The 57671-nt window shown below is 71.5% G+C and carries 45 protein-coding genes and 2 tRNA genes (1 of these 47 running past the window's edge); 21 read left to right on the top strand and 26 right to left on the bottom strand.

Annotated elements, in window-relative coordinates; translation table 11 throughout:
• Together PYR91_RS34110 and PYR91_RS34105 are read left to right on the top strand one after the other, a co-directional pair.
• Positions 1-1691: the 3' portion of a BTAD domain-containing putative transcriptional regulator gene (locus PYR91_RS34110; protein WP_279786743.1), read on the top strand. Its footprint begins 1321 nt before the window's first position; the window shows 1691 of its 3012 coding nt (coding positions 1322-3012); the start codon falls outside the window, past its left edge; its stop codon occupies positions 1689-1691.
• A 98-nt stretch (positions 1692-1789) separates the two neighbouring features.
• Complete coding sequence (locus PYR91_RS34105; RefSeq protein ID WP_279786742.1) at positions 1790-2452, top strand: M15 family metallopeptidase; 663 nt, start codon at positions 1790-1792, stop codon at positions 2450-2452.
• 61 nt (positions 2453-2513) lie between these two features.
• Here the strand turns inward: PYR91_RS34105 and PYR91_RS34100 are convergent, their stop codons facing one another.
• Complete coding sequence (locus PYR91_RS34100) at positions 2514-2888, bottom strand: DUF6326 family protein (RefSeq protein WP_279786741.1); 375 nt, start codon at positions 2886-2888, stop codon at positions 2514-2516.
• Positions 2889-2999: 111 nt separating this feature from the next.
• Here PYR91_RS34100 and PYR91_RS34095 point away from each other — a divergent pair, with 111 nt between their 5' ends.
• Together PYR91_RS34095 and PYR91_RS34090 are read left to right on the top strand one after the other, a co-directional pair.
• The gene (locus tag PYR91_RS34095; RefSeq protein ID WP_279786739.1) at positions 3000-3914 is read left to right on the top strand and encodes a histidine kinase; all 915 of its coding nucleotides are present in this window, start codon (positions 3000-3002) and stop codon (positions 3912-3914) included.
• Positions 3914-4558 (top strand): response regulator transcription factor, encoded by a 645-nt coding sequence (locus PYR91_RS34090; RefSeq protein WP_279786738.1) that lies wholly within the window; start codon positions 3914-3916, stop codon positions 4556-4558. The genes PYR91_RS34095 and PYR91_RS34090 overlap by 1 nt, the downstream gene beginning before the upstream one ends.
• Positions 4559-4697: 139 nt before the next feature.
• Here PYR91_RS34090 and PYR91_RS34085 read toward each other — a convergent pair.
• The 7 genes from PYR91_RS34085 to galU all read right to left on the bottom strand — a co-directional run bounded on the left by PYR91_RS34085 (position 4698) and on the right by galU (position 9901).
• Positions 4698-4771 (bottom strand) — tRNA-Ala (locus tag PYR91_RS34085).
• A gap of 58 nt (positions 4772-4829) precedes the next feature.
• Positions 4830-5876, bottom strand: a complete 1047-nt coding sequence (locus PYR91_RS34080; RefSeq protein ID WP_279786736.1) for a hypothetical protein — start codon at positions 5874-5876, stop codon at positions 4830-4832.
• 178 nt (positions 5877-6054) lie between these two features.
• A complete protein-coding gene (locus tag PYR91_RS34075) occupies positions 6055-6687 on the bottom strand; it encodes a GNAT family protein (RefSeq protein ID WP_279786735.1) in 633 nt (210 codons plus the stop codon).
• A gap of 70 nt (positions 6688-6757) precedes the next feature.
• Positions 6758-7237 carry a MogA/MoaB family molybdenum cofactor biosynthesis protein gene (locus tag PYR91_RS34070; protein WP_279786733.1) on the bottom strand — a complete coding sequence of 160 codons (480 nt, stop codon included), beginning with the start codon at positions 7235-7237 and terminating at the stop codon, positions 6758-6760.
• A gap of 25 nt (positions 7238-7262) precedes the next feature.
• Complete coding sequence (gene moaC / locus PYR91_RS34065; RefSeq protein ID WP_279786731.1) at positions 7263-7733, bottom strand: cyclic pyranopterin monophosphate synthase MoaC; 471 nt, start codon at positions 7731-7733, stop codon at positions 7263-7265.
• A complete protein-coding gene (gene glp / locus PYR91_RS34060) occupies positions 7730-8938 on the bottom strand; it encodes a gephyrin-like molybdotransferase Glp (protein ID WP_279786729.1) in 1209 nt (402 codons plus the stop codon). The genes moaC and glp overlap by 4 nt, the downstream gene beginning before the upstream one ends.
• A gap of 57 nt (positions 8939-8995) precedes the next feature.
• Complete coding sequence (gene galU, locus PYR91_RS34055) at positions 8996-9901, bottom strand: UTP--glucose-1-phosphate uridylyltransferase GalU (protein ID WP_279786727.1); 906 nt, start codon at positions 9899-9901, stop codon at positions 8996-8998.
• Positions 9902-9925: 24 nt separating this feature from the next.
• On the opposite strand from galU, the gene PYR91_RS34050 reads away from it, so the two are divergent.
• Positions 9926-10492, top strand: coding sequence for a 5-formyltetrahydrofolate cyclo-ligase (locus PYR91_RS34050; RefSeq protein WP_279786725.1), 567 nt, complete (start codon positions 9926-9928; stop codon positions 10490-10492).
• 36 nt (positions 10493-10528) lie between these two features.
• Here PYR91_RS34050 and PYR91_RS34045 read toward each other — a convergent pair whose 3' ends face one another.
• Entirely contained in the window at positions 10529-11632 is a 1104-nt protein-coding gene (locus tag PYR91_RS34045) for an LCP family protein (protein ID WP_279786723.1), read from the bottom strand.
• Positions 11633-11764: 132 nt separating this feature from the next.
• Between PYR91_RS34045 and PYR91_RS34040 the strand changes: the two genes are divergently transcribed.
• From PYR91_RS34040 to cpaB, 4 genes are all read left to right on the top strand, one after another.
• Positions 11765-13267, top strand: coding sequence for a potassium/proton antiporter (locus PYR91_RS34040; protein WP_279786722.1), 1503 nt, complete (start codon positions 11765-11767; stop codon positions 13265-13267).
• 771 nt (positions 13268-14038) lie between these two features.
• A complete protein-coding gene (locus PYR91_RS34035; protein WP_279786721.1) occupies positions 14039-14380 on the top strand; it encodes an FmdB family zinc ribbon protein in 342 nt (113 codons plus the stop codon).
• 136 nt (positions 14381-14516) lie between these two features.
• Positions 14517-15323 (top strand): S-methyl-5'-thioadenosine phosphorylase, encoded by an 807-nt coding sequence (locus PYR91_RS34030; protein WP_279786719.1) that lies wholly within the window; start codon positions 14517-14519, stop codon positions 15321-15323.
• 69 nt (positions 15324-15392) lie between these two features.
• Complete coding sequence (gene cpaB / locus PYR91_RS34025) at positions 15393-16034, top strand: Flp pilus assembly protein CpaB (RefSeq protein ID WP_279786717.1); 642 nt, start codon at positions 15393-15395, stop codon at positions 16032-16034.
• A gap of 279 nt (positions 16035-16313) precedes the next feature.
• Here the strand turns inward: cpaB and PYR91_RS34020 are convergent, their stop codons facing one another.
• On the bottom strand, positions 16314-17387 hold the full coding sequence (locus tag PYR91_RS34020; RefSeq protein ID WP_279786715.1) for a D-alanyl-D-alanine carboxypeptidase family protein: 1074 nt from the start codon (positions 17385-17387) through the stop codon (positions 16314-16316).
• A 2004-nt stretch (positions 17388-19391) separates the two neighbouring features.
• On the opposite strand from PYR91_RS34020, the gene PYR91_RS34015 reads away from it, so the two are divergent.
• Positions 19392-19464, top strand: a tRNA-Arg gene (locus PYR91_RS34015).
• Between the two features lie 305 nt (positions 19465-19769).
• On the opposite strand, the gene PYR91_RS34010 is transcribed toward PYR91_RS34015, so the two are convergent.
• From PYR91_RS34010 to PYR91_RS34000, 3 genes are all read right to left on the bottom strand, one after another.
• Positions 19770-21647, bottom strand: a complete 1878-nt coding sequence (locus PYR91_RS34010) for a hypothetical protein (protein WP_279786713.1) — start codon at positions 21645-21647, stop codon at positions 19770-19772.
• Positions 21648-22577: 930 nt separating this feature from the next.
• Positions 22578-22865, bottom strand: coding sequence for a DUF1905 domain-containing protein (locus PYR91_RS34005; protein WP_279786711.1), 288 nt, complete (start codon positions 22863-22865; stop codon positions 22578-22580).
• 86 nt (positions 22866-22951) lie between these two features.
• Entirely contained in the window at positions 22952-23908 is a 957-nt protein-coding gene (locus PYR91_RS34000; protein ID WP_279786709.1) for a cyclase family protein, read from the bottom strand.
• 299 nt (positions 23909-24207) lie between these two features.
• Here PYR91_RS34000 and PYR91_RS33995 point away from each other — a divergent pair, with 299 nt between their 5' ends.
• The 3 genes from PYR91_RS33995 (at position 24208) to PYR91_RS33985 (ending at position 27357) form a co-directional block, all read left to right on the top strand.
• Complete coding sequence (locus PYR91_RS33995) at positions 24208-25023, top strand: hypothetical protein (RefSeq protein WP_279786707.1); 816 nt, start codon at positions 24208-24210, stop codon at positions 25021-25023.
• Complete coding sequence (locus PYR91_RS33990) at positions 25020-25397, top strand: GntR family transcriptional regulator (RefSeq protein WP_279786705.1); 378 nt, start codon at positions 25020-25022, stop codon at positions 25395-25397. The genes PYR91_RS33995 and PYR91_RS33990 overlap by 4 nt, the downstream gene beginning before the upstream one ends.
• Positions 25398-25941: 544 nt before the next feature.
• Positions 25942-27357, top strand: a complete 1416-nt coding sequence (locus PYR91_RS33985; RefSeq protein WP_279786703.1) for an alpha/beta hydrolase — start codon at positions 25942-25944, stop codon at positions 27355-27357.
• Positions 27358-27842: 485 nt separating this feature from the next.
• Here the strand turns inward: PYR91_RS33985 and PYR91_RS33980 are convergent, their stop codons facing one another.
• Positions 27843-28739, bottom strand: coding sequence for a LysR family transcriptional regulator (locus PYR91_RS33980; protein ID WP_279786701.1), 897 nt, complete (start codon positions 28737-28739; stop codon positions 27843-27845).
• 108 nt (positions 28740-28847) lie between these two features.
• Here PYR91_RS33980 and PYR91_RS33975 point away from each other — a divergent pair, with 108 nt between their 5' ends.
• Positions 28848-29495 carry a dihydrofolate reductase family protein gene (locus tag PYR91_RS33975; RefSeq protein ID WP_279786699.1) on the top strand — a complete coding sequence of 216 codons (648 nt, stop codon included), beginning with the start codon at positions 28848-28850 and terminating at the stop codon, positions 29493-29495.
• 49 nt (positions 29496-29544) lie between these two features.
• On the opposite strand, the gene PYR91_RS33970 is transcribed toward PYR91_RS33975, so the two are convergent.
• Positions 29545-30420 carry a helix-turn-helix domain-containing protein gene (locus PYR91_RS33970; protein ID WP_279786697.1) on the bottom strand — a complete coding sequence of 292 codons (876 nt, stop codon included), beginning with the start codon at positions 30418-30420 and terminating at the stop codon, positions 29545-29547.
• 76 nt (positions 30421-30496) lie between these two features.
• Here PYR91_RS33970 and PYR91_RS33965 point away from each other — a divergent pair, with 76 nt between their 5' ends.
• Complete coding sequence (locus tag PYR91_RS33965; RefSeq protein WP_279786694.1) at positions 30497-31351, top strand: alpha/beta fold hydrolase; 855 nt, start codon at positions 30497-30499, stop codon at positions 31349-31351.
• A 34-nt stretch (positions 31352-31385) separates the two neighbouring features.
• On the opposite strand, the gene PYR91_RS33960 is transcribed toward PYR91_RS33965, so the two are convergent.
• The 5 genes from PYR91_RS33960 to PYR91_RS33940 all read right to left on the bottom strand — a co-directional run bounded on the left by PYR91_RS33960 (position 31386) and on the right by PYR91_RS33940 (position 36198).
• Positions 31386-32444 carry a VWA domain-containing protein gene (locus PYR91_RS33960; RefSeq protein WP_279786692.1) on the bottom strand — a complete coding sequence of 353 codons (1059 nt, stop codon included), beginning with the start codon at positions 32442-32444 and terminating at the stop codon, positions 31386-31388.
• Positions 32445-32506: 62 nt separating this feature from the next.
• Complete coding sequence (locus PYR91_RS33955) at positions 32507-33457, bottom strand: VWA domain-containing protein (protein ID WP_279786690.1); 951 nt, start codon at positions 33455-33457, stop codon at positions 32507-32509.
• Positions 33458-33509: 52 nt separating this feature from the next.
• Entirely contained in the window at positions 33510-34397 is an 888-nt protein-coding gene (locus PYR91_RS33950; protein ID WP_279786688.1) for a DUF58 domain-containing protein, read from the bottom strand.
• Entirely contained in the window at positions 34397-35386 is a 990-nt protein-coding gene (locus tag PYR91_RS33945) for a MoxR family ATPase (protein ID WP_279786686.1), read from the bottom strand. Before PYR91_RS33945 ends, PYR91_RS33950 begins: the two co-directional genes overlap by 1 nt.
• Before the next feature lie 26 nt (positions 35387-35412).
• Positions 35413-36198, bottom strand: a complete 786-nt coding sequence (locus tag PYR91_RS33940) for a trypsin-like peptidase domain-containing protein (RefSeq protein WP_279786684.1) — start codon at positions 36196-36198, stop codon at positions 35413-35415.
• Between the two features lie 120 nt (positions 36199-36318).
• Between PYR91_RS33940 and PYR91_RS33935 the strand changes: the two genes are divergently transcribed.
• Positions 36319-36975, top strand: coding sequence for an HAD-IA family hydrolase (locus PYR91_RS33935; RefSeq protein WP_279786682.1), 657 nt, complete (start codon positions 36319-36321; stop codon positions 36973-36975).
• A 15-nt stretch (positions 36976-36990) separates the two neighbouring features.
• Here PYR91_RS33935 and PYR91_RS33930 read toward each other — a convergent pair whose 3' ends face one another.
• The gene (locus tag PYR91_RS33930) at positions 36991-38031 is read right to left on the bottom strand and encodes a substrate-binding domain-containing protein (protein WP_279786680.1); all 1041 of its coding nucleotides are present in this window, start codon (positions 38029-38031) and stop codon (positions 36991-36993) included.
• Complete coding sequence (locus tag PYR91_RS33925; RefSeq protein ID WP_279786678.1) at positions 38015-40465, bottom strand: glycoside hydrolase family 3 N-terminal domain-containing protein; 2451 nt, start codon at positions 40463-40465, stop codon at positions 38015-38017. Before PYR91_RS33925 ends, PYR91_RS33930 begins: the two co-directional genes overlap by 17 nt.
• A 352-nt stretch (positions 40466-40817) precedes the next feature.
• On the opposite strand from PYR91_RS33925, the gene PYR91_RS33920 reads away from it, so the two are divergent.
• Genes PYR91_RS33920 through PYR91_RS33910 form a run of 3 tightly spaced genes read left to right on the top strand, consistent with a single transcriptional unit; the run spans position 40818 to position 44019 of the window.
• Complete coding sequence (locus PYR91_RS33920) at positions 40818-42173, top strand: extracellular solute-binding protein (protein WP_279786676.1); 1356 nt, start codon at positions 40818-40820, stop codon at positions 42171-42173.
• On the top strand, positions 42170-43096 hold the full coding sequence (locus PYR91_RS33915; RefSeq protein WP_279786674.1) for a sugar ABC transporter permease: 927 nt from the start codon (positions 42170-42172) through the stop codon (positions 43094-43096). Before PYR91_RS33920 ends, PYR91_RS33915 begins: the two co-directional genes overlap by 4 nt.
• 2 nt (positions 43097-43098) lie before the next feature.
• Complete coding sequence (locus PYR91_RS33910; RefSeq protein WP_279786672.1) at positions 43099-44019, top strand: carbohydrate ABC transporter permease; 921 nt, start codon at positions 43099-43101, stop codon at positions 44017-44019.
• Positions 44020-44044: 25 nt separating this feature from the next.
• Here the strand turns inward: PYR91_RS33910 and PYR91_RS33905 are convergent, their stop codons facing one another.
• A complete protein-coding gene (locus tag PYR91_RS33905; protein WP_279786671.1) occupies positions 44045-45262 on the bottom strand; it encodes an SGNH/GDSL hydrolase family protein in 1218 nt (405 codons plus the stop codon).
• 73 nt (positions 45263-45335) lie between these two features.
• A complete protein-coding gene (locus PYR91_RS33900; RefSeq protein WP_279786670.1) occupies positions 45336-46319 on the bottom strand; it encodes an NAD(P)-dependent alcohol dehydrogenase in 984 nt (327 codons plus the stop codon).
• A gap of 122 nt (positions 46320-46441) precedes the next feature.
• On the opposite strand from PYR91_RS33900, the gene PYR91_RS33895 reads away from it, so the two are divergent.
• Positions 46442-47143: a TetR/AcrR family transcriptional regulator C-terminal domain-containing protein gene (locus tag PYR91_RS33895; protein WP_279786669.1), complete on the top strand. Its 702-nt coding sequence runs from the start codon at positions 46442-46444 to the stop codon at positions 47141-47143.
• Positions 47144-47171: 28 nt separating this feature from the next.
• Here PYR91_RS33895 and PYR91_RS33890 read toward each other — a convergent pair whose 3' ends face one another.
• A complete protein-coding gene (locus PYR91_RS33890; RefSeq protein WP_279786667.1) occupies positions 47172-47636 on the bottom strand; it encodes a hypothetical protein in 465 nt (154 codons plus the stop codon).
• 108 nt (positions 47637-47744) lie between these two features.
• Positions 47745-57266, bottom strand: a complete 9522-nt coding sequence (locus PYR91_RS33885) for a hypothetical protein (protein ID WP_279786665.1) — start codon at positions 57264-57266, stop codon at positions 47745-47747.
• Positions 57267-57303: 37 nt separating this feature from the next.
• Between PYR91_RS33885 and PYR91_RS33880 the strand changes: the two genes are divergently transcribed.
• Positions 57304-57501, top strand: a complete 198-nt coding sequence (locus PYR91_RS33880; protein WP_279786663.1) for a hypothetical protein — start codon at positions 57304-57306, stop codon at positions 57499-57501.
• Positions 57502-57671 lie beyond the last annotated feature (170 nt).

The raw sequence follows: 57671 nt of genomic DNA, 5'->3' as shown, positions 1-57671 counted from the left end.
CCGACCCGGACGCGGCCCGGCGCATCGCGGGCCAGTGCGGTGGCCTGCCCCTCGCTCTGCGGGTCGCGGGGGCGCGGCTGGCCTCGCGCCGCCAGTGGCCGGTGGCCCGGCTGGCCGACCGGCTGGCCGACGAGCGCCGCAGGCTGAACGAGCTGGCCGTCGGGGACCAGGAGGTGCGGGCGAGCATCGGCCTAAGCTACCGCCTGCTGCCTGAGCGGGCCAGGACCGCGCTGCGCCGGCTCGGCCTGCTCGGGCTGCCGCACTTCGGCGTCTGGGTGGCCGCCGCGGCCACCGACACCGACCTCGAAGCGGCGGAAGAGGTGCTGGAGCACCTCGTGGACGCGTCCCTCGTGGACATGGCGGAGACGGATCCGGCGGGACAGGTCCATTACCGGCTGCACGACCTCATCCGGCTGTTCGCCCGGGAACGCGCCGTGGCGGAGGAGCCGGAGGCGGCGCGCGGGGCCGTCGTGACCAGGGTGCTGGGCGGCTGGCTCTGGCTGGTCCAGCAGTTGAGCGCCGAACGGCCCACGGGGATGATCCCGAGGCGCGCCACGGGCGGGCTGACCCACGCCGTGGCCCCGGAGATCGTGGGCATCGTGCTGGCCGACCCTCCCGCCTGGATCCGGCGGGAGGAGGAGGCGCTCGTCGTCGCGGTCGAGCTGGCGGCGGCCATGGACCTCGACCAGATCGCGGTCGAGCTGGCCGCCGCGCTGTCGTCGGTGGCCTTCGAGGGCAGCCAGTACGTCTTCGACAACCCCTTCACGGCCTGGCAGCGTACGCACCAGGCCGCCCTGGCCGTGGCCAGGCGCATGGACAACACGCTCGGCGAGGCCAAGCTGCTGGCCGGCCTCGGCCAGCTCTGCTACGAACGCGACCTGTACGCCGAGTCGCGCGAGTACCTCAGCCAGGCGCTGTCCCTGTTCCGCGCGGCCGAGGACACCCGGGGTGAGGCCACCGTTCTCGCCGCGCTCGGCGCCGCCTGCCGCGAGCAGGGCTATCTGCCGGAGTCCCTGCACTTCCTGGGCGGCGCGGAGGAGCTGTGGGCCGACCTCGCCGATCCGGAGGCCGTCGCCCACGTCAAACGGCTGGCGGGCACGGTGTATCTGGAGCGCGGGGACTACCCGGCGGCGCGGGCCGCGCTGGCCGCCGCGCTGTCGCTGTACCAGGAGGCCGGCAACCTCCGGGGGGAAGGTCTCGTGCTGCGCAACATGTCGTTGTACCACCGCGCCCGCGGAGAGCTGGACACCGCACTTGAGCTGTGTGAACGCGCGCTTGCGATCTTTCACGACCAGCGCGACCGGTTCATGGTCGCCTACTGCCGGCGCGCCCAGGGCAAGACCCTGCTGCGGCTGGGCCGGCCCGACGAGGCACGCCGGTGGCTGGAGGAGTCCCTCGACGTCTCGCGCACGGTGCACGACCGCTGGGGCGAGGCCTGCACCCTGCGCGTCCTGGGCGAGCTGTTCCTCGCCGAAGGCCGCCTCTACCAGGCCAAGAGCCATCTGGAGGAGTCGCTGCGGCTGTGGGACTCGCTGCGCGTCGCGCTCTTCCGTGCCCGCACGCTGCGCGACCTGGCTCTGGTGCACCGGGCGCTCGGCGAGGACGCGGTCGCCGTCTCCCTGCGGGCGGAGGCGCTGGAGGTCTTCCGGCTGCACGAGGCGCGCGAGTACGGCGAGTCCCTCACGGCCTGAGGGTTTAAGGCGGATTACAGCCTTCTTGTAGCCGGCTGGAGCACGATGACGCCTCGGTGTCTCACGCGGAGGCGCCCATCTTTCCCAGGGTGGCCCGCATGACTGAGATAGTGCTTCTTTCCGACAGGCGGATCGCCGAGGTCCTGGTGCGAGAGTGCGGCGAACCGCTGGTGGACCTGCGCGCCATGGAGCCCGTACGGGTGGACCCACGCTTGGCGGACGAGGCCGGCGCGTTCGCGCACGTGCGGCTGAGCGTGGGCCACCGCCTGGTCGCGGCGCAGACCCATCTGCCTCGCGAGCTGCGCCTGCTGGTCATCGAGGGCTATCGCCCGGTGGCCCTGCAGGAGCGGTACTTCAGCGCGTCACTCGCCCGCCATCGGGCCGGGCACGCCGAGTGGGACGACGAGCGGGTCCGGATGGAGACCAGCCGATACGTCTCACCGCCCGATGTGGCCCCGCACACCACGGGCGGCGCGGTCGACCTGACCCTGTGCACCGCCGAGGGCGTGGAGCTCCCGATGGGCACCTCGGTCAACGCCACCCCGCCGGAGAGCGACGAGGCCTGCTACACCGACTCACCGGACATCTCCCCCGAGGCCCGGCGAAACCGCCGGACGCTGGCCGCGGCGATGACGTCCGCGGGCTTCGTCAACTACCCCACCGAGTGGTGGCACTGGTCCTACGGCGACCGCTACTGGGCACACGTCACCGGCGCCCACCACGCCACCTACGGCCCGGCAGGCGAACTCCCCGGCCGGTGATCACCGGCCGCGGGGCGGCGAGCGGTCGGGCGAAGGCCTTGAGTGCCGGGCGAGGGCCCGTTCAGGCCTCGGGAGGTGCGGGTGCCGCGCCGGCCCAGCGCCAGGCCAGGACGGCGATGAGTGCTGTGGCGGACACCTCGACGACGCTGTAGGCGATGTAGTAGACCGTCGGCGGTCCCACGGTCAGCGACCAGATCTGCACCAAGGTCATCACGGTTCCCGCTCCGACGTTGGTCCAGCGGTTCGGGCCGTACGGGGCCAGGAAGGAGACGAGGGTCGCGGCGATCGGGATCTCCATCAGAACCGCCGCCGACAGCAGGAAGCCGGGGGTGACCTCGATCGGGTTGACCTCGGCGGGATCGACGAGGCCGAGGATGTCGCAGTAGAGGTAGTTGAACATGACGAAGATCCATAAAGCGGACAGTGTGTTCTTCACGGCGCCGAAGCTAGGCGCGGACCGCCGGGCGGCGCTTCCCTCCCGGGAGCCGATCGCGATTCACTCCTGCGGGCGAGGACAAGGGGGCGATCGGGCGGCGACGATGGGCGGGTGACCTCCCTGCTGGACGTCCGCGCCGTCCGGGTGCTGCTGTGGGCGCTCATCCGAGTGGCCACCGCGCCGGTCGCCCTGGTCCTGATCGTGGTCAGGGCGCTGCGCCCGTTCGTCGCGCTGGTCCTGGTGCTCGTCACGCTGTTCCCCGGGACGTTCGGCGACCAGGACGTCGAGGTCTCCTGGCTGGAAGGGCTCGTCTGCGTCGCCGTCCTGGGGTTGATGCTGCTGCCGCTGCGCCGCGTCCTGGCCTCGCTCACCGCCTGGCACCTGCGGCTGGCCGCCCGCCTGCTGGGGCCCGGGCCGGGCGAGCTGGCGCTGGCCCGCGCCCGAGAGCAGCTCCGGATCGACCAGGAGCTGCACGACAGCATCGGCCACATGCTGTCGATGATCGTCGTTCAGGCCGGCGCCGGCGCGCACGTCTTCGAGCACGACCCCGGCTTCGCCCGCCAGGCGCTCGCCACGATCGAGCAGCGCGGCCGGGCCGCCCTCGGCGAGCTGGACCGGATCATCTCCGGCATCCAGGGCCACGCGCCCCTGCCCGGCGGCGACGACCCGTCCGCCCTGACCGCGCTGATCGACGGTGCGCGCGAGGCCGGGATGGCGGTGACCGCGTCGATCGAGGTGACGGGCCTGCCGCCCGCGATCGGGCGCGGGGTGCACCGGATCGTCCAGGAGGCGCTGACCAACGCGGCCAAGCACGCCCCCGGCCGCCCGGTCACCGTGGAGGTCGGCACCGGCTCCGGCGCGGTGACGATCCGCGTGGTGAACGCCTTCGACGGCCCCGCCTTCCCAGGGCACGGGCACGGCCTGGCCTCGATCCGCGACCGGGTGAGCCTGCTGGGCGGCACGGCCACCATCGGCCCCGCGGCCGGCGAGTTCACCGTGCGGGCCGTCCTGCCGCTGGAGTCCTGATGCGGATCGCGATCGTCGACGACGACCCCTTGGTGCGGATCGGCCTGCGCGCCATCCTGTCCAGCGAGCCCGACTGGGAGGTGAGCGCCGAAGCCGGCGACGGCCGGGCCGCGCTCGCCCTCACCGGCGGCCCCCTGCCCCCCGACGTCGTCCTGATGGACATCCGGATGCCCGGCATGGACGGCCTGGAGGCCACCCGCCGCATCACCGTCGCGCAGGACGCTCCCCGCGTGCTGGTGCTGACCACGTTCGAGGTCGACGCGTACGTCTTCGACGCACTTCGAGCGGGTGCGAGCGGTTTCGTACTGAAGAGGGTGCCGCCGAAGGAACTGATCGAAGCCGTCCGCGTCGTCGCCTCGGGCGAGTCACTGGTCTTCCCCGCCTCGACCCGCGGCGTCATCGAACGCTTCGCCGTACGAACCGGGAGACCGCTGCCGGAGCTGTCGCAACGCGAACGGGATGTCCTCCGGTCGCTGGCGCGCGGGCGGTCCAACGCGGAGATCGCCGGCGAGCTGTTCCTGTCGGTGCAGACGGTGAAGTCGCACGTGGCGTCGCTCCTGCTCAAGCTGGGCGTACGGGACCGCACCCAGGCGGTGATCGCCGCCTACGAGACAGGGTTCGTGGTGGCGGGAACGGGTCGATGAGCGTCAGCCGCACTCAGCGCTGGAGTGCCGGCGGTCCGGGCCTTTATGGCCGTCGCCGACGCCGTGAGCGCCGTGGTCATAGTCACCCAGAAGACCAGAAAGGCCGCTTCCGATCAGCGGAAACGGCCTTTGACCTGGGTGGAGCTGAGGGGATTCGAACCCCTGACCCCTTCGATGCGAACGAAGTGCGCTACCGGACTGCGCTACAGCCCCTAGGACTCGACCAGATTAGCAAACTTTGGCCACCACCCGCGCCACTCGGGGGGCGGGGCTAGTCGCCCACGGCGCGGCGGGGGCGGTCGGCGTGCTGGTCGAAGAGCTGGGCGTGTTTGCGGAACTCGATGATCTCGGCCTCCGCCTGCTGGGCGGCCAGCTCTTCGGCGCGCCGGCGTTCGCGTTCGCGGCGGTCGTGCTCGGCGCGGGCTCTGGCGGCCTCGGCGCGCTGCTCGCCGTCCACCAGGACGGCGACGCGGAGCACGGCGAGGTAGCCGGCCAGCAGGACGACGGAGGGGACGACGCTCCACCACGGGGCCACGCCCACGGCGGCGGTCACGAGCGAGGCGAGGTGCAGGAGAACGGTCCAAAGCAGCCAGCGGCGGCGGCGGGCCATCGTGCGGGCCCGGCGGCGACGCTCGGACGGCGGCGGGGGGCCCGCGAACGGGTCGCGCGGGTCGTCGCCCGCCTCGGCGGCGCTCGGCCCGGCCGCGTCCGTTCGAAGGGCGTCCGTTCGAACCGCGTCCGTACGAGCCGCGTCCGTTCCGGCGGCGGCGGGCGCGGTGGCGGGCCGGTTGCCGGACGGCTTCTCGGTGGCGTGCTCGCCGGGCGTCCCGTCAGGCCGGGTGCGGACGCCGGGAGCACGGCCGACGGGAGCGTGGCCGGAGTCGGAGGTGTGGTCGGCGGGAGCGTGGCGGAGGTCGGCAGCGTGGTCGGTGGAAGGGAGCGGGGCTTCGGTGAGGTCGCCGGGCGCCTGGGGCGGGGTGTCGGGGATCGTGGAGCGGCCGTTGGTGAAGAGGCGCCTGAAGGGGCCCGTCCTGGGGCGGTCGCCGGCCTCGGAGGCGTCGTCGCCGGTCGAGGGGGAGGCGAGACGGCCGGGGGCGGCGCTCGTGTCCAGCTCCATGGTCAGGTCGTCGTCGCCCAGCTCGGGGGCTTTGCCGGGCGGCGCGTTCACATGGACGTCGGTGAGGGTGTCGCCGTCCGGCTCCTCGCCCTCGTACAGCTCGTCGGCCTCGACGGCGGGGCGGTCGCGGCGCAGCCACATCGGGACCAGGACGCACAGCCACATGACCACGATGCCGAGATACAGGAAGGCGCTACTCATCAGGCGGCACCCCTCCTCCGGGCAGCGTGAACACAGCACAGGGCGAGTGCCGTCGCAAATGTGTTCACGTCACGCACCGTAGGACCGCGTGTCACGGATTGACGAGCATTCCGTCCGGTGTGTCGCGAGATCGTCAACCCGTTTATGACAAACCCCAGGTCAAAGGTATTTATGGTCGCTACGCCGTGCCGTCGAGCGGAGTCTTCTGCCGGGTCTGCCGCCACAGCGGGAGCAGCCCCCGGGGCGCGTCCTCCAGCGTCAGGGCGTAGCAGATATGGTCGCGCCAGGCGCCGTCGATGTGCAGCTGCCTGCGGCGCACCCCCTCCTCCCGGAACCCCAGCTTCTCGACGACACGACGGCTCGCGTGGTTCTCGGGCCTGATGTTGGCCTCCAGGCGGTGCAGCCCGACCGTGAAGAAGCAGTGGTCGACGGCCATCGCCAGCGCTGTCGGGATGATGCCGCGCCCCGCGAGCGCCCCGCTCACCCAGTAGCCCACCTGGGCCGAGCGCGCGGAGCCCCACACGATGGCGCCGACGGTGAGCTGGCCGGCGAACTGCCCCCGCCAGGTCACCACCCAGGGCAGGGCCAGCCCCTGGCGGGCCTCGCGGCGCAGCGTGCCGACCATCGAGACGTACGGGCCGAGACCGGTGCGGAAGAGCGGGGTCTCGGGGTTGCTGGGCTCCCACGGACGCAGCCAGTCGGCGTTGCGGAGCCGGGTCTCCCGCCAGGCGACGACGTCGCGCAGCCGCAGCGGCCGGAGACCCACCGGGCCCTCGTCGAGGATTGCCGGCCAGCCGCGAAGTCGATCCACGGGTCAATCATCCCCTGCCGGACCCCGTGTTGGCCACGCGGTACGTCACGCTCTCCTGGGCGGGCGCACCTCAGGGTCGCGGGTGGTCGCCGCCGCGGATCTGCTCGACGGCGTGCCGCAGGACCGGGGCGAGCACGGCCATGCCGTCGCGCACCCCTCCCGACGAGCCCGGCAGGTTGACGATCAGCGTCGCCCCGGCCTGCCCGGCCAGGCCGCGCGACAGCACCGACGTGGGCACCTTGTCGCGGTTCGCCTGCCTGACGGCCTCCGCGATGCCCGGGATCTCGCGGTCGATGACCTTGCGCGTCATCTCGGGGGTGAGGTCCCCCGGGGTGAGCCCGGTGCCGCCCGTGGTGACGATCACGTCGTACCCCTCGCGGACGCCCTCGCGCAGCGCCGCCTCCACCGGCTCGCCGTCGGGGACGACCCGGGGGCCGTCGACCCGCTCACAACCGGCCTCGGCCAGCAGCTCGGCCAGCAGCGGCCCTGACCTGTCGGGGTAGACGCCCGCGGAGGCCCGGTTGGACGCCGTCACCACCAGCGCCCTCATACGGCCGCGCCCGTCGGGAAAGGTGTCATGGTCGTGTCCATACGCCCGTCTTGCCCCCGGTCTTCTCCTCCACGCGCACGTCGGTGATCACCGCCGCCGGGTCGACCGCCTTGATCATGTCGATCATCGCCAGGCCGGCGACCGAGACGGCCGTCAGGGCCTCCATCTCGACGCCCGTGCGGTCGGCCGTCTTCACCCGGGCGGTGATCTCCACGCCGGAGTCGACCACGACGACCTCCACCTTCACGCCGTGCAGCGCGATCGGGTGGCACAGCGGGATCAGGTCGGGGGTGCGCTTGGCCCCCTGGATGCCCGCGATGCGGGCCACACCGATCGCGTCCCCCTTGGGGACGGCGCCGGAGCGCAGGATCGCCACGGCCTCGGGCGACAGCAGGACCCGGCCCGTGGCGCGCGCGGTGCGGACGCCGACCTCCTTGGCCGACACGTCGACCATGCGCGCGGCACCGGACTCGTCCAGGTGCGTCAGCTCGGTCACAGCGGGATCACCTCCACGGGCGTGCCCTCGGGCACCTCGGCGACGTCCTCGGGCACCACGATCAGCGCGTTCGCGCCGGCCAGGGCGGCGAGCTGGTGCGAGCCCTGCCCGTGCACGGGCGCCACGGTGGGCGCCCCGCGCTCGCCCTCCAGCACACCACGCAGGAACGAGCGTTTTCCCAGCGGGGACCGCAGCGCCCGGGTGGTCGTCGCGGTGACGGTGGCCGGCGGGCCCGCGGGCAGCCCGCGCATCTTCGCCAGCGCGGGGCGGACGTACAGCATGAACGAGACGTACGAAGAGACGGGGTTGCCCGGGAGCGTGAAGATCGGCACCTGCCGGTCGCCGACCAGCCCGAACCCCTGCGGCATCCCCGGCTGCATGGCGATCTTCTCGAAGCGGACCGTGCCCAGCGGGGAGAGCGCCTCCTTCACCGGCTCGTACGCGCCCATCGAGATGCCGCCGCTGGTGATCACGGCGTCGGCCTCGCCGAGCAGCTCATGCAGCGTCTCCAGGAACCGCGCGGGGTCGTCGCCGACGGCGCTCCTGCGGAACGCCTCACCGCCCGCCTGCCTGACCGCCGCCACCAGCGTGTAGCTGTTGGACTCCCAGATCTGCCCGGGGCCCAGCGGCATCCCGGGGTCGACCAGCTCGGCGCCGGTCGACAGCACCACGACGCGCGGGCGCGGCCGGGCGCGGACGACCCGCCGCCCCACCCCGGCCAGGATGCCGAGCTGGGCGGGGCCGAGCACCGCGCCGGGCCCGAGCACGACGTCACCGGCCCGGACGTCCTCCCCGGACCTGCGGATCGCGTTGCCGGGCGGCGGGACGCGGCGGATCGCCACCTTCGCCGTCCCGCCGTCGGTCCACTCGACGGGCACGACCGCGTCGGCGCCCTCGGGCACCGGCGCGCCGGTCATGATGCGGGTGACCATGCCCGGCGCCACCGCGTGCGGCGCGTGCTCCCCGGCCGCGACGTCCGCTGCCACCGGCAGCACCACGGGAGCGTCGCCCGTCGCCGCCTGGACGTCCGCTGCGCGGACGGCGTACCCGTCCATCGCGGAGTTGTCGAACGGCGGCAGCGCGACCGGCGAGGCGACGCTCTCGGCCAGGACGGCGCCCAGCGCCTGGTCGAGGTCGAGCTCGGCGGGGTCGAGCGGGCGCACGGCGTCGAGGATCTCCGCCAGGTGCGTGTCTACCGACTTCATCGCGTTCACCACGTCCTCCGGCTTCGTCGGGTGCCTCGCCGTGTCACGCGGCGCGGGTCAGCGGCCCTCCTGGTCGAGGAACTCGCGCAGCCAGGGGATGAAGTCGGGCGCCAGGTCGGGGCGCTCGGCGGCGAACTGCACGACGGTGCGCAGGTAGTCGAGCTTGTTCCCGGTGTCGTACCGGCGCCCGCGGAACAGGACGCCGTGCACGGGGCCGCCGCCGTCGTTCTCGCGCCCGGCCAGCTCCAGCAGGCCGTCGGTGAGCTGGATCTCGCCGCCGCGCCCCGGCGGGGTGTTCTCCAGCACCTCGAAGATCGCGGGATCGATGACGTACCGCCCGATCACCGCCCAGTTGGACGGCGCCTCCTCCACCGGAGGCTTCTCGACCAGGCCGGTCACCCGCACCACGTCGTCCTCGGACGTCGGGCTGATCTCGGCGCAGCCGTACAGGGACACCTGCTCCCTGGGCACCTCCATGAGCGCCACGACGCTGCCGCCGTACGTGTTACGCACCTCGATCATGCGCTTCAGCAGGTGGTCGCGGGGGTCGATGAGGTCGTCGCCCAGCAGGCACGCGAAGGCGTTCTGCCCCACGTGCTGCTTGGCGCACAGCACCGCGTGGCCCAGCCCCTTGGGCTCGCCCTGGCGTACGTAGTGGAACGTCGCGATCTCGACCGGTTCGAGAACCTGGGAGAGGCGCTCGGAGTCGCCCTTGGCGGCGAGCACCTCCTCCAGCTCGGACGCCCGGTCGAAGTGGTCCTCGATGGAACGCTTGTTCCGGCCTGTCACCATGAGGAGGTCGAGGAGCCCGACGGACACCGCCTCTTCGACGACATACTGGATGGCCGGCTTGTCGACGATCGGCAGCATCTCCTTCGGCGTCGCCTTGGTCGCCGGCAGGAAACGCGTGCCGAGACCAGCAGCCGGGATGACGACTTTCGTCACGGGATCGTAGTCAGCCATGAATGCACCTTAATGGAGGGCCGGGTGGACAAAGCGGAGCTGCGCCGGAGGATCGTCGCCGCACGTGCAGGGCTCGCCGATCCGCGCGGCTCGGCGACCGCGATCAGGGAAACGCTACTCGACCAGCCGTGGGCGCAGATGGCCGGGCTGGTCGCGTGCTACTGGTCGACCGGCACCGAGCCGGCGACGCACGGCCTGGTCCTGGCCCTGTGGAAGCACGGCGCCACGGTGATGCTGCCCGTCCTGCAGCCGGACGGCGACCTCGACTGGGCCGTGTACGACGGGCCCGACTCGCTGGCCCCCGGGCCGCGCGGGCTGATGGAGCCGGTGGACACCCGGCGCGGCGTGGACGCGATCCGCACGGCCGCGCTGGTCATCGTCCCGGCCCTGGCCGTGGACGCCGCCACCGGCGTCAGGCTGGGACGCGGCGGCGGCTCCTACGACCGGGCGCTGGCCAGGGTGGGGCCGAACGTGCCGACGGTGGCGCTCCTGCACGAGGGGGAGCTGATCGAGGGCGTGCCCGCCGAGCCGCACGACCGTCCGGTGTCGATGGCGGCGCTGCCTTCGGGAATCGTCAGCTTCCGGGAATGACCGGCCCGCGTCGCGCGGGAGAAACCCTCATCGCCGTCAGGGCAGGATGTTCAGGTCGTTCAGCCCGCCGCGCTCCTTGAAGTACTCCTCCAGGGCGTCCTTCCCGAGCGCCTCGTAGAACGCCTTCCCCGCACGCCTGTCAAGCTTGACGACGCTGGCGCCCTTGACCGTCGCCGTCCCCGCCGTGGGGATCGTCGCCGAGTCCACGTCGTCCGGCCGCACGTCCCTCAGCTCCAGCGCCAGGCCGCGCAGGGTGCTCAGCGTCACGCCGGAGTCCACGCTGACCGCCCTGGTCAGGGCCTCCAGGAAGGCGTTCAGCTTCAGCGGGTCGGTCAGCATGTCCCTGCTGGCGATCTTCTTTCCCATCGCGCCCAGGAACGCCTGCTGGCGGCGGATCCGGTCGAAGTCGCCGCCGGGCAGGTTGTACCGCTGCCGGACGAACAGCAGCGCCTTCTCCCCTTCCAGATGCACGTTCCCCTGCGGCCAGGTGACCTTGTTCGCCGGGTCGTACACCTCGCGCGACACGTGCACGTCCACGCCGCCGATCGCGTCCGTCATGGCGACGAACCCCTGGAAGTCCAGGGCGGCGAAGTGGTCGACGCGCACCTTGGTGAGGTCCTCCACGGTCTTGATCAACAGCTTGGGCCCGCCGAGGGCGTAGGCCGCGTTGATCTTGTTGTTTCCATGGCCGGGGATGCGGACATAAGAGTCGCGGGGGATGCCGATGAGGGTGAGCCGATCCCGGGCCGCCGGGACATGGACGATCATGATGGTGTCGGCCCGCTGGTTGCCCGACTCGCCAGGGCGCTTGTCCGACCCGATCAGCAGCCAGTTCTGCGCGTCGCCCACCGCCTTGACCGGTCGTGCGGCCTCCTCGGGGAACGCTCCAGGGATGCGCTCGATGTTGCCGTTCAGCGTGATCTGACGCTCCATCACCACGGCGAACCCGGCCGCGACGACCACCACGACGAGCAGCGCGACCGTGGCGAGCGTCCAGCGAAGCAGACGGCGCCTGCGCCTCGCGACCGGCCTCACCGGCGCTGGACCCGCCAGGTCGTCCATCATCGACCGCTCGACCGGGACGTCCTCGGGGTCGTCCCGCGTGGCCTGCGCGGAAGCGTGGGGAGTCTCGTCGGTCAAAGCCGTCACCTGATCACTGATGGGGTATGCGTGGCTCATGCGCCGCGTGCGACGGTAGCTGATAGCTGGGCGTCGTGGTAGCGGCTTATACGAATACGACAGAATGGGCGGAAAACGCGAGAAGGGTGGCCAGTGGAACTGAATATCTGGCTGCTGCTCGCGTCCGTCATCGTCATCGCCGCCATCGCCTCCGTGCGGATCGCGCACCGCACGGGACTGCCCAGCCTCCTGATCTACCTGGGCCTCGGCCTGCTCGTCGGCGAGGCCGGGCTCGGCGTCCAGTTCGAGAACGCCCCGGCCGCCCAGCAGATCGGCCTCGTCGCCCTGGCCGTGATCCTCGCCGAGGGCGGGCTCACCACCAACTGGCAGCACGTGCGCCAGGCCGTGCCCACCGCGGTGGTGCTGGCCACGTTCGGGGTGGCCACCAGCATCTTCGCCCTCGCGGCCGCCGTGCACGCGTTGCTCGGCCTGGACTGGCGCTCGGCCCTGCTGCTCGGCGCGGTCCTCGCCTCGACGGACGCCGCCGCCGTCTTCTCCGTGCTGCGACGCCTGCCTCTGCCCCCGCGCCTGGCCGGCATCCTGGAGGCGGAGTCGGGCTTCAACGACGCCCCCACCGTCATCGTCGTCATGACGCTGAGCCTGGCGGGCGCGCCGGTGCCGGCGTTCGGCCACGTGGTGCTCGACGCCGCCCTCGAACTCACCATCGGCGCCGCCGTCGGCCTAGGCATCGGCCCGCTGGGCGCGTACGCGCTGCGGCGCGTCGCGCTGCCGGCGTCCGGCCTCTACCCGATCGCCGTCCTCGCCCTCGCCCTCGTCGCGTACAGCGGCGCGGCGCTGCTGCACGGCAGCGGCTTCCTCGCGGTCTACCTGGCGACGCTGGTGCTCGGGAACGCCCGCCTCCCGCACCGGGTCGCCACCCGGGGCTTCGCGGAGGGCGCGGCGTGGCTGGCGCAGATCGGCCTGTTCGTCATGCTCGGAATCCTGGCCAGCCCGAGCGAACTGCCCACGGCGATCGTTCCGGGCATCCTGGCCGGGCTCGCGCTGCTGCTGTTCGCCCGGCCGCTGTCGGTGCTGGTCTCCGCCCTCATCGTCCGGCTGGCCAGGCTCGACCGCCTGTCGTGGCGGGAACAGGCGTTCCTGTCCTGGGCCGGCCTGCGCGGCGCCGTGCCCATCGTGCTGGCCACCATCCCCTGGGCCGCTGGCGTCGACGCCCGCAAGCTGATCTTCAACGAGGTCTTCGTCATCGTGATCGTCTTCACGATGGTGCAGGGCCCCACCCTGCCGTACCTCGCCCGCCTCCTGAAGGTCACCGCCCCCGACGAGGCCCGCGACCTCGGCGTGGAAGCCGCCCCTCTGGAGGAGCTGAACGCCGACCTCCTCCAGGTCACCATCCCCCCCGGCTCAGGCCTGCACGGAGTGGAGATCTTCGAACTCCGCCTCCCCACCGACGCCGCCGTCACCATGATCGTCCGAGACGGCCGCAGCTTCGTCCCCGAACCCTCCACCCGCCTGCGCGCCGAAGACCAACTCCTGGTGGTAACCACCGCCGCCTACCGCCAAACGGTAGAACGCCGCCTAAGAGCAGTAAGCCGCCGAGGCAAACTAGCCGGCTGGTACGGCGAACGCGGCGACTGACCCCCCACCACCCGGACCAGCGACGAAGTCCCTGACGCCGACGCCCCTCGCCCCCTCGCCCCGTCACCCTCCCGGCCCGTCGCCCCTCGACCCGTCGCCCCGTCGCCCCCTCGCCCCTCGGCCCGTCGCCCCGTCGCCCCTCGCCCCGCCGCCCCGTCGCCCCTCGGCCCGTCCCCCCGTCGCCCCTCGGCCCGTCCCCCCGCCGCCCCTCGGCCCGTCGCCCCGGGGGCCCCTCGCCCCCTCGGCATGCTCTTAACCGGCGCCGATACGGCGAGCACCATGAACGGCGAAACCGGCGCCGCGTACGGCGGCCCACCCCGACCACCGCCCAAGGTGGCCAACACCAATACGACGACCCACCAGCACTCCCCCGCCCCCGGCGCCCAGCGTGGCCCACCCACGTCCGCCCCGCCCAGCCCTCACCCCCGCCCCCGCCCTCGCCCTCGCCCCACCACAACGCCCCTTCAACCGGCGCCGATACGGCGAGCACCATGAGCGGCGAAACCGGCGCCGCGTACGGCGGCCCACCCAGACCACCGTCATCAAAGATCACATCGGTGCGACCAGCACCAGCGCGCACCCCATCCGACCCGTACGCACGTCGCGGAGACGCCCTGTCCTGGCCGCTGGGTCACCCCTCTCAGCGGCTGGTCAGGCAACCCGTGGCGGGGATTAGAACGGCTCTGGGTGGCGTTTAGCCTAATCGGCTGCGTACCATTAGCAGTCGCCCCGGTAGAGTGCCAAGCGCATGAGTCATATAAGGAGGAGTGCGTGCCCACCTATCAGTACGCCTGTACCGCTTGCGGTGAAGGGCTCGAGGTCGTTCAGCGCTTCAGCGACGACCCGCTGACCACCTGCCCGCGCTGCGAAGGCGCGCTGCGCAAGGTGTTCTCGGCCGTCGGCATCGTGTTCAAGGGCTCGGGCTTCTACCGCACCGACAACCGGTCGTCCAGCTCCGCGTCCACCGCCGCCGCCTCCGCGTCGAACGGCAAGGATTCCAAGGACTCCAAGGACTCCAAGGACTCCGGCAGCAGCGACTCCTCGAGCACGTCCGCCAAGAAGGAGCCCGCCTCCACGAGCACCACGGCCTCCACGAGCAGCACCGCAGCCTGACGCGCCCGGGTTGTACGGCCGGCACGGCCGTACAACCCGTCCACAACTCCAGGCGAGATCCACTCCCGCCGGAAGTTATCCACAGGTAGCCGACTCCCGCGCCGCCGCACCAGACGAGGACGCTAATGTCTCCGCCATGGTCATGAGAGCAGACATCGGCGTCATCGGCGGCTCAGGTTTCTACTCCCTGCTCGACGACGCCGAGCAGGTCGAGGTCACCACCCCGTACGGGCCCCCCAGCGACACCATCACGATCGGACGCATCGGCTCGCGCTCGGTGGCCTTCGTGCCCCGCCACGGCCGCGATCACCGGTTCCCGCCCCACCGCATCCCCTACCGCGCCAACCTGTGGGCGCTCCGCTCCCTTGGCGTCCGCCAGGTGCTGGCCCCCAGCGCCGTCGGCTCCCTCCGCGTCGAGTACGGCCCCGGCACCCTCGTCGTCCCCGACCAACTCGTCGACCGCACCTCCGGCCGGGTGCAGACGTACTACGACGAAGGCGGCGCCGTCCACGTCCCCTTCGCCGATCCCTACTGCCCCACCGGCCGCGCCCTGGCATACGCCGAGGCCGAGGCCCAGGGGTGGGACGCCGTCGACGGCGGCACCCTCGTCGTCATCGAGGGCCCCCGCTTCTCCAGCAGGGCCGAGTCCCGCTGGTTCAGCTCGAACGGCTGGTCCATCATCGGCATGACCGGCTTCCCCGAGGCCGTCCTGGCCCGTGAGCTGGCCCTCTGCTACACCACCCTGGCCCTGGTCACCGACCACGACGCCGGCGTGGAGACAGGCGAGGGCGTCACCCAGGAGGAGGTCTTCGCCTTCTTCGCCGCCAACAGCGAACGCATGCGCACCCTCGTCGGCACCGTGGCGGCAAGCCTCCCCACCGACCGCCCGTGCCCCTGCGGCACCGCCCTCGACGGCATCAACCTCCCCTTCGAACTCCCCTAGCCGGGCGGGGCGTTCGCGCTCACAGCACCGAGGAAACCGGAGTTCCACCACAGAGGAGCAGGCCGGCCGATGCGGACATCGACCATCCACCCGATCCAGGCCCTCAACCGCCGGCGCCGGCTCATCGCCGCGATCCTGGCGGCGGCGGCCGTGGGATGCCTGGGCCTGGCCCTGCAACCCCCCGACCGCCTCACCGAGGTCCTGGCCGCGGCCCGCGATCTCACCGGCGGCAGGCTGAACGGCAACGACGTCACCGTCGTCCGCCTCCCCCCAGAGGCGGTCCCCGACGGCGTCTACCGTCCCGGCGCCCAGCTCACCGGCCGCGTCCTGGCGGCCCCCGTCCGTCGCGGAGAACCGATCACCGACCTCCGCCTCCTCGGCCCCGCCTTGGTCGACGCCTACGGCCCGGGAATGCGCGCCACCCCGATCCGCGTCACCGACGCCGCCTCAGCCGGCCTCCTCCGCCCCGGCGACGTCATAGACGTGATCGCGAACGCCGCCACCCCCCAATGGGAAGACATCCCCTCCCCAGGCCCGGCCACGATCGCCCAGGCGGTCACCGTCATAGCCCTCCCCCGCCCGGCAGGTGCCGCCGACACCAACACCGGCGCCCTGGTAGTCCTGGCCACCACCCCCGACCAGGCCACCCAACTGGCCAGGGCCGGCCCAGGCTCCCACCTCTCGATCACCATCCACGGCCGATCCGGCTGACAGCGGCAATCCCTCGCCGGTACCACCGCGAACCCGTCCCATGGCGTACCGCTCCCCCGAATGAACACCGGAGCGCGCCTGGCAGACAGCGTGCTCACGCTCACGACCACGCGGACGTCCAGGCGGCAAACCCGTTCGTCCATACCGCCGTCGGGCCCGTCCCGCGGGCGCGCAAATGGCCCGAAGCGACATCTGAGCGCGCCAGGCAGGCAGGGTGGCCACTCACGACCACGCCGACGTCGAAGCGGAGAAGACTCAACGCTCAAGACACGAGCGTCGTCAGAGCAGAGAGCCGATCTTCGGGTCGTACTCCCAGTGCCACGGCTCGAACGGACTGCTGTACGCCCACTCCGGGTGGATCCAGCCGAACTTCTTGCCGTTGGCCTCAAGCCAGTTGAACTGCGCGGAGCGGAACTGGTCGACCCCGCCGCACAGATCGACGGCGAGCCCGAGCCCGTGGTTGCTCCGCCCCGGCACCGCGGCGAACCCGGGCCTGCGGTAGAAGACCGACTGCTGGTCGGCGAGGTTGCGATAGCTGTCCGTCACGCACATCGGCCGGCCGAACTGCCGTCTGTACGCCTCGTTGAGCGCCACGAACGCGATCGCCGCATCGGCCCGCAGCTCGTGACCCCGCTGCTGAAGCGGGCACAGCCCGCTCTTGGGAAGCAGCCCGTTGGGATACCCCGCGGCCTCGTCCACGTTGGTCGGGTCACAGGCCGCGCCCGTGCGCCCGCCCTGGTTGATCCGCACCCCGAGCTTCACCAACGTCTGCGACAGCGACTTCACGACGGTCGCCGACCGCTTCCGCAACGTGTCGACCTCGGCACCGAGCTGCGCCTCGACGAGCAACTTGGTCGACCGAAGCTCCTGCGCCTGTGCCGCGAGCTTCTGCTGCTCCTGGTAGAGCCGGCCCGCGTCCTCAAGCACTTCGTCCCGTCCCGAGACGAGATACGTCATGTCACTCATGGCCCGCAGAGTCGCCGAGTCGTCCTCGCTCGACAGGAACGGAACCACGTCCCCACCGGCCGGCGCCTGATAGAGCGACTGCACCAGATCGGCCAACGGCTTGCGCACCTTGGACAGCTCCACCGTCGCCACCTGCAGCTGCTGCAGCTTGGCCTTGAGCTCCTTGTCGGACTCGGCGAGCGTGGCCTGCCTCTTCTCAAGCGCCTTGGTTGCCTCGGCCAGCTCCTTGGACGACTTCTCCGCCTCACGACGAAGCTCCGTCAGCTTGCCGGGGTTGACCTTCGGCCGAGACGCCCCGCCGGACTCCCGCCCAGTCGTTCCGCTGGACTCCCGCCCAGCCGACTCACGAGCATCCGCCCACGCCTGATCGGCACCGGATGCGCTCACGCTCAGCAAGGAGACCATCGCCATAACGACCGCGACCAGGCCCGCTGATCGAGGAGTTGGCACGTTCGACCCCTCCGTTTGCGAACTTGTGACCTGCGCCCGCACGCACGTTACTACAGCAGACGGCCTCCAAGAGCCGAACTCGCATGACCCGTTAAGCACGAATCACACCCTTTATCCCCGCCCCACCCCGGCCCAGCAGCCAAACCCCCACGTCCCAGCACCAACCCAGCCCAACCCATCACCCCACCGAAAACCCCTTCCTTCACCACCCGCAGCCCCGATCCACCTCCACCAACCGTCACATGGAGTAACCAAGCTGCACTCCGGAGATGGGCAAGGGCCGGGGCTACGACTGCACCCGATCACCAGAGCGACATTCCAACGCTTCGCGGATCCAAGATCACCTGAACGGGCGCAGGTGGGCCCATAACCCCTGAACATCCGATCCACAGATCACGCAGCTGGGAGGCAGACGCGGAGAACAGCAACACCACGTGGCTTGTACTTGAAAGCGCCGGCCAGGCGGGTTAAGTCGTCCAGGACGACCACCCCAAGACCACCCGCCACCTACCGAAACGGCCCATCGAAGATCAGCCGTCGCACAAGCAGCACTCGGAGGAGGCAGATCCCTCTACTGGCGACAAGCTCACAACGCCCCACCGACGTAGGCCACCGGACCCCACCGATCACCGCATGCCGGCCCGCGCCTACGGCCGCTCAGCAACCCCACCACGCGGCGTCCCACCGCTCAACCGCGAGGCGCCACCAACCTCAAGCTCAACGAGGACCCACAAGCCCTGCAGAGCCGACAACGCCCGAAGCCCCACACGAGATCCGAGATACAGAACCGTCAATCAGGAACCTGAGCAGTCGACCGCGCCCCCACAGCCTCCGCAGCTTCGGCGCGCGCCGAAGAAGTATGCCCAAGCTGCCCGGACTCGCCAGGACCCGCGGCTGGCCCGCCCTGCCCGACGTCCACGCCCAACACGGCTTCCAAGCCCCCCACCGGCAGGCGCCAGACAGACCCCCGGGAGCCCTCCACCCATCCACGCCGCTCAGACTTCCCGGAGCCATCCACCCGCCCGTACCGCTCAGACTCCCCGGGGCCATCCACGTGCCCGTGCCCGCGCCGCACAGAGTTCCCAGCGCCATCCACGCGCCCATGCCCCACGGACTTCCCGAAGCCATCCACGCGCCCACGCCGCACAGACTCCTTAGAGCGACTCATCTGCCCACGCGACGCAGGATCCACGTCCTCCGCACAGTCCGCGTTCGACGCCGAACCATGCGGCCGCGAGCCGGCATCAACCGCCTGCTTCTCATCACCAACCAACCGTGACGCAGGACGAAGCGTCCCCAAAGTGGGAGTGCCACCTACCGGCAAAGCCGACCCACTCCCATCGGACCCGGCAGAAGTGACCAAACCAACCGCATCGTCCCGAACCGCCCCCCGCGACGACTGCCCGGCACCCACAACGTCCACAGAACCCACAACGTCCACAGATCGAACCGAACCCCCACCCACGCCCACAACCAGCGGAGCCGGCATCAGCCCTCCATAGACCAACCCCCCACCCCACGAACCCGCCCGTCGCCCAGAGCCCGAACCAGCGCCCACCGCTCCCGCCGAATCCACCCCTCCCCGGGGAGGGACAGATCCCTCAGGCCACCGACCCACCGCCCGAGCTTTGACGACGTCCCGCGACCTCTCCACCCCCCGCTCCCCAAACCCCACGACCTCTGCCACAAGCAACCCCGCAGCCAACACCCCAGGCGCCAACACCGCCGCCACCAGTCCCCCAGGCCGCACCCGCCGCCCCCTCCGCGCACCGTCACACCGCTCACCAATCACGCAGCGTGACGATAATCACCCCCCGCACCCCCCGAAGCCCTCATGCCAGACCTTGACCCCACCCGAGCCCACGCATGAAACACCCGCCAAGCAACCCCCCGCCCCCGCACACACGACACCCACCTTTCGGTACGCTTACCCCAGACCCCGCCTCCGTAGCTCAGGGGATAGAGCACCGCTCTCCTAAAGCGGGTGCCGCAGGTTCGAATCCTGCCGGGGGCACTCTCTTGACCAGTCATTACGTCCCCCACCAGGGCATCCCTTGATCACTGATAGTTGACGCTTGATGGATCGCTCCCCTCCGGGTTCCGGCCTGGCCCGTAGCGCGTCCAACAGTCGGTCCCGGGCGATGGCGGGCGCGTTGGTGACGCCGTAGGCGCCGTGAGCGCCGTCGTCGCCGTGATTCGAGCTGATCGAAGACTCGAAATGGAAGGATCACGTGGGTTTGGAGCGCAGGCCGCGCCCCTGGGTGCCGTGGGAGGTCCCAGGGGCGCGGCTGCGTCGGTTCGGCCGCGAACTTCCCGTGCCTACTTCTTCGGCACGTACAGGCGGATGTTGTCGATGCGGGCCTGGCCCTCACCGACGTTCGTGTACGGCTCACCGATGACGAAGTAGTCGGGGTAGGCCGAGCCGGCCGGCCACTGGTTGTCCCACGTCTTGGAGCCGAATGCGCCTTGCGCGGTGTGCGACGTGTTGAACTGGCCGGCGTACTCCTCGGCGTCCACGTTGTAGTGGAAGATCGGGACGTTCGCCCCGACCACGCCGGCGTCGTCGTCGATGAAGCCCCGGGTGAACCGGTAGGTCTGTTCGCCGACGTTCTTGAAGTTGCCGCTGACCTCCAGCGTGTAACCCGCCTCGGTGCGCTCGATGGCGAACGTGTAGTCCTCCTTGGGCATCAGCTCGGGCTGCAGCTCCACGGCCGACTTCTGCACGCCGGAAACCGGCCGACGGTCGCAGCTCGTCACGAACGTCTGCGACTGACCGAGCGAACCCGTGAAGTAGAGCATGTTCACCGTGGTGCGGTTGCTCTCGTCCCAGGGGTACTTCTCACCGGTCCGCGAGTCGCAGACGTCGTAGCCGTCCGTGTTCCGGGACGGGGCCGGGCTGAACTGGTCCATCAGCACCTTGCGGTGCCAGTGATACATCGCCAGGTTCCGGGGCATCGCCGGGAAGTCCAGGATCGACATGAAGTGGAACGCGTTGTACGCCTCGTTGCTGTCCTCCCGCACGGAGTGTGTGGCGCAGGGGTCGGCCGGGTCGATGTCGTTCGGGTCGCCGACCCAGGGGTAGAACGTCTTGCACTCCCCGAGGGCGTACCCGTTGTACTTGCCGTCGTAGAACAGCGAGCCGTCACGCAAGCCGCCGAAGTCGAGCGTCTTGAGGTCGTACTCGATGCGGTAGTACTTCGGCAGCGGCTCGGTGTTTCGGATGATCGCGCCACCTGTGTGGTTGGGCACGCTGATCTTGGCGACGGAGCCCGCCTTCTTCAGCGACTCCGTCGTGATCGACGGACGTTCGGCGGTGTCGGTGTAGCTGTCGTCGACCCGCCCGCCGCTCTCGCGCGCGGAGAGGGACGCCGTGAGCCAGCCGTCCCGGCCGAACTCGGTCTCCTGCCGGTAGGTCCGCATGGTCGCCATCGCCGCGTCGAACTCGGGGCCGAGCTGAAGGCGGTAGAGGTCGCCGTTGTCGTCGTTGAAGTCGTCGACCGGCTCGCTGTAGTCGTCGAGCACCCACGGGCTGGCCTCAGTGCGGATCGGCTTCCCGAACTGCTCGACATACTTGAGCTTCCAGCGCGTGGGGACGGGTTCCGGCTCGGGCGAGGCGGCCGCGCACGGCGGGGTCACGCCGTCGTCGTTCTGGATGATCGTCAACTTCACGCTGTGAAAGGTCACCCCGGCCGTGCCCGCCTCGACGCGGAAGTCGGCGCCGCCGTTCTCGCGGTTGGCGAACCGGGCGTCCATCAGCTCGAAGCCCGCCGTCTTCCACGTGTTCGACCCGGTGCGGTTCACCGAACCCGTCGAGCCGTACGCGCTGCTGGTCGAGTCGTACTGGACGCGGAACGTGGCCCCGCCCTCGTCGAAGTACTCGACCTGCAGGCACGCGACGAACGCGCCATCGAAGGCGATCGCGTCGTCGACCTGGAAATACATGTGTTGCGCCGGTGCCGAGGTCTGCACGGTCGCGCGTGCGCTCCGCCCGCCGACCGTCACGGGTGCGGTCGTGCCGTCACCCTGCTCGATCTGGCGGAGACCGTTCTCCTCGTTGACCTCGCCCAAGATGATCGAGGCGCTGGGCTCGTCCGCGGCGGCCGGCGTCGCGGCGAGAACCAGAGACGCCCCCAGAGTGACCACGCTCAGGGCCGCCACGGCCGAGCGACGTCCGCGACTGCGAGTTGTTGCTCTCATTGCGCTTCCTTGGATTCGTGCGAGACGTACGCGTCACCCGTGAGTCGCACTCGTCGGCGTGCTTCCGGTCGAGTCGTCTCGCTCATCTTCTTGATCTTGTCGAGCACGAGATACCGGTCGGTCGGCGTCCGCGGGTGGGTCGTACTCGACGACTTCCTCGCCGTCGGCATTCCTGTCGTCACCATTCGAATAACTCGAATCCTCCTCGATTCGGTACCTGATCATAGCCTTGATAAATGTGAGACACCTTGTCAAGGGTTTTGATTCGTGGACTTTCCTGGCTGATCGACGGATTCCTCACCGGGCATTCGAGTATCTCGAATCGACGGTACATCTCGACATGGCGTGGGCCGTCAATGGTCGCGGCCACGGTGATGGACACCGTGGCAACTGGTCACGCCGATTTTCGCAGGGGGAGACGAGCTTCCGCCGCACGTCGAGCGCGAGCCCGGTCACCGGCAGGCGGCGTTCGACGGCGTTAGGCGCACGCTTGCTCGCGCCAACCCTGTGGCCCACTCGGTGGACCCGGCCACTGGTTTCGTTCTCAATGGCCAGTTGCCAAGTGAACACGAATGGATTCAATAGGGCCTTGAATTAATTGCGGAAGGCCTCAGGATCGCTGTGTAGCGGGATATTCCCGATCTCGTCCGCGTGGCGATAATGCTGTGCGCGACCTCTATCAGCGGAACCCTTCGGAGGTCGCGGACAGCGTACTGTTTTGCCGAAACCGCGCCCCGAGCGGCGCAGTCGGGTACCGATGCTGGACCGGGTGCGGGCGGTGACCCGGGCTGGCTCGACCATCGCGGCCCTGAAGCGGGCTTCGGCGGCGATGGCGATTGCGGGACCGGCGACGGGGCCCGTTGGGGAGCCTGCGGTCGTTCAGATGTTTGGTCAGCCCCCGCCCGGGGCCGCTGCCCTACACCCTGTCTGTCAGACATCGACGGCAAGGCGGACCGTCACCGTCTCGCCTACCTCAAGCCCTTCGGCCTTCCGCACCCAGGCCTTCACCGGCACGATGTACCGCCCATCTTTCGGGAACAGTGACGTCTTCCATCTGGTCCCTCCGATCTGCGCCGTGACCGGAATCATGCCCCAGCCGTAGCTCACGAGCCTGGAAGTCGCTTCCAGCTCACCGCACTCCTCTTCCGTAACGGTGACGAAGTGCCACGGCGCAGGACCTTTCCAGAACCACATCTCGCCGCTGAATTTCAGGTTCATGTGGTCAGGATAGGAGCCGATCGGTTCCAGCAGCAGACACGCTCACGCGTCCGAGTGACCGGCACTCGGGAGCGGTTCAGTCGTGGTCAGAAGGTGGCGATCGGGTTGACCGGGCTGCCGGATGTGCCGGCGAAGCGGACCGGTGCGACCGCTAGGTGGAAGTCCCACTGGCCTAGCTCGGCGGCTGTTGCCGCGCATGCCTCCAGGTCGCAGTTGTCGAGCATCCACAGGCCCATGGCGACGAGGCTCACGGCGTGGACCGGCATCAACACGCTTTCGTAGCCCGACGGCTGAACGTCCTGGGGAGTGTCGGCGCCGATCAGCGCGACGCCTCGTTCATGCAGCCACGGCAGGCAGGACGCGTGCCACCCGGCCTGCTTGAATCCGCTGATCGGACCGCTCTCGTGCCGGGCGCGGCCGTAGCCGGTTCGCAGGAGCACCGCGTCGCCGGATCGCACCCGCACCCCCTGGCGACGCTCGGCCTCCTCCAGATCGTGGGGATACACACCCTCCCCCGGTTCCAGCCACGGCACATCGCGCACGCTCGCGACGTCCAGCAGGACGCCGCGCGTGATGATCCCGTTCGCCGCCGCCGTGACGGACGCCCACGCCGATCCCGTCGCGGCGTCGACCAGCGAGTGCGACCGCCCGTTGTACATCATGCCGTCCCAGAAGATGTGACACGGCGAGTCGACGTGGGTGAGGGTGTTGCCGTGGAACGTGACGCCGAGCCGCTCGGACGAAAAACCCCAGCGCCGGTCGTAGCGGAACTCGGGCACCGGCATGTTCTCGGCACCCGGCATGTCGGCGGCGCGCGGGCACGTCGTCGTCGACCGCTCCATGTCCTCCGGTACGGCGACCTCCCATGCGCACGACACGCTCCTGCCGTGGCGCACGGCCCGCGCCGCCGCCAGCCGGACGTCGTCGGTGATGTGGTTCAGGGTGCCGAGCTCGTCGTCGTCGCCCCACCGCCCCCAGTTCGACAGCGTGTCGAAGTACCCGAGCACGTCGTCCTGCGTGGGCATCGGCCGCCCTGCCGTCATCACAGAATCGACTCCTCCGGTCACGTGGTTCGAAGCACCGCGGGCAGGTTATCCCGCCCTCTCCTCTGTTGTGACCTCTGTCACCTCGCCGGGGCCGTCGTCTGTCGCGTGTCGGCGGTGTGCCGCGAATCGCAGGGGGCGCGGCAGGCGGTGACCTCCGTCTGCTCAGGGGTGATGACGAGCGCGGGTTTCTCATCAGACGTACAGGGGCTGAAGGAGGAGGCTTCAACGGGGCGTTGACTTTGTCGCAAGGTATGACGCATCATCTTGCTACAAAGCTTGCGACAAAGGGAGGCGCCATGCCCCGTGAACCGTTATCGGACGCCGGCCCGTCGGTGGGTGCGGACGATCTGCGGCTGGCGGGCGAGTGGCTGGCACGGCACGATCTGGCCGGCGCCGACCCGACGCCGTTGCTGGCAAGCCGGCTGGCGGTACGCAGACGCGCTCGCCTCGCCGCCCATATCATCCCGGCCGTGCTGATCATCGCGAGTTCGCTCGCCGCCACCTTCGCCTTCGGCAGCCGCCAGCCCATTCACCCGCTGCCGCTGCTGGCCCTGAGCGTGTTGGTGGCCGGGCTGCTGCTGGCACAGTCGCTGCTCGACCGGTGGGTGCGGCGCGTCGACCAGCGGGCGGGCGCGACGCTGTCTCGCAGAGCCGCCCATCCGATCCAGCCCGGCTGGCGGGCCGTGCTCGGCCGGCCGCACGCCGTCTTCGCGGCCGCCACGTTCGCCGGTGCGGTGGCGCTGGCCGTGAGCGCCCTGACCGTTCCCGACCCCGTCCTGCGGCAGCTGGCCGTCATCCTGCTGATCAGCCTGATCGGCATGACGGCCATCACCGCCCTGCATCTGCGCCATCTGCTCAGGCGCCCTGTCGTGGCGCAGGACGAGGAGTCGCTGACCGCCGACGTCATCATGCGCGTCGAGGACGCCCGCGAACTCACCACGCCGAACGTGCAGTGGTCGCTGCCCATGGTGCTGCTGTTCGGCACCGCGCCCGGCTGGTTGAGCGCCGCCGCGGTCGCCTACGTGATCCTGGGCGTGGCCGCGATCGTCGCGCTCAATGTCAAAACGCCGCCGAGCGCGACGATGGCCCGGCAGGTCATGAGCATCCGATGATCGTCATCGACGCGGCCTCGCCGGTGCCGCCGTTCGAGCAGTTGCGCGCCCAGCTCGCCCGGCAGATCCAGGACCGCACGCTGGCCGTGGGCACCCGGCTGCCGACCATCCGCCACCTCGCGGCCGACCTGGGCCTGGCCGTCAACACGGTCGGCCGGGCCTACCGGGAGCTGGAGGAGGCGGGGCTGATCGAGACCCGCGGGCGGGCGGGCTCGTTCGTGTCGGCCGCCGGCGAGGAGGGCCGGGAGCGGGCCCGCCGGGCCGCCGCCGACTACGCGGCCGTGATCGCCAGCGTCGGAATCGACGCGGGCGAGGCGATCCGCATCGTCCAGGCGGCTCTGGCGTCCGGCGGGGCGGCACCGGCCCCGTCATGACCGCGACCCGGGCCGCGGGAGCCTCGGCCGCGCTCGCTTGCTGCTCGACGGTGACCAGGGTGCCGTCCCGCGACGGGTCGCCGTCGATCGCGACGAGCGGGACGCCGGTAGGTAGGCAGGTGGTCGAGCCCCTGATCGCGCGACTGGTCGCGCGACTGGCTGCGCGACTGGTTGCGTATCGGTCGATCAGGCGGCGTCCGAGCCGCACGGCGGTCGGAGATCGCGCCAGCCTGCCGTGATCGAGATCGAGATGTGAGTTACACCCGGCAGCGGTAGCTGGAATCCGGCCGCGTATTCGGGCTGCCGGGTCCTTTCGAAAGGGGTATCAGTGCGATTAAGTCTGCGACCGATTCTGACGTCGTTCATCGCCGCGGCGATGGTGGTTACCGTGGCGGCGGGCGCGCCCGCGCCGGCCGAGCCAAGGGCCGGCGCACCGAAACCGGCGGTGGCCGAGGCCGGGGGTACGGCTCCGGTGTGGGGCGAGTGTCCGCCGGCGCCCAGCGGCATCACGCGCGATCCACGCCAGCGGTGCGCGACTCTGCGGGTGCCGCTGGACTACCGCGCACCGCGCGGGCGGAGCATCGAGATCGCGATCTCCCGGATCGCCGCAGCACAACCGGGGTCGCGCCGCGGGATCCTGCTGTCCAACCCGGGCGGCCCCGGCGGCAGCGGCCTTGACATGCCCAGCCAGCTGACGTTCGCACTGGCGCCCGAGGTGCTTGACCGCTACGACCTGATCGGGTTCGATCCGCGAGGCGTCGGCCACAGCACTCCGGTCACCTGTGGCCTCGACACCACCAAGCAGTTCACGCTGCTGCTGCCCTACCCGGCGCCCGATGGCAGCATCGAGCGCAACATCGCCTTCGCGCGAGAGACCGCGGCCGCGTGCGCCGAGCACTCCGGTGATCTGCTTCCGTTCATCACCACGGCCAACACGGCCCGGGACATGGATCGCATCCGAGCCGCGCTCGGCGAGCCGAAACTGTCCTACTTCGGCATCTCCTACGGCACCTACCTCGGAGCCGTCTACCTCTCGCTGTTCCCCGGCCGCGACGACCGGATCGTGCTGGACAGCGCCGTCGATCCGAGCCTGGTGTGGCGGGACATGTGGCGGACCTGGAACAAGGCGGTCGCGGTGCGACTGCCCGACTTCCTCGCCTTCGCGGCCGAGCGGGACGCCGTCTACCACCTCGGCGCCACGCCCGATGAGGTACGGCGCACCTACGACCGCCTGACCTCGGCCCTCGACGAGCGGCCCCTGCCGAACCCGGGCGGCCCCGTGTTCGACGGCAACGTCCTGCGCGAGGTCACCCGGTCGAGGCTCTACTACGACGGCTACTTCCCGATCATCGCCGAGGTCTGGCGGGAACTCGCGACCGCCGTTTCGGGATCCACGATGGACACCGCGATCCTGACGCGACTGGACCGGCTGGCCACCATCGGCAAGATCGGTGGCGCGGGGAGAGCGGAGATACCGGCGGACAACCTCGTCGCCGCGCTCTACGCGGTGATCTGCGACGACGCCGCCTGGCCGCGCAGCGTGGCGCTGCACGCCCGGCAGACCGCGGCCGACCGGCGGGCATGGCCGGTGACGGCGGGCATGCCGTCGAACCTCTGGCCGTGCGCGGCCTGGCACAGCCGGCCGGTGGAGCCGCCGGTGACCATCACCGGTCACGGGCCGCGCAACGTGCTGATCACGCAGAACACCCGCGATCCCTCCACCTCCATCGAAGGCGCACGCGGCATGCGCGCCGCCCTCGGACGACGAGCCGCCATGATCACGGTTGACCAGGGCGGCCACGGCGTGATCGGGCTGAGCCGGTGTGCCGACGAGGCGATGAACTCCTTCCTCGCCACCGGGGCACTGCCCCGCCGGGACCGCTTCTGCCCGGCGCCGCCGGCCGACGCCGTCGCCCGCTCCGCACCCTCGCCGTACATACCTTCTAACGGACCGCTGTGAAGCCGTTCCCCGCGGACCGCCGCGTTCTCAACGCTCCCGGCCGGTCCGTGGCTTTCGAAATGCGGTGCCGTTCGCGTTGGAGGACGACCCGCGGACGGGCCGGCGCGGACACGTCCACCGACGTCTAACGGACCCAGAGGTCAAGGCCCATCGCCCAGCGACGGCATTGCCATTCCCGCCACTCACCGGCCGCCTGCCCCCTCGCCCCGTCGGCTCGGCATTCCTCCCAATCGCCATAAGCGACTCCGGCCAGTTTCCAATCCGCGGCGGCCGAGGCGGGAGTCGCGAGAAAAGCAAGGCCGATCGCGAGCGCCGCGACAGAGACCAGCCGAACACTCAACCTGATCATTTGAGCCTCCAGAGTCAGGGGGGCTGACGCGCGCCCGTGTCTCGATGGAGCCGCAGCACACGACCCCTTCAATTCCCTACGCATCTGTACACCTATCAGGTATTGCACCCTTGCACGCCGTCTTCCACAACAGGCTTCACTCGGAGAGCGGACTGTGCCGGCGCGGCGCCGGCGCCGACACCTCGGTGAGGGTCGCCAGTACGGCGGCGACGGCGGGCGGGTCGGGCGGGTCGCCGTAGGTGGCGGCGTAGATCTGGCGGGGGGAGGCGGTGAGCTCGGTGGTGTGGACGTCGGGGCGGCGGTGGGCTTGCAGGGCGAGCCCGGGCAGAATGGTGACGCCTTGGCCGGCGGCGACGAGGGCTTGCACGACGACCATGTCGTCGCTGAGCGAGGCGATGCGTGGGGTGAAGCCCTCTTGCCGGCACACGGCGATCAGCTCGTTCTGGCATCGCCGGCAGCCGCCGATCCAGGCGGAGTGGCGATGGTTGGCGATGCTGTCGTCAGCCTGCCCGCTGACGAGGTGGATCGGGTCGTCGCAGAGGTGGACGAGGCGGAACCCCTCTTCCTCGAACGGGGCGTCGGCGTGCTGGAAGACGAGCGCGATGTCGATCTCGCCCCGCCGCAGCATCTGCAGCGCTTCGACGGGGTGGCGGTCGATCAGGATCAGGTCGAGCCCCGGTTGCGCCTCGGCCAGCGTGACGGCCGCCTTGGGCACGATCGTGCTCAGCGCCGACGCGTTGGCGGCCAGGCGGACCTGCCCGGCCTGCAGGCCGACCTGTGCCGCCAGCTCGTTGCTGGCCGCGTCGACCCGGCCCACGATCTCGGTGGCCCGGATGGCCAGCAGTCGCCCTTCCGGGGTCAGCCGGATCCCACGCCCGACGCGCTGAACGAGCTTGGCACCGGTTGCCGCTTCCAGGCGCGCCAGGTGGTGACTGACCGACGATTGCGAGTAGTGCAGCTCTTTCGCGGCTTCGGTCACGGACCCATGGCGCGCCACCGCGGCCAGAACCTTGAGGTGGATCAGGTTCAGCATTCATCGATGATATCGATGCGATTGCCGAAACCACAGCATTGGACGTCATGTATCGATTGCGCCATGCTGGTGTTCACCAGGAAGCACACCCTCCAAGGAGCACCCCCGATGTCCGACGTTCGAGTTCACAACCTGTCCATCTCGCTCGACGGCTTCGCCACCGGCGCCGGTCAGGCCCCCGACGCCCCGTTCGGTCACGCCGGCGAACGCCTGCACGAGTGGATGTTCGCCACCCGGTTCGGGCACGAGCTGGGCGGCGGCCGGGGTGGTAGCGGCGGCGGCGACAACGCGTTCGCCGCGATGCACAATCACGGCATCGGCGCCGAGATCATGGGCGCCGGCAAGTTCGGCCCGCCCGGCTGGCAGGACGACCTCCACTACAAGGGCCCGTGGGGCGCCAACCCGCCGTTCCACACGCCGGTCTTCGTGCTCACCCACCGGCCGCGGCCTTCGATCGAGATGGAGGGCGGCACCACGTTCCACTTCCTGGACGCCTCCCCCGCCGAGGCGCTGAAGCGGGCGCGCGAGGCGGCCGGCGGCCTGGACGTGCGTCTCGGCGGCGGCCCCTCTGTCGTACGCGACTTCCTCACCGAGGGCCTGGTCGACCACATGCACCTGGTACAGGTCCCGATCGTGCTCGGCCGCGGTGTCCGGCTCTGGGACGGCCTGGAGTCGCTGGAGCGGTCGTACGACATCGAGGCGGTCTCGACGCCCTCCGGCGTCACCCACCTGACGTTCACCGCCAAGAACCGGTGACGCCGTGAACGCGGCCGGGCCGGTGGCCGTCTCGCCGCCTGCCGCCGAACTAGCCGAGTCCCGTGGGGAAGTGCGGGTTCGCGGGAGGCTCGTGCTCGGGGGCGGGCCATGCGATGTCGTCGACGGCCAGGAAGGGCTCGGCGGCTACGGTCGCGGGGGTCACGCCGGTGAAGGCCATGACGTCTCGATGAAGGTGCGACTGGTCGGCGTAGCCGGCGTCGGCCGCCACGCGGGCGGTGGCCTCGCCGGCGACCAGGCGGTGGGCGGCGTGGTCGAAGCGCACCAGCTTCGTGGCGTGCTTGGGCCGCAGGCCGAGCTGCGAGCGGAACCGGGACCACAGGCGCTTACGGCTCCAGCCGACCTCGGCCGCCAGCCCGTCGACCCGGGCCAGGCCGCGGCTGGCGATGATCCGGGACCAGGCGCGGGCCACCTCCGGGTCCACCGGCGGCCCCGCCTCATGGCGGCGGGCGAGCAGCGCGTCCGTCAACGCGAACCGATCGTGCCACGACGAGGCCTCGCCCAGCCGCTCGCGGATGCGTGACGCCTCCCGGCCCCACAGGTCGTCCAGGGCCACCACGGCGCCGTCGAGGTCGGCCGGGGAGACGCCCAGAACCGCGCGTGCGATCATCGGGGACAGGCGCACCTGCAGGCACTCGACGTTCTCACCCCGCGCCCAGACCGCGCCTCCGGACCCGGCGCCGGGCCCGGCGACGACACTCCCCCGCTGCTGCCGCCCGGTCGCATCGTCCAGGACGGGCGAACCGGGGCCGAAATCCACAAGCAGCGTCACGGCCGGGTGCGGGACCATGCGGAGCGCGTCCAGCGCGCCGACCCGGAACCCGGCCATGGCGACCCCGGGCACCCGGCTGGGCCACCGCGGGCGCGAGACCTCCCACACAGCCGCACCGTGCACGAACGTCCGCACCGTCCCATGCTAGCGAGCCGAGGGCCGGGAACATTCGTCCAATCCGCCGGCGCGTACCGGCGGCGACAGTGGGCTCATGACTGTTTCCGACGGCCGTCCGCACGTGGACGGCGACACCGAGGCCACCGAGGAATCGACCCTGTCCCTGGACGACGGCGACATCCACGTGTGCCAGGACGGCCCACGCGACGCCCCCGCGCTCCTGCTCATCCACGGGTCCGCGTCCTCGGTCCGATCGTGGGACCCGATGGTGCCGCTGCTGACCGCATCCCACCACGTCATCCGGATCGACCTGCTCGGGCACGGCCGGTCGGGCAAGCCGGCCGGCCCCAGCTACGCGCTCCCGGACCAGGCAGGCAGGGCCGCCGCGGCGCTGGACCGGCTCGGCGTCGGGCAGGCCGTGGTCGCCGGCCACTCCAGCGGCGGCGCTGTCGCCACCGCCCTCGCCGAACGGCGTCCCGACCTGGTGAGCGCCCTCGTGCTCGTCAACACCGGGCCCAGCCTGGACGCCTTCATCGGCCCGGAGTACGCCGCGATCGGCCCCTCGCAGTGGCCGCCGGACGACAAGCGGCTCCGCCAGTTCGCGAGCACCGGTTTCAGCGCGGGCTACCAGATCCCACGAGAGCTCCTGAACGAGGTGCGCGCCATGACCTACCACACGCTCACCATGACGATGGGGGCCACCCGCGACTACCTGGCGCAGCGGGCGCTCCCGGACCGGCTGACGGCCCTGGGCAAGCCGCTACTGGTGATCTTCGGCGAGGACGACCGCAGATGGCGATCCTCGTCCGCCGCCGACTACCACGCCGTTCCGGGCGCGACGGTAGAGCTGCTGCCCGGTCTCGGGCACACCCCCATACTCGAGGATCCGCCGCGGACCGCCGCCGCCCTCCTGGCCTTCACCACGCCCCACGCCGCGCGAGCGGACTGAAGCGGGGCCGGTGAGGCCTCGGCCGCGGGCGGTGTCAGCGGGTCGGGGGTCGGGGGCGGTTCCACCAGAGGGTGAGGGAGAGGGCCGTGACGATGAGGAGGGCGCCGGCGGCGGCGAAGGCGGGGGCCGTGTCTATTCGGCGCTGGATGACGGTGAAGGTGCTGGGGAGGGCGTCGAGGGCGGTCTGGAGCTGGTCGGCGTTCTCGGCGCGGTGGTAGGAGCCGCCGGTGGTCTGGGCTATCCGTTTGAGCGCGGGCTCCTCGATGGTGCGGCGGAAGCCGCCCCTGTCGAACCCGCCGCGGCCGGAGCCGCCGCCGAAACCGCCGCCGCCGAAACCGCCGAACTGTGAGTTCTCGCAGACCATCGGGGCCGGGTTCGTGGTGCCGAAGCCGATGGTGAAGACACGGACGCGGCGCAGGGCCGCCTCCTGCGCCGCGGTCTGCGGTTCGACGCCCTGGGTGTTGGCGCCGTCGGTGAGCACGACGATCGCGGCGCTGGCGTAGCCTTCCCCGCCACCGGGGGCGGGGTCGGCCCCGGTGGGGGCGACGGACGGGTCGACCTCCGCGATCGCGTCGAGCGAGGCGAGCATCGCCTGCCCGATCGCGGTGCCGCGGGAGACCGTGAGGCCGTCCAGCGCCTCGATCAGCGAGTCGGTGTCGTCGGTGGGCGGGACGAGCAGGCCCGCGTTGCCCGCGAAGGTGACCAGGCCGATTCGCGGCCCGCCCCGCTGCGACTCGATGAACTCCGCGGCGGCCTTCCTGGCGGCGGTGAGGCGGTTGGGGTCGACGTCCGTGGAGCACATGGATCCGGAGGTGTCGAGTGCGAGCAGGATCGTCGCCGACGTCCTCGGCACCGGCACCGACGCCTGCGGGCGCGCGGCGCCGACCGCGAGCAGCGCGAGCCCGGCGACGAACAGGGCAGCGGGGATCTTCCGCGTCCAGCGCGTACGGCCGGGCAGGGCGCTCCGCACGAGCGCGATCGAGGTGACACGCACGGCGGCACGCCGCCGGCGGCGCCGCGCCCACTCGCGGATGGCGAAGATCAGCGGGATGACCAGGACCGACAGCAGCGCCCACGGCCAGGAGAACACCATTCAGATCACCCGTCCAGACCGCGGCACGGTGAGCGCCGCTCGCGGGGCCAGGGGGAACGACATCAGATCACCCGTCCAGACCGGAGCACGGTGAGCGCCGCCCCCGCGGTGAGCAGCGCCAGGGCGAGCCCGATCAGCCCGCCGGCGAGGGGCAGCGGCTCGTCGGAGACGGTGAGCCGCAGGTCGATCGTGTCGGCGATCCCGGCGAGCCGCGCGGCGTCCGACGCGGGGTGGTAGGCGCCGCCGGTGGTCTGCGCGATCAGGGTGAGGGTGTCCTCCTCAAGGGAGGTCTGCAGGTGGTAGCCGTCGACCTTCACCGTCGTCCCGGCCTCGGTGCCGACCCCGACGGTGTGGATGTGGACGCCCGCCCGCTGGGCGACGGCGGCGGCCTGCTCGACGTCCGTGCCCTGGTTCTGGCCGTCGGAGAACATCACGATCGTCGCCGACGGCCAGTAGCCGATGTCGGGCGCGGCGTCGTCGGGGCCGAGGGCCACCGGCTTGCCGGTGATCGCCGACAGCGAGGCCATGACGGCCGGCCCCAGCGAGGTGCCGCCGGTGACCTTCAGCCGGTCGATGGCCTTGAGCGCGATGGAGTGGTCGGCGTCGGGCCGTGCGGTGGTGAGCGCGCCCCGCTCGAACGCGACGACCCCGATGTCGACGCTGCCGGGCTGCGCCGCCACGAACGCGCGGGCCGCCCGCTGCGCGGCCGCCAGCCGGGTGGGCGCGACGTCGTCGGCGCCCATGCTGTTGGAGACGTCGATGGCGAGGATGACGGTGCCCGCTGCCCGCGGGACCGGCACCATGGCCGCCGGCCCGGCCATGGCGACCGCGAGCACCCCGACGCCGGCGATCGTCAGGCCGGTGCCGAGGTACGCCCGCCGGCCACCCGGCACGGCGACGCCGGCCGCGGCGAGCGCGGCCGTCCGGCGGCGCGCCCACACGACGGTCACCCAGGCGAGCGCCGCCGTGACGAGCAGCCCGACGGCCAGCAGCAGCGGGGAGGACAGGGTCATGAGGCCCCCTCCGCCGGCCTCGTGACCACGGTGACGAGCTCGACGGGTTCGGTCATGCCGACCGGCCCCGGGTCCGGGCGACGACCTCGACGAGCGCCTCGGCCAGGTCGCGGTCGGTGTCGACGCGGTGGACGGGCACCCCGGCCCGGCGCATGCCCGCCGCGAGCCGGGCGTCGCGGGCGTCGACGGCGGCGCGGAAGCGGACCCGCAGCAGCGGGTCGGCGGAGTCGACGACGAGCTGCTCGCCGGTCTCGGCGTCCTCGACCACGATCAGCCCGGCTTCGGGCAGCACGTCGTCGGCGGTGTCCACGATCCGCAGGGCGACGACCTCGTGCCGCCGGGCCAGGCGCTGGAGCGAGCGCTCCCAGTCGCCGTCGCCGATGAAGTCCGACAGCACGACGATGAGCGCGCGGCGGCGCGCGAGCCGTCCGGCCGCGTCGAGCATCTCCGCCAGGTCGGTGGTGGCGCCGCCGCCGCGCGCCGCGGAGGTGCGTTCCAGCTCGGCGCCGATCCGCAGCGCGTGCCGGCGGGAGGTGCCGGGCGGCACGACGCGCAGCATCCCGGTGTCGAACAGCAGGGCGCCGACGCGGTTGCCGCCCCGGCCGAACATCCGGGCGAGCACGAACGTGAGCTCGGCGAGCACGTCGTGCTTGCCGCGCCCCGGCCGCCCGGCCGCCATCGACGCCGAGCGGTCGAGCACGAGCCACACCGTCAGCTCGCGGTCCTCGGTGAACAGCCGCAGGTGCGGCTCGTCCAGCCGTGCGGTCACGTTCCAGTCGATGTGCCGGGCGTCGTCGCCGTCGCTGTAGGCGCGCAGCCCGGTGAAGTCGATCCCGGAGCCGCGGTGCGCGGTGCGGTGGGCGCCCTGCAGCCGGCCGTCCAGTCGGCGGACGACCTTCCACTCCAGGCGGAGCAGGAGCCTCTCCGGGGCGGTGGCCATCAGCGGTTCTGCAGGACGACGTCGGGCGCCCGGACGGCCCCGAGCACCCTGCTGATGATCGTGTCGGGGTCGACGTCGTCGGCGAGGGCCTCGTACGACAGCACGAGGCGGTGGCGCAGCACGTCGAGCGCGAGCTCCGCCAGGTCGTGCGGCAAGGCGTAATCGCGGCCGCGCAGGAACGCCAGCGCCCGGGCGCCCGTGACGAGCGCGATGGACGCCCGCGGGCTCGCCCCGTACGTGACGTACCGTTCCAGCTCGCCGAGCCCGGCCGTCGCCGGGGAGCGGGTCACCGAGACCAGCCGTACCGCGTACTCGATGATCGCCGGATCGACGTACACCTCCTGGGCGCGGGCCCGCATCGCGATCAGGTCCGCGGCCGTCACCATCGGCTGCGGCGGCTCCGGCGGGCGCAGCGCCCGGCCGACGATCGCGTGCTCCTCGGCCTGCGTCGGGTAGTCGACGACCACCTTCATCATGAAGCGGTCGACCTGCGCCTCCGGCAGCGGGTAGGTGCCCTCCGACTCGATCGGGTTCTCCGTCGCCATGACCAGGAACGGCTCGGGCACCCGGAACGTCTCGCGGCCGATCGTCACCTGGTGCTCCTGCATCACCTCCAGCAGGGCGCTCTGCACCTTGGCGGGGGCGCGGTTGATCTCGTCGGCCAGCAGCAGGTTCGCGAACACCGGGCCCAGCTCGGTGCGGAACTCCCCGGAGTGCTGGTGGTAGACCCGCGTGCCCACGAGGTCGGCGGGCACCAGGTCGGGGGTGAACTGGACGCGTTGGAAGCTGCCGTCGATCGCGGCGGCCAGCGACCTCACCGCGAGCGTCTTGGCCAGGCCGGGCACGCCCTCGACGAGCAGGTGGCCGTCGGCGACCAGCGCGACGGCCATGCGCTCCAGCAGGGTGTCCTGCCCGACGATGGTGCGTTTGACCTCGAACAGCACATGCTCGAGCGGATGGGCCGACTCGGGGGGATGGGTCGAAGTCATTGGCGTTCCTTCTCGTGACGCTTCGGTCAGATCTGGGGCCCGTCGCCTGGCGAGCCGTCACCCTCGCTTCCCAGGGCCGCGCCGATCGGCACCGCGAACGCGATGCCGGCGAACGCCTCGTCGCCTCCCGGGTCGGCGATCGAGACGACGATCCCGATCACCAGGCCGCGGGCGTCCAGGAGCGGGCCGCCGGAGCTGCCCGGGTTGACGGACGCGTCGAACTGGATGAGACCGCTCACATCGCTGTCTTGTGCGGTCCGGTTCAGGCCCGACACGACGCCGGTCGAGACGCTGTAGGTCAGGCCGAGCGGGTTGCCGATCGCCACGACGGGCCCGCCGACGGCCACGGCGCCGCCGAGCGTCGCCGGGACGACGATCTCCGGCAGCTCCGCGGGCTTGAGGGTCGCGACGTCGCGCCGGGGATTCGACGACGCGACGACGGCCTTGGCCTTGGTGCCGTCGGCGAACGTCACGGTGACGTCCTCGGCGCCCTTGACGACGTGGTACGCCGTCAGAACCGTCCCGTCGTCGGCCGCGATCACCCCCGTTCCGAGCGACCGCCCGGCCCGGATGACCACCACCGACGGCCCGACCCTCTTGAAGACGTCGGCCACCGTGAGCGACGCACTCGGCGTCGGCGACGGACTCGGCCTCGGCGCGGCCCTTTCCCCGTTCCCACCGCCCCCGCCCAGCCAGTACGCCAGCACCGCCACCACGACAAGCGCGACCCCGCCGGCGACGAACCACCGAGCCCTCCCGACCACGGCCCCCTGAGCCCCGGCCGCACCAGCCTCCTGCGGCGCGTGCTCCATCGCCCCATAGTCGTTAAAAATGGTTAAAAGTGCTAGAAAGTCCGCCGAAGAACATTTCGGGACGACCGGTTCCGCCGGCCCCCGTGCCGCAGCTCCCGTTCACCCTCAGGATCCGAGACGATGACCGGTTCGCACACCCCCGTCCGAGCGGTCGTGTTCGACCTCGACGGCACGCTGGTCGACTCCATGGCCGTGGTGCCGCAGGTCTACGTCGACACGATCCGCTCCCTCGGCGGGCCCCTGGTCTCGCCCAAGCAGGTCGTCGCGGCCTGGCATGCCGGGCCCACCCGGACGGTGCTGGCGCACTTCCTCGGCAGGACGGTCACCGACGACGACCTCGCCCGCTACTACGAGCGCCTGGAGGCCGTCACGGCCACCGTCCAGGTCTTTCCCGGAGTGGTCGAGATGCTCCGGGCGCTGCGCCGCGAGGGCTACCCGCTCGGGGTGTTCACCGCGGCGACGCGACGGGGCGCGAGCCGGGTGCTCGCGACGACGGGGCTCGGCGAGTACCTTCCCGTCCTGGTCGGCGGGGACGAGACCGCGCTCCCCAAGCCCGCGCCCGAGGGGCTGGAGCTGGCCTGCCGTCGCATGGGCGTCCCCGTCGCCGACGTGGCCTACGTCGGCGACGCCGACGTGGACCACCGGTGCGCGACCGCCGCCGGCGCGGTGAGCATCCAGGCCTCCTGGGCCGGTTCCGGCGTCACCGGCACGCCGTCCCCCCTCGTCGCGCGGCACCCCGGCGAGGTCGTCGAGCTGCTCCGGCGAGCGTCCCGCTGATCGCCCGGCGGTGGGTCAGGCGCGGGCGAGGGAGGGTTCGGGTGGGGCGGTGGAGGCGCGGGAGACCAGTTCGGTGGCCAGCTCCACGTGGTGGGAGTCGACGCGTTCGCCGGCCGCGAGGCGCAGGGCGGTGCGGACGGCGACGCCGCCCATCTCGCGCAGGGGCTGGCGGACGGTGGTGAGCGGCGGGGACGCCATGCGGGCCACCTGGGTGTCGTCGAAGCCGACGATGCTGACGTCCTCGGGCACGCGTAAGCCTCGCGCCCGGGCGGCCTCCAGCACGCCGAGGGCGATGTCGTCGCAGCCGGTGAAGATGGCCGTGGGCGGCTCGGGCAGGTCGAACAGGGCGGCGCCGCCGGCCACGCCGTCCTGGTAGAGGAAGTGGCCCATGCGTATGTGGCTCGGCGGGACCGGCGCGCCCACGGCCTCCATGGCGGCGCGGTAGCCGTGCAGGCGGGCCTGGTTGCACGCGGCGGTGGGCGGGCCGCCGAGGTAGGCGATGCGCCGGTGCCCGAGCGTGAGCAGGTGCTGCGTCGCGGCCAGGCCCCCGGCGAAGTTCGTCGAGCCGACGCTGGTGACGCCCCTGGTCTGCGGCAGGTTCAACGGGTCGATCACGACCAGCGGCAGCCGCGCGCGCGACAGGGCGGTGAGCTGCCCGGCGGTCAGCTCGCTGGTGACGGCGATCAGGGCCCGCCGCCCGGCCATGACCAGGCCGCGCGCCCAGGCCCCGCCGCGGTCGGCGTTGGTGCGGATGCTCACCACGATCGCCACGTCGAGCTCGGCCCCGGCACGCACCGCGCCCTGGACGATCTCGGTCGAGTACGCGTTGAGGTCGGCGTCGAGCTCGACCTCGATGGTGTCCAGCACGGCGCCGTCGCCGCGGCGGCGCTGCGGCAGCGCGACGTAGTCGTGCTGCTCCAGCAGCGACTCCACCAGGGAGCGGGTTGCCGCGGAGACGTCGCCCCGCCCGTTCAGCACCTTCGACACGGTCGCGACCGACACTCCCGCCGAGGCCGCGACCGTGGCCAGCGTGGCCCGTCTAGGACGTGCCGGCATCTGTTCCTCCCGGAGATGTGGCGGAAGAGCCTGGTTCCACGTCGACGCGGGTGACCAGCCGGCGTCCTTGTCCGACGTGGCGCAGCGGGCCGGTCAGTCGCAGGTCGCCCCGGCACGGGAGATCGGACGCCGACGCGCCCACGAACACCTCGAGGTCTCCCGGTTCGACGACGCGCCGCAGGTCGCGCCCGGTGAACGCCGTGCGGTCGGCGGGCACGGTGAAGGTGGCCCGCGCGCTCTCGCCGGGCTCCAGCCGCACCCGGGTGAACCCGGTGAGCTGCAGCACCGGCCGGGTGACCTGGGCGACGACGTCGTGCAGGTAGAGCTGGACGACCTCCTCGCCCGCCCGGCCGCCGGTGTTGCTCACCCGCACCGACACGCTGAACTCGCCGTCGGTGGGCACCTCGGCGTCGCTGATCCGCAGGTCGTCGATGGAGAAGGTGGTGTACGAGGCGCCGTGGCCGAACGGGAACAGCGGGGTGGGGTCGAGGTTGCTGATGCCGTGGCTGTTGGAGCCCAGCGGCGGCTGCAGGTAGGTGCCCGGCTGCCCGCCGGGGCCGCGCGGGACCTGCACCGGCAGCTTCCCGCTGGGCTGCACCCGGCCGGACAGGACCCCGGCGATGGCCGCGCCGCCCTCCTCGCCGGGCATGAAGGCCTGGACGAGCGCGGCGGCCGTGCCGGACACGGCGCCCAGCGCGTACGGGCGGCCCGAGACGACGACCACCACGACCGGCGTGCCGGTGGCGGCCAGCTCGGTCAGCAGGTCCTCCTGCACGCCGGGCAGCCGCAGGTCCTCGGCGTCGCAGCCCTCCCCCGACGTCCCCAGGCCGAACATCCCGGCGAGGTCGCCGACGACGGCCACGCACAGGTCGGCCTCGCGGGCCGCCTGAAGCGCGGCGGCGAAGCCGGAGCGGTCGTCGCCCCGCACGCCGCAGCCCTGCTCGTGGGTGATCTCGGCGCCGGGCAGCTCGGCGCGCAGCGCGTCGAGCAGGCTGGGCGCGTCCACGCCGAGCCCGAGGCCCGGATGACGCGGCAGCACGTGGTTGGGGAAGGCGTAGCAGCCCATGAACGTGTGCGGGTCGTCGGCGCACGGGCCGACCACGGCGACCCGGCGCGGCTCCGGACGTCCCTCGCCGAGCAGCGGCAGCGCGGTGCCCGCGTCGAGCAGCACGATCGAGCGCTCGGCCAGTTCGCGGGCGAGCGCCCGGTTGTCCGGCGAGTCCAGGTCGACGTCCCGCGCCCCGGCCACCGACTTCTCGGGCGTCCAGTCGGGGTCGAGCAGCCCGAGCTCCACCTTCTGCGTCAGCAGGCGCCGGGCGGCGCGGTCGACGAGGGATTCCGGCAGCTCGCCCCGGCGCACCCGCTCGGCCAGGTGCTGGCCGAAGCCGAGCGTGTCGGGCAGTTCGACGTCGATGCCGGCGGTGAGCGCCAGCACGCCGGCGTCCTCGGTGTCCGCGGCGACCTGGTGCATCGTGGTGAGGAACGGGATCGCCCAGTAGTCGGACACGACGGTGCCCGTGAACCCCCACTCGTCGCGCAGCAGTTCGGTGAGCAGCCACGGGTCGGCCGCGGCGGGGACGCCGTCGACGTCGGAGTAGGAGTTCATGACCGAACGCGCGCCGCCCTCGACGATGGCGGTCTCGAACGTCGGCAGGATCATGTCCATCAGCTCGCGCCGGCCCATCGGCACCGGGCCGTGGTTGCGTGCCGCCCGGGAGGCGGAGTACCCGGCGAAGTGCTTGAGCGTGGCGATGACGCCGGCCTTCTCCAGGCCGCGCACGTAGGCGGCGCCGAGCATGGCGACGAGGTACGGGTCTTCGCCCATGGTCTCCTCGACCCGGCCCCAGCGGTAGTCGCGCACGACGTCCAGCACCGGCGACAGGCCCTGGTGGACGCCGACGGCGCGCATGTCGCGCCCGATGGCGGCGGCCATGCGCTCCACCAGCTCGGGGTCGAACGTGGCGCCCCACGCGATGGCCGCCGGGTAGATGGTCGCGCCATAGGTGGTGAAACCGGTCAGGCACTCCTCGTGGACGAGCGCCGGGATGCCGAGCCGGGAGTGCTTGACCACCTCGGACTGCAGCCGCACGACCTCAGCGGCGCCCTCGGCCGCGCTGATCGGAACACTGCCGAACACCCTCGTCAGGTGGCCGAGCCCGTGCCGGGCCGCGTCCCGCAGGGGCACCGTTCCCGAGGCCGCGAAGACGTCCTGCATCGGGGCCACGTTGGCCGTGCCGTCGGCCGCCTCCTCGGACTCCCCGTCCTGGTCGGCCCGCATGTCGTTGCCGATCCACCGGCTGCCGAGCTGGCCGACCTTCTCCTCCAGCGTCAGCTCCCCGAGGAGGGCCTCGACCCTGTCGGCCACGGGAAGTGCCGGGTCCTGCCACGGACGGAGGATCCGGTCCGCCGCGGAGGTCCCATCTAGCGCCGTCATCTGCTCTCCTCAGGAAAACCCGTTCCGCAACACTCCGAAACTTTTCGGAATGTTACCGCAACTCTGCTGGATATCCTGGCGCATGCGAGATGCCCAGGAAAATGCCCAGATGAGAGTACCTTACATACCCATGGCATCCCGTTGGGAAGGCCTGGAGGCACCCCTTGACAGGGGCGTGGCTGAAATCTACATTGACGTGCCACGCGGCCTGTTTCGGAAATGTTTCGACAAAGCCGAGCTCAAGGAGAAGCGGAGGCGTGCACCGGAGGTGCTCACCACGACCGACGGCCACCACTGACGTTTCACATGAAGCCGCGAGCCAAGCCTCGGCATTCGACATACGGAGATCAGCGTGGAGCCCAGGACACCATCTCGCCGCAACTTCCTCGCCCTCTCGGTGGGCGTTCCCCTCGGTGCCGCGCTAGCGGCCTGCGGCACCTCCGGCCCCGCCCCCGCGGGCGGCGGCGCGACCAGCGGGGGCGCCGGTGGCGGCGGGGCCAAGGCCACCTACTGGTTCCTGTCGACCCAGCCGCAGGAGGGCGTGCGCACCCGGGCCGTGGAGCGCTTCAACAAGGCCAACCCGAACACGCCGATCACCCCCACCGCCATGCAGAACGACGCCTACAAGACGAAGATCAAGTCGGCGATCGGCGCCGGCCAGGCCCCCACCATCATCTGGGGCTGGGGCGGCGGAACCCTGCGCACGTACGTGCAGGCCGGGCAGGTCGAGGACCTCACCTCGTGGTTCGAGCAGAACGCCGCCGTGAAGGACCGGCTGCTGGAGTCCTCCTTCGGCGCGGCCACGATCGACGGCAAGATCTACGCGATGCCCGCCGAGACCATGCAGCCCATCGTCCTGTACTACAACAAGAAGGTCTTCGAGCAGGTCGGGGCGACGCCGCCGCAGTCGTGGGGCGACATCATGGCCCTGGTCAAGAAGTTCAACGACGCCGACATCGCCCCGTTCGCGCTCGGCGGCCAGTCGCGCTGGACGAGCATGATGTGGCTGGAGTTCCTCTTCGACCGCATCGGCGGCCCCGAGGTGTTCCAGGCCGTGTTCGACGGCCAGAAGGACGCCTGGTCGAATCCCGCCGCCATCGACGCCCTCACCAAGCTGCAGGACCTCGTCAAGGCGGACGGCTTCATCAAGGGCTTCTCCTCGATCACGGCCGACTCCAACGCCGACCAGGCCCTGCTGTACACCGGTAAGGCCGCGATGATGCTGCACGGCGGCTGGACGTACGGCAGCATGTCGACCGACGGCGGCGACTTCGTCTCCGGCGGCCACCTGGGGTACATGAACTTCCCGCCGGTCGAGGGCGGCAAGGGCGATCCCAGCAACACCGTCGGCAACCCCGGCCAGTACCTGTCGATCTCCTCCAAGGCGACCCCCGAGCAGAAGGAGATCGCCAAGAAGTTCTTCGCCACCACCATCCTCGGCCCCGAGGACGCCAAGGAGTGGGCGGGCACGGGCGCGGTCCCGGTCGTCAAGGGCGCCGACAGCCTGTTCGCCGGCTCCAAGGACGCCGACTTCCTGCAGTTCGTCTCCGGCATCGCCAACAACGCCAAGTCGTTCGCCCAGTCGTGGGACCAGGCGCTTCCCCCCGCCGCGGCCACGGTGCTGCTGGACAACATCGCCAAGCTGTTCCAGCTCTCGATCACGCCGCAGCAGTTCGCCACCAACATGAACGCGGTCATCGGCAGTTGAGCGCGATCGCCTCCCCCTCCCGGAGAGGGACGACGCCGGCCGCCGCGGGAGGGAGCCGCAACCACGTCCTCCCGTGGCTGGCCGTGCCGGCCCTGGCGGTGTTCATCGCCTTCGGGGTGATTCCGCTGTTCGGGGTCCTGTTCCTCAGTTTCACGTCCTGGGACGGGCTCGGCGAGATCCACCTGTCGGGGTTCACGAGCTGGAAGGCCGTGCTCGCGGACCCCGGGCTGGTGCACGCGCTGTGGGTGACGTTGCTGGTGATGGTCGCCTCCTGGGCGGTCCAGACGCCGGCCAGCATCCTGATCGGGGTGTTCCTCGCCGGGAAGCAGCGCTACCGCGAGTTCCTGGCGATCCTGTACTTCATCCCGCTGCTGCTGAGTTCGGCCGCCATCGCCATCGCCTACAAGGCGCTGCTCGACCCGAACTTCGGGCTCGGCGCGGGGCTGGGCCTCGACCTGCTCGCGCAGGACTGGCTCGGCGAGCCCATCCTCGCGTTCAGCACCGTCATCTTCGTGGTGTCCTGGCAGTTCATCCCGTTCCACTCGCTGATCTACCAGGGCGGCGTACGGCAGATCCCGCGCTCCATGTACGAGGCCGCCGAGATCGACGGCGCGGGACGCATCCGCAAGTTCTTCAGCATCACGCTGCCGCAACTGAAGTACACGATCATCACGTCGTCCACGCTCATGGTCGTCGGCTCGCTGACCTTCTTCGACCTGATCTTCGTGCTCACCGAGGGCGGCCCCGCGGACGCCACCCGGGTGCTCGCCCTGGACATGTACCGGCGCGGGTGGAACGCCAGCCTCATGGGACCGGCCAGCGCCATCGCCGTCATCCTCGTCCTCGTGGGCCTGGCCCTGGCGCTGTTCCTGCGCCGGCTCGGCGGCCGCGACGCCACCGCGAGCCAGATGGAAGGGGCCTGACGATGGGCTTGACCCGCACACCGGGGTTGGAGCGGCCCCCGGCGGCCAAGACGGAGGCGCGCCGTCCGCGGGCGGGCGGCGGGCGGCCGCGGCGTACGGGCGGCGAAGGCCGCAACTGGCTCGGCGGGATCACGGGCTGGCTGTGGCTGGCGATCGTGATCGTGCCGATCTACTGGATCTTCATCACCAGCTTCAAGGCGCAGAGCAGCTACTACGCGACCAACCCGCTGGTGCCGCCGGCCGAACCGACGTTCGACAACTACAAGCTGGTCGTGGAGTCCGACTTCCCGCTGTACTTCCTGAACAGCCTCATCGTGACCGTGGGGGCCGTCGTCCCGGCGGTCCTGATCTCCTTCATGGCGGCGTACGCGATCGTCCGGGGCGGCGGCGCGTTCCGCTTCCTTCGCGGGGTGAACGCGCTCTTCCTCATGGGCCTGGCCATCCCGTTGCAGGCGACCATCATCCCGATCTATCTGATCATCATCCGGATGCGCCTCTACGACTCGCTGACGGGGCTGATCCTCCCGTCGATCGCCTTCGCGATCCCGCTGTCGGTGCTGGTGCTGACCAACTTCATCCGCGACGTGCCGAAAGAGCTGTTCGAGTCGATGCGGATCGACGGCGCGAGCGAGTTCATGACGCTGTGGCGGCTGGCCTGGCCGCTCACGCTGCCCGCCGTGGTGACGGTCACCATCTACAACGCGCTGACGATCTGGAACGGGTTCCTGCTGCCGCTGATCCTCACCCAGAGCGCCGACAAGCGCACCCTGCCGCTCGCGCTGTGGACCTTCCAGGGCCAGTACAGCGTGAACGTGCCGGCCGTACTGGCCTCCGTCGTGCTGACCGCGCTGCCCATCCTGTTCCTGTACGTGGTCGGCCGCCGTCAGCTGCTCAGCGGCCTGACGGCGGGCTTCGGCAAGTGACCGCGGCGCCGTCGCCGGCTCGCCGTCACCGGAAGCCGAAGCCCGGGGGAAGGGGCTCGTCCCTGAACAGGCGGGCCGGGACGGCGTCGGCGAGGGCCCTGTACCCCGCCGGGTTCAGGTGCAGGTGGTCGCCGGTGTCGTAGGCGGGCAGCAGCCGCCGGGGGTCGGCCGGGTCGCGTACCGCCCGGTCGAAGTCGATCACGGCGTCGAACCGGCGGCCGGCGCGGACCCATTCGTTCACCGCCTGCCGCGCCGCCTCCCGGTGCCCCCGGGCGTCGTCGTAGGCCTCGTTGCCCCCCAGCGGCGTCAGCGTCGCGCCGTACACGCGGATGCCCTGCGCGTGAGCCCGGACGACCATCTGGTCATAGGCGGCTACCAGGTCGGCCGCGACCCGCTTCTGCGCGGTCTCGGTGGCCGGGGCCGTGCCGAGGTCGTTGACGCCCTCGAAGACGATCTGCCACCTCACCCCGCTCTGTGAGAAGACGTCGCGGTCGAGGCGCGACAGGGCGTTCGGGCCCAGGCCGTCGTCGAGCACCCGGTTGCCGCCGGCCCCCTGGTTCAGGACGGCGATGCCGCCGGTGCCGGGGCGGGAGCGCAGGCGGTCGAAGAGCTGGTCGGGCCAGCGGTCGTTGCCGTCGGTGGTGGAACCTCTGCCGTCGGTGAGCGAGTCGCCGACGACGACGACCGCCGAGGTGGCGGGCCCGGACCACACCTCAAGCCCGCTGAGGAAGTACCAGTGGGCGGTGGGGGCCGCCCCGGGCAGGTCGTCGGCCTCGACGTGGTCGCCGGCGAGCAGGTGGGAGGTGGTCCTGGAGCCGGGGTGGGAGGTGATGGAGGCCGATCTCTGCCCGTCCGCCAGGTAGGTCGTCACGGTGAGGTTCGACCCGGGCGCCAGCTCGAAGTCCAGCGGATCGGAGACGGCCGGCGCGCCGGCCGGGACGACCACGGACGGCCGCCCGTGGAACGTCACCGGCCGGGAGGTGCCGGCCTCGACGGCGCCGACCCCGGCCCGCCCGCCCGCCGGGAGCGCCACCGAGACCCGCGTGATCGGCAGCGCCGCGCCGCCGAAGGCGTTGGAGAAGCGCAGCCGCACCCGCCGCCCCCCGACGGTGGCGCGAACGGTCTGCCGCAGCGTGCTGCCGGCGAACACCACGTCGCCGTCGGCGAACGGTGGCGGCGGCATGTCGCCCGGCTCGGTCAGCTGCGGCATCGCCACCCACGTGGTGACCCAGTGCCCGTTCATCGTCGGGGCCCACCCTAACCGCCGAGAGGCCCGGCGTGCCCCGGCTTCGTCCCGCGCTCCCGTCGTCCCGGCCTCACACGGTGATGACGACCTTGGCGCGGGCGTGCTCGGTCTCGAGGTAGCGGATCGCGTCGGGCACCTCGGCCAGCGGGTAGGTGCGGTCGATGACCGGGGTGAGCTGTCCCGCGTCGGCGAGCTCGCCGAGCGTCGCCAGGTTCTCCCTGCCGGGCTTCGTCGTAAGGACGAGCAGGCGCCGGCGGTCGAAGCGGGCTGCCAGCCTCCCCCTGAGGATGAGCCCGATCGGGCCCAGCAGGCTGCCGCCCTCGAACACGCCGCCACCGGACAGGACGAGCGTCCCCTCGGGGGTCAGCACGCGGCGGTGATCGGCCAGCGAACGGTTGCCCACCAGGTCGAAGACGACGTCGTAGCGCCTGTCCTCGCGGGTGAAGTCGGTCTTGGCGTAGTCGACGACGTGGTCCGCGCCGAGCGAGTGGACGAGGTCCACGTTCCTGCCGCTGCACACGCCGGTCACGTCCGCGCCGAACGCCTTGGCGAGCTGTACGGCGAACGTTCCCACGCCGCCGGAGGCGCCGTTGATCAACACCCTGTGTCCCGGCCGCACCCGCCCCGCGTCGCGCAGGCCCATGAGGGCGGTGATGCCGGCCAGCGGCACGGCGGCCGCCTGCTCAAGCGACAGGCCGGCCGGTTTCGGCTCCACGAGCGCGTCGGGAACGCACACGTACTCGGCGAACGCGCCGTTGGCGTCGCCGAGGTCGCCGTAGACCTCGTCACCGGGACGGAACCGCTTCACGTCCGCGCCCACCGCCTCGACCCGGCCGGCGAAGTCCCTGCCCCGGATCCTCGCCTTGGGCCGGCGGAGCCCCATCGCCGCGCGGGCGACGCGCGGGTCGCCCCGCATCGCGTGCCAGTCGTAGGCGTTGAGCGCGGCCGCGTGGACCCGCACCAGCACCTCGCCGGCGGCGGCCACCGGGGTGTCCACCTCGCGTAACTCCAGGACGTCTGGCGAGCCGTACCGGTCTTGGACGATCGCTTTCATCGGGGCCTCCTCCGCGACGGACAGGTGTACGACGTACACCTCACATGACGGACACTAGGTGTACGTCGTACACCTGTCAAGGGCGATATCGTTCAACAGCCGTTCGAAGAGAGGTGGTCGAGGTGGCCGAGCAGGTGGACACCGCGCGCCGCGCCCCCCTGAGCAGGGACCGCGTGCTGCGCGCCGCCGTCGCGCTAGCCGACGAGGCCGGCATCGACTCCCTCAGCATGCGCAAGCTCGCTCAGGAGCTGGGCGTCGTGCCGATGGCCCTCTACAAGCACGTCGCCAACAAGGAAGAGCTGCTGGACGGCATGGTCGACGTCGTCGTCGACGAGATCGGCCCCCCGGCCGGCGACGCCGACTGGAAGAGCGCGGTGCGCAAGCGGATCCTCTCCGCGCGGCAGGCGCTCCTGCGCCACCCGTGGGCGTCCCGGGTGATCGAGACCCGCACCACGCCCACCCCGGTGGTGCTGACCTACATGGACTCACTCATCGGAATGTTCCGGACCGGCGGTTTCTCCGCCGATCTCACCCATCACGTGATGCACGCAATGGGCAGCCGCATTCTGGGCTTCACCCAGGAGATGTTCGACGACTCCCCAAGCGTCGACCCCGCGACACAGGCGGTCATATTCCAGGAAATGGCGACAAAGTACCCATACGTCACCGAGATAGCCATGGCCGCTGCCCACGAGGACGACTCGATCGTCGGCCAGGGCTGCGACGACCAGTTCGAGTTCGAGTTCGCCCTCGACCTCCTCCTGGACGGCTTCGAAAGACTCCGCGAGACTTGGCCGTCCGGCCCTCGCCCCCGGGCCACGTGACGGGCCGGGCTCCACAGGCTTCGGCGGGTCAGCTCACGATGCTGATGCCGGGGATGGGGCAGAGCATCTGCCGCTTCGCCGCGAAGTGCTTCTCGGCGCTCCACCGCACCGTCTTGCCCGGCGGCACGGTGACGCGGGTCTGGGCGTAGTCGAGCGTCGTCGCCTTGGTGGTGGTGAAGTGCACGATGATCTTGTACGTGACCGGGTTCTCCCCGGGGTTCTTCGCGGTCCCCTTCGCGCCCCAGCCGCCGGGTATGGCCTCGCATTCGGTGCGCACGACGTTCGCCCGGACGTCGGGGTCGTTGGGGATCTTCGTCGGGAGCGGGTTCGCGCCCGCGTCCTGCGGCGCGGACGAGGCGGAAGGCGACTTCGGCGCCCCCGCCGCGGTGCGCGGAGTGTCGTCATCCCACAGGCATCCGGCGGCCAGCATGGAGGTCGCCGCCGCCAGTACGGCGATTCTCGCCGCCGAGAGCGGCGCGCATCCTGTCTTCACTGAACGTCTCCCGCTATATCGGTTTATCTTCGTCGATATTCAAGCTTCTTCTCCGCGATCCTATGACTACTGTGGGTAGCGACGATTCTTCGCCACCCGTCGATTACCTCAATTTGATCGACGTCCGCCCTGACGGAACGACGTGGCGTGGGGCCGGCGAACCACCTGCCCGTGGGCGCGGTGACGCGCCGGCGGACGGCTCCACCACTTCATCCGGCGGGGCCGCCAGAGGCCGCACGAACACCCGGCCTGGTACACCGCCGCGCCGGGCGCGATCGTGACCGACGCGGTCGAGGGGTCCGACGTGACGACCCCGCCCGCCGGGGTCGCGCCCCACGCGACCGCCGTGTTGATGATCGACCCCGCCCGGACGTCGGCCGGCGTCACCACATACGAGGCCGTGCACGTGGTCGACGCCCCCGGCGCCAGCGTCGTGACCGGGCACACCGCCGTCGGCGGCGTCCCCGACCCCGAGAAGTAGGTCTCTCTCACACCGACCGCCGTCACCGTCACGTTCCCGAGGTTGGCGACCCGGTAGCTGTAGGTGATCGTCTGGCCGGCCGACGGCACCGTACCGGGGGACGCGGTCTTCACCAGCGACAGCAGCGGAGCCGTGACTCCGCTGACCACCGCCGTCGACGGGACGGAGCTCACCGGCGGCCCCGAAGGCGGGGTGCCCGACGCCACCGCCGTGTTCACCACCGTCGCGGCGTCGGCGTCGGCCTGCGTCACCACGTAAGTGCTCGTGCAGGTCGCGGACGCCTGCGGGGCCAGCGTGGTCACCGGGCACGTCACCACGGGCGGCGTCCCCGTGCCGGAGAACGCGGTGTCCACCACGCCGACCCCGGTGAGCGGCACGGCGCCCGAGTTGGTGATCAGGTACCGGTAGGTGACCGTCTGGCCGGCCGCCGTCACCGCGTCCGGGGACGCCGTCTTGACGAGCGTCAACGAGGCGCCGGCGTCGGCCACGACCGCGACCGACGCGGTGGAGATGTTGGTCGTGGTGAGCGCGCCGGAGGAGTCCGTGCCGGACGCCGACGCCGTGTTCACGATCGATCCCGCGACGATGTCCGCCTGCGTCACCACGTAGGTTCCGGTGCAGGTCGTCGACTCCTGGGGCGCCAGCGTCGCCACCGCGCACGTGATCACGGGAGGCACGCCCGAGCCCGAGAAGGACGTGTCGGCGGCGCTCACGCCGCTGACGGTCAGGTTCCCGGAGTTGGTGACCAGATACAGGTAGGTGACCGTCTGACCGGCCGCCGTCACCGTGTTCGGAGACGCCGTCTTCAGCAACGACAGACCGGGGTCCGGCACGACGGCGACCGTCGCCGTCGCCGGGCCGGAGTCGGCCGCGGGCCCCGCCGGCGGGGTGCCCGACGCGACCGCGGTGTTCACCACCGCCCCGGCGTCCACGTCGGCCTGCGTCACCGCGTAGGTGCCCGTGCAGGTCGTGGCCGCCTGCGGGGCCAGGGTCGTCGCGGGACACGTGATCACCGGAGGCGGCCCCGTGCCGGAGAACGCGGTGTCCACCACGCCGACGCCGGTCAGCGTCTTGTTCCCGGTGTTCACCACCGCGAACGCGTACGTGATCGCCTGACCCGCCGACGTCACCGTGACCGGGAACGCCCTCTTCGACAGCGACAGGCCGGGTGCCGACTCGAAGGTGACCGTGGCCGTCGACGGGGCGGAGCTCACGGCGGGGCCCGTAGGCGAGGTGCCCGAGGCGACCGCGGTGTTCACGATCACCCCGACGTCCGCGTCCGCCTGGGTCGTCACGTACGTGCCGGTGCAGGTCGTGGACGCCTGGGGAGCCAGGGTCGTCACCGGGCACGTGACCACCGGAGGCGTCCCGGTGCCGGAGAACACGGTGTCCGCCGCGCTCACCCCGGTCAGGGTCGTGTTCCCGGTGTTCACCACCGTGTACGAGTAGGTGATCGTCTGACCCGCCAGCGACGCGACCGACGGGGACGCGGTCTTCAGAAGCGACACGCTCGGCGCCGCCTCGATGGTCACCGTCGCCGTCGAGGGGCCGGAGCTCACCGCCGGGCCCGCCGGCGGCGTCCCCGAGGCGACCGCGGTGTTGACGATCGAGCCGGCGTCGACGTCGGCCTGCGTCGTCACATACGTGCCCGTACACGTCGTGGCCGCCTGCGGGGCCAGCGACGTCACCGGGCACGTGATCACCGGCGGCGTGCCGGTGCCGGAGAACGAGGTGTCCACCGCGCCGACCCCGGTCAGCGTCTCGTTCCCCGTGTTCACCACCGCGAACGAGTAGGTGATCGTCCGACCGGCCGCCGTCACCGTAGACGGGGACGCGGTCTTCAGCAGCGACAGGCTCACGGCCGAGTCGATGGTGACCGTCGCGGTCGACGGGGCGGCGGTCACCGGCGGGCCCGTCGGCGGCCTCCCCGCGGCGACCGCGGTGTTGACGATGGACCCGGCGTCGACGTCGGCCTGGGTCACCACGTAGGTGCCCGTGCAGGTGGTGGAGGCCTGCGGCGCCAGGGTGGTCGCCGGGCAGGTGATCGCCGGAGCCGGCGCCGAACCCGAGAAGGTCGTGTCGGTCGCCCCGACGTCGGCCAGCGTCGTGTTGCCGGTGTTCACGATGGTGTACGAGTACGTGATCGTGCGACCGGCGGCGGACACCGTACCGGGGGACGCCGTCTTCAGCAACGACAGGGCCGGAGCCGTCTCGATGGTCACCGTCACGGTGGAGGCCGCGGAGGTCACCGCCTGCCCCGACGGCGCCGTGCCGGCCGCGACGGCGGTGTTGACGATCGAACCGGCGTCCAGGTCGGCCTGCGTCGTCACGTACGTACCCGTGCACGTCGTCGAGGCCTGCGGGGCCAGCGTCGTCACCGGGCACGTCACCACCGGAGGGGCGCCCGAACCGGAGAACGCGGTGTCGGTCGCCCCGACCTGGGCCAGCGTCGCGTTACCTGTGTTGACCACCAGGTACGAGTAGACGATCGTCCGCCCGGCCGCCGCCACCGTGTTCGGGAACGCCGTCTTCAGCAACGACACGCTCGGGGCGGAGACGACCGTCACCGTCGCCGTCGACGGGGCGGAGCTCACCGCGGGACCGGTCGGCGGCGTCCCGGTCGCCACGGCGGTGTTGACGATCGAACCGGCGTCCACGTCCGCCTGGGTCGTCACGTACGTACCCGTGCACGTCGTGGACGCCCCGGGCGCCAAGGTCGCCACGGGGCAGGAGATCACCGCGGGGGTCCCGGAACCGGAGAACGCGGTGTCCGTCGCGGTCACCGCGGTCAGCGTCGCGTTCCCGTTGTTCACCACCAGGTAGGAGTACGTGATCGTCACACCGGCCGCGGCCACGGTGGCCGGGAACGCCGTCTTCAGCAACGACAGGGCCGGGGCGAGCACGATGGTGACCGTCGCCGTCGACGGGTTGGAGCTCACGGCGGGCCCCGCCGGCGGCGTACCCGACGCGACCGCCGTGTTCACGATCGAACCGGCGTCGACGTCGGCCTGCGTCGTCACATACGTGCCCGTGCACGTCGTGGACGCCTGCGGGGCCAGCGTCGTCACCGGGCACGTCACCACCGGAGGGGCGCCCGAGCCGGAGAACGCGGTGTCCGCGGCGGTCACCCCGGTCAAGGTCGCGTTCCCGGTGTTCACCACCAGGTACGAGTACGTGATCGTCGCACCGGCCACCGCCACCGTGCCCGGGAAGGCCGTCTTCAGCAGCGACAGGGCCGGGGTGGACAGGAGCGTGACGGTCGCGGTCGACGGGCTGGAGCTCACGGCGGGACCGGTCGGCGGCGTCCCCGCCGCCACCGCGGTGTTGACGATCGAACCGGCGTCCAGGTCGGCCTGCGTCGTCACGTACGTGCCCGTGCAGGTCGTGGACGCCTGCGGGGCCAGCGTCGTCACCGGGCACGTCACCACCGGAGCGGGCCCGGAACCGGAGAACGCGGTGTCGGTCGCGCCGACGTCGGTCAGTGTGGCGTTCCCGGTGTTCACCACCAAGTAGGAGTACGTGATCGTCGCACCGGCCACCGCCACCGTGCTCGGAGACGCCGTCTTCAGCAACGACAGCGCCGGTGCCGGCTCGATGGCGACCGTCACGGAGGACGGGGCGGAGGCCACCGCCCGCCCCGACGGCGAGGTCCCGGACGCCACGGCGGTGTTGACGATCGAACCGGCGTCCACGTCGGCCTGCGTCACCACATACGTGCCCGTGCACGTCGTGGACGCCGCCGGCGCCAGCGTCGTCACCGGGCACGTCGCCACCGGAGGAACGCCCGAGCCGGAGAACGCGGTGTCGGTCGCCCCGACGTCGGTCAGCGTCTCATTGCCGGTGTTGACCACCAGGTACGAGTACGTGATCGTCCGACCGGCCGCCGTGGTCGTGTTCGGGGACGCCGTCTTCAGCAACGACACGCTCGGGGCGGAGACGACCGTCACCGTCGCCGTCGACGGGGCGGAGCTCACCGCGGGACCGGTCGGCGGGGTGCCGGACGCGACCGCGGTGTTCACGATGAACCCCGCGTCCACGTCGGCCTGCGTCGTCACGTAGGTGCCCGTGCACGTCGTGGACGCCTGCGGGGCCAGCGTCGTCACCGAGCACGTCACCACCGGAGGGGGACCCGAGCCGGAGAACGAGGTGTCCGCGGCGGTCACCCCGGTCAAGGTCGCGTTCCCGGTGTTCACCACCAGGTACGAGTACGTGATCGTCCGACCGGCGACCGCCACCGCGCTCGGGAAGGCCGTCTTCAGCAGCGACAGGGCCGGGGCGGTCACGATGGTCACAGTCGTGGTCGACGGGGCGGAGCTGACCAGCGCCCCCGCCGGCGAGGTGCCCGCCGCGACCGCCGTGTTCACGATCGAACCCGCGTCCACGTCGGCCTGCGTCACCACATACGTTCCGGTACACGTCGTGGACGCCTGCGGCGCCAGCGTCGTCACCGGACACGAGATCACCGGCTGGGCCGCCGAACCCGAGAACGCGACGTCCGTCGCGCCGACGTTGGTCAGCGTCGCGTTCCCCGTGTTCACGACCGTGTACGAGTACGTGATCGTCACACCGGCCGCCGCCACCGCGCTCGGGGACGCCGTCTTCAGCAACGACAGGCTAGGGGCGGACACGACCGTCACGGTCGCCGTCGACGGGACGGCGGTCACCAGCGCCCCCGACGGCGAGGTGCCCGCCGCGACCGCCGTGTTCACGATCGAACCCGCGTCCACGTCGGCCTGCGTCACCACATACGTTCCGGTACACGTCGTGGACGCCTGCGGCGCCAGCGTCGTCACCGGACACGAGATCACCGGCTGGGCGGCCGAACCCGAGAACGCGACGTCCGTCGCGCCGACGTTGGTCAGCGTCGCGTTCCCCGTGTTCACGACCGTGTACGAGTACGTGATCGTCACACCGGCCGCCGTCACCGCGCTCGGGGTGACCGTCTTCAGCAGCGACAGGCTCGGCGCCGACACGATCGTCACCGTCGTGGTCGACGTGGCCGAGCTGACCAGCCCCCCCGACGGCGAGGTGCCCGCGGCGATCGCGGTGTTCACGATCGAGCCCGCGTCCACGTCGGCCTGCGTCGTCACGTAGGTGCCCGTGCACGTCGTGGACGCCTGCGGCGCGAGCGTCGTCACCGGGCACGTGATCACCGGAGCGGACCCCGAGCCCGAGAAGGCGGTGTCGGTCGTCCCGACGTTGGTCAGCGTCGCGTTCCCGGTGTTCACGACCGTGTACGAGTACGTGATCGTCAGACCGGCGGCCGCAGCCGTGCTCGGGGACGCCGTCTTCAGCAGCGACAGGCTCGGCGCCGACACGATCGCCACCGTCGCCGTCGCGCTCGCGGAGCTCACGGCGGGCCCCACCGGCGGGGTGCCCGAGGCGACCGCGGTGTTCACGATCGAACCCGCGTCCACGTCGGCCTGCGTCACCACGTACGTGCCCGTGCACGTCGTGGACGCCTGGGGGACCAGCGTCGTCACCGGGCACGTCACCACCGGAGGAGGCCCGGAGCCGGAGAACGCCGTATCGGCCGCGCCGACACCGGTCAGCGTCGCGTTCCCGGTGTTCACGATCGTGTACGAGTAGGTGATCGAACGACCGGCGGCCGTCGCCGTGCTCGGGGAGGCGGTCTTCTGCAGCGACAGGCTCGGGGCCGGATCACCGGTGACCGTGGCCGTCGAGGGGGCGGAGCTCACCGGGGGGCCCGTCGGCGGGGTGCCGGACGCCACCGCGGTGTTCACGACGGAGCCCGCGTCGATGTCGAGCTGGGTCGCCACGTACGTGCCGGTGCAGATCGTGGACTCCTGTGGCGCCAGGGTCGTCGCCGGGCATGTGATCACCGGAGCGGGCCCGGAGCCGGAGAACGCGGTGTCGGTCGCGCCGACGCCGGTCAGCGTCGCGTTCCCGGTGTTCACGATCGTGTACGTGTAGGTGACCGACTGGCCGGCCGCCGTCACCGTGCCGGGAGTCGCGGTCTTCAGCAGCGACAGGCTGGGAGTCGCCACGATCGTGACGGTCGCGGCCGACGTGGCCGAGCTCACCAGGTCCCCCGACGGCGACGTGCCCGCCGCCACGGCGGTGTTCACGACGGAGCCCGCGTCCACGTCGGCCTGCGTCGTGACGTACGTGCCGGTGCAGATCGTGGACGCCTGCGGCGCCAGGGTCGTCGCCGGGCACGAGACCACGGGGACGGGTCCCGAACCGGAGAACGCGGTGTCGGTCGCCCCGACGTTGGTCAGCGTCGCGTTCCCGGTGTTGACCACCAGGTACGAGTAGGTGATCGTCGCACCGGTCGCCGTCGCCGCGCTCGGGGAGGCGGTCTTGAGCAGCGACAGGCTCGGCACCGCCTGGGCGGTCACCGTCGCCGTCGACAGGGCCGAGCTCACCAGGAGCCCCGACGGCGAGGTGCCCGCCGCGACCGCCGTGTTCACGATCGACCCGGCGTCGATGTCCGCCTGCCTCACCACGTACGTGCCCGTGCACGTCGTGGACGCCTGCGGCGCCAGCGTCGTCACCGGGCAGGAGACCACCGGAGCGGGCCCGGAGCCCGAGAACGCCGTGTCGGTCGCCCCGACGTTGGTCAGCGTCGCGTTCCCGGTGTTCACCACCAGGTACGAGTACGTGATCGTCGCACCGGCCGCCGACACCGCGCCCGGAGACGCGGTCTTGAGCAGCGACAGGCTCGGCACCGCCTGGGCGGTCACCGTCGCCGTCGACGGCGCGGTGCTCACCGCCGGCCCCGTCGGCGGGGTGCCCGCCGCCACGGCGGTGTTGACGATGGACCCCGCGTCGATGTCGGCCTGCGTCACCACATAGGTGCCCGTGCAGGTCGTGGACGCCTGCGGCGCCAGCGTCGTCACGGGACACGTCACCACCGGAGGCGTCCCCGAACCGGAGAACGCGGTGTCGGTCGCGCCGACGCCGGTCAGCGTCGCGTTCCCGGTGTTCACCACCAGGTACGAATAGGTGATCGCCGCACCGGCCGCCGTCACCGCGCTCGGGGAGGCGGTCTTCAGCAGTGACAGGCTCGGCGTGAGCGCGATCGTCACGGTCGTGGCCGACGGGGCGGCGCTCACCAGCGCCCCCGCCGGCGAGGTGCCCGCCGCGACCGCGGTGTTCACGATCGAGCCCGCGTCCACGTCGGCCTGCGTCACCACATAGGTGCCCGTGCACGTCGTGGACGCCTGTGGCGCCAGCGTCGTCACCGGGCACGTGATCACCGGAGCGGGCCCGGAACCGGAGAACGCGGTGTCGGTCGCGCCGACGCCGGTCAGCGTCGTGTTCCCGGTGTTCACCACCAGGTACGAATAGGTGATCGCCGCACCGGCGGTCGTCACCGCGTTCGGGGTGGCCGTCTTCAGCAGCGACAGGCTCGGCGCCGACACGATCGTGACGGTCGTGGTCGACGGGGCGGCGCTCACCAGCGCCCCCGCCGGCGAGGTGCCCGCCGCGACCGCGGTGTTCACGATCGACCCGGCGTCCAGGTCGGCCTGCGTCACCACATAGGTGCCCGTGCACGTCGTGGACGCCTGTGGCGCCAGCGTCGTCACCGGACACGAGATCACCGGAGCGGGCCCGGAACCGGAGAACGCGGTGTCGGTCGCCCCGACGCCGGTCAGCGTCTCGTTCCCGGTGTTCACCACCAGGTACGAGTACGTGAGCGTCACCCCGACCACCGCCACCGTGCTCAGGGACGCCGTCTTCAGCAGCGACAGGCTCGGCGTCGCCTCGGCGGGCACCGTCACGGTCGACGGGGCGGAGGTCACCGCGGGACCGGTCGGCGGCGTCCCGGCGGCCACCGCGGTGTTGACGATCGACTCGGCGTCGATGTCGGCCTGGGTCACCACGTACGTGCCGGTGCAGGTCGTGGACGCCTGCGGCGCCAAAGTCGTCACCGGGCACGTCACGACCGGAGGCCCCCCCGAACCCGAGAACGCGATGTCGGTCGCGCCGACGTCGGTCAGCGTCGTGCTACCGCTGTTGACCACCAGGTAGGAGTACGTGATCGTCTCACCGGCCACCGTCACCGTGGTCGGCGACGCCGTCTTCAGCAGCGACAGGCCGGACACCGCCTCGACGGTCACCGTCACGGTCGACGGGGCGGAGGTCACCGCAGGGCCCGTCGGCGGGGTGCCCGCGGCCACCGCGGTGTTGACGATCGAACCGGCGTCGATGTCGGCCTGGGTCACCACGTACGTGCCGGTGCAGGTCGTGGACGCCTGCGGCGCCAAGCTCGTCACCGGGCACGTCACCACCGGCTGAGCCGCCGAACCCGAGAACGCGATGTCGGTCGCGCCGACGTCGGTCAGCGTGGCGTTCCCGGTGTTCACCACCAGGTAGGAGTACATGATCGTGGCACCGGCCGCCGTCACCGTGGTCGGCGACGCCGTCTTCAGCAGCGACAGGCCGTTCGCCGACTCGACGGTCACCGTCGCCGTCGAGGGGGCGGAGCTCACCGCCGGCCCCACCGGCGGGGTGCCCGAGGCGACGGCGGTGTTCACGATGGACCCGGCGTCGATGTCGGCCTGGGTCACCGCGTACGTGCCGGTGCAGGTCGTGGACTCCTGTGGCGCCAAGGTCGTCACCGAGCACGAGACCACCGGCGGCGTACCGGTGCCCGAGAACGACGTGTCCGCCGCGCCCACCCCGGTCAGGGTCGAGTTCCCGTTGTTGACCACCAGATACGAATAGGTGATCACTCGGCCGGCTGCCACCACCGTGCTCGGGGAGGCCGTCTTCAACAGTGACAGCGCGGGAGCCGGGACTCCGGTGATCGTCACCGTGGACGGGGCGGAGGTCACGGCGGGCCCCGTCGGCGGGGTGCCCGAGGCGACCGCCGTGTTGACGATGGACCCGGCGTCGATGTCGGCCTGCGTCACCACGTACGTACCGGTGCAGGTGGTGGAGGCCTGCGGGGCCAGCGTCGTCACCGGGCACGTGACCACCGGCGGCGTACCGGTGCCCGAGAACGCGGTGTCGACCGCGTTCACCCCGGTCAGGGTCGTGTTCCCGGTGTTCACGACCGTGTAGGAGTAGGTGATCGTCTGACCCGCCACCGTCGCCGCCGAAGGGAACGCCGTCTTCAGCAGCGACAGGCTCGGCGCCGCCACGATCGTCACCGTCGCCGTCGACGGGCCGGAGCTCACCGCAGGCCCCGTCGGCGGAGTACCCGACGCCACCGCCGTGTTCACGATCGAACCGGCGTCCACGTCGGCCTGCGTCGTCACATACGTGCCCGTACAGGTCGTGGACGCCTGCGGCGCCAGGGTCGTCACCGGGCACGAGACCACCGGCGGCGTCCCGGTGCCCGAGAACGACGTGTCCGCCGCACTCACCCCGGTCAGCGTCGTGTTCCCGCTGTTCACCACCACATACGAGTAGGTGATCGTCGCATTGGCCGCCGTCGCGGCCGACGGGGACGCGGTCTTCAGCAACGACAGACCCGGGTCGGACCCGATCGTCACCGTCGCGGTGGACGGATCCGAACTCACCGCAGGCCCCGTCGGCGGAGTACCCGAGGCCACCGCCGTGTTCACCACCGAACCCGCGTC

The organism is Sphaerisporangium sp. TRM90804 (assembly GCF_029846175.1).
In the GTDB taxonomy this organism is placed as follows: Bacteria; Actinomycetota; Actinomycetes; order Streptosporangiales; family Streptosporangiaceae; genus Sphaerisporangium.
Note: the sequence above shows the minus strand (reverse complement) of the source record. Positions and strands in the feature narration are given on the sequence as shown.

Bases quoted from the DNA above. Each gene is read 5' to 3' on its own strand.
- galU (WP_279786727.1), bottom strand. From the start codon at position 9,901: ATGGCTGACTACGATCCCGTGACGAAAGTCGTCATCCCGGCTGCTGGT.
- PYR91_RS33910 (WP_279786672.1), top strand. From the start codon at position 43,099: ATGGGCTTGACCCGCACACCGGGGTTGGAGCGGCCCCCGGCGGCCAAG.
- PYR91_RS33900 (WP_279786670.1), bottom strand. From the start codon at position 46,319: ATGAAAGCGATCGTCCAAGACCGGTACGGCTCGCCAGACGTCCTGGAG.
- glp (WP_279786729.1), bottom strand. From the start codon at position 8,938: ATGAAGTCGGTAGACACGCACCTGGCGGAGATCCTCGACGCCGTGCGC.
- PYR91_RS33905 (WP_279786671.1), bottom strand. From the start codon at position 45,262: ATGAACGGGCACTGGGTCACCACGTGGGTGGCGATGCCGCAGCTGACC.
- PYR91_RS33925 (WP_279786678.1), bottom strand. From the start codon at position 40,465: ATGACGGCGCTAGATGGGACCTCCGCGGCGGACCGGATCCTCCGTCCG.
- PYR91_RS33955 (WP_279786690.1), bottom strand. From the start codon at position 33,457: ATGACCCTGTCCTCCCCGCTGCTGCTGGCCGTCGGGCTGCTCGTCACG.
- PYR91_RS33980 (WP_279786701.1), bottom strand. From the start codon at position 28,739: ATGCTGAACCTGATCCACCTCAAGGTTCTGGCCGCGGTGGCGCGCCAT.
- cpaB (WP_279786717.1), top strand. From the start codon at position 15,393: ATGCGGACATCGACCATCCACCCGATCCAGGCCCTCAACCGCCGGCGC.
- PYR91_RS33960 (WP_279786692.1), bottom strand. From the start codon at position 32,444: ATGGTGTTCTCCTGGCCGTGGGCGCTGCTGTCGGTCCTGGTCATCCCG.
- PYR91_RS33990 (WP_279786705.1), top strand. From the start codon at position 25,020: ATGATCGTCATCGACGCGGCCTCGCCGGTGCCGCCGTTCGAGCAGTTG.
- PYR91_RS33945 (WP_279786686.1), bottom strand. From the start codon at position 35,386: ATGACTTCGACCCATCCCCCCGAGTCGGCCCATCCGCTCGAGCATGTG.
- PYR91_RS34000 (WP_279786709.1), bottom strand. From the start codon at position 23,908: ATGACGGCAGGGCGGCCGATGCCCACGCAGGACGACGTGCTCGGGTAC.
- PYR91_RS34005 (WP_279786711.1), bottom strand. From the start codon at position 22,865: ATGAACCTGAAATTCAGCGGCGAGATGTGGTTCTGGAAAGGTCCTGCG.
- PYR91_RS34090 (WP_279786738.1), top strand. From the start codon at position 3,914: ATGCGGATCGCGATCGTCGACGACGACCCCTTGGTGCGGATCGGCCTG.
- PYR91_RS33975 (WP_279786699.1), top strand. From the start codon at position 28,848: ATGTCCGACGTTCGAGTTCACAACCTGTCCATCTCGCTCGACGGCTTC.
- PYR91_RS33965 (WP_279786694.1), top strand. From the start codon at position 30,497: ATGACTGTTTCCGACGGCCGTCCGCACGTGGACGGCGACACCGAGGCC.
- PYR91_RS33935 (WP_279786682.1), top strand. From the start codon at position 36,319: ATGACCGGTTCGCACACCCCCGTCCGAGCGGTCGTGTTCGACCTCGAC.
- PYR91_RS33950 (WP_279786688.1), bottom strand. From the start codon at position 34,397: ATGGCCACCGCCCCGGAGAGGCTCCTGCTCCGCCTGGAGTGGAAGGTC.
- PYR91_RS34105 (WP_279786742.1), top strand. From the start codon at position 1,790: ATGACTGAGATAGTGCTTCTTTCCGACAGGCGGATCGCCGAGGTCCTG.
- PYR91_RS33995 (WP_279786707.1), top strand. From the start codon at position 24,208: ATGCCCCGTGAACCGTTATCGGACGCCGGCCCGTCGGTGGGTGCGGAC.
- PYR91_RS34070 (WP_279786733.1), bottom strand. From the start codon at position 7,237: ATGAGGGCGCTGGTGGTGACGGCGTCCAACCGGGCCTCCGCGGGCGTC.
- PYR91_RS34080 (WP_279786736.1), bottom strand. From the start codon at position 5,876: ATGAGTAGCGCCTTCCTGTATCTCGGCATCGTGGTCATGTGGCTGTGC.
- PYR91_RS34030 (WP_279786719.1), top strand. From the start codon at position 14,517: ATGGTCATGAGAGCAGACATCGGCGTCATCGGCGGCTCAGGTTTCTAC.
- PYR91_RS33940 (WP_279786684.1), bottom strand. From the start codon at position 36,198: ATGGAGCACGCGCCGCAGGAGGCTGGTGCGGCCGGGGCTCAGGGGGCC.
- PYR91_RS33930 (WP_279786680.1), bottom strand. From the start codon at position 38,031: ATGCCGGCACGTCCTAGACGGGCCACGCTGGCCACGGTCGCGGCCTCG.
- PYR91_RS34010 (WP_279786713.1), bottom strand. From the start codon at position 21,647: ATGAGAGCAACAACTCGCAGTCGCGGACGTCGCTCGGCCGTGGCGGCC.